Source organism: Bacillus sp. FJAT-29814 (genome assembly GCF_001510715.1).
In the GTDB taxonomy this organism is placed as follows: domain Bacteria; phylum Bacillota; class Bacilli; order Bacillales; family Cytobacillaceae; genus Neobacillus.
The window spans coordinates 172,095-229,765 of record NZ_LMTJ01000002.1; the positions used below are offsets into that span (position 1 = coordinate 172,095).

The 57,671-nt window shown below is 42.9% G+C and carries 58 protein-coding genes, 1 pseudogene and 1 riboswitch (2 of these 60 cut by a window edge); of the genes and pseudogenes, 15 read left to right on the plus strand and 44 right to left on the minus strand.

What is annotated here, in order from left to right:
* The 3 genes and pseudogenes from AR334_RS04775 to AR334_RS04785 all read right to left on the minus strand — a co-directional run.
* Nucleotides 1-1,003, minus strand: the 5' portion of a protein-coding gene (locus tag AR334_RS04775; protein WP_066305970.1) for an LL-diaminopimelate aminotransferase. The gene continues 185 nt to the left of window position 1, outside the view; 1,003 of the gene's 1,188 nt are visible here — the first part of the coding sequence; the start codon lies at nucleotides 1,001-1,003; its stop codon lies off the left edge, out of view.
* A 141-nt stretch (nucleotides 1,004-1,144) separates the two neighbouring features.
* Nucleotides 1,145-2,269 (minus strand): annotated as a pseudogene (locus tag AR334_RS04780) (sulfite reductase subunit alpha); the annotation flags it as partial.
* A 254-nt stretch (nucleotides 2,270-2,523) separates the two neighbouring features.
* Nucleotides 2,524-3,453, minus strand: coding sequence for a phosphate ABC transporter substrate-binding protein (locus tag AR334_RS04785; RefSeq protein WP_066305980.1), 930 nt, complete (start codon nucleotides 3,451-3,453; stop codon nucleotides 2,524-2,526).
* Between the two features lie 346 nt (nucleotides 3,454-3,799).
* On the opposite strand from AR334_RS04785, the gene AR334_RS04790 reads away from it, so the two are divergent.
* Nucleotides 3,800-4,516: a response regulator transcription factor gene (locus AR334_RS04790; protein WP_066305982.1), complete on the plus strand. Its 717-nt coding sequence runs from the start codon at nucleotides 3,800-3,802 to the stop codon at nucleotides 4,514-4,516.
* A 104-nt stretch (nucleotides 4,517-4,620) separates the two neighbouring features.
* Here AR334_RS04790 and phoU read toward each other — a convergent pair whose 3' ends face one another.
* The 6 genes from phoU to AR334_RS04820 all read right to left on the minus strand — a co-directional run bounded on the left by phoU (nucleotide 4,621) and on the right by AR334_RS04820 (nucleotide 9,640).
* Complete coding sequence (gene phoU / locus AR334_RS04795) at nucleotides 4,621-5,280, minus strand: phosphate signaling complex protein PhoU (RefSeq protein WP_066305985.1); 660 nt, start codon at nucleotides 5,278-5,280, stop codon at nucleotides 4,621-4,623.
* Nucleotides 5,281-5,293: 13 nt separating this feature from the next.
* Entirely contained in the window at nucleotides 5,294-6,067 is a 774-nt protein-coding gene (pstB, locus tag AR334_RS04800; protein WP_066305988.1) for a phosphate ABC transporter ATP-binding protein PstB, read from the minus strand.
* Nucleotides 6,068-6,079: 12 nt separating this feature from the next.
* Nucleotides 6,080-6,838, minus strand: a complete 759-nt coding sequence (pstB, locus tag AR334_RS04805) for a phosphate ABC transporter ATP-binding protein PstB (RefSeq protein WP_253701184.1) — start codon at nucleotides 6,836-6,838, stop codon at nucleotides 6,080-6,082.
* 16 nt (nucleotides 6,839-6,854) lie between these two features.
* Nucleotides 6,855-7,742, minus strand: coding sequence for a phosphate ABC transporter permease PstA (pstA, locus tag AR334_RS04810; RefSeq protein WP_066305991.1), 888 nt, complete (start codon nucleotides 7,740-7,742; stop codon nucleotides 6,855-6,857).
* On the minus strand, nucleotides 7,739-8,662 hold the full coding sequence (gene pstC / locus AR334_RS04815; protein WP_066305993.1) for a phosphate ABC transporter permease subunit PstC: 924 nt from the start codon (nucleotides 8,660-8,662) through the stop codon (nucleotides 7,739-7,741). The genes pstA and pstC overlap by 4 nt, the downstream gene beginning before the upstream one ends.
* A 69-nt stretch (nucleotides 8,663-8,731) precedes the next feature.
* The gene (locus tag AR334_RS04820) at nucleotides 8,732-9,640 is read right to left on the minus strand and encodes a phosphate ABC transporter substrate-binding protein (RefSeq protein ID WP_066307662.1); all 909 of its coding nucleotides are present in this window, start codon (nucleotides 9,638-9,640) and stop codon (nucleotides 8,732-8,734) included.
* Between the two features lie 168 nt (nucleotides 9,641-9,808).
* On the opposite strand from AR334_RS04820, the gene AR334_RS04825 reads away from it, so the two are divergent.
* Nucleotides 9,809-10,024, plus strand: a complete 216-nt coding sequence (locus AR334_RS04825; RefSeq protein WP_066305997.1) for a hypothetical protein — start codon at nucleotides 9,809-9,811, stop codon at nucleotides 10,022-10,024.
* Nucleotides 10,025-10,126: 102 nt separating this feature from the next.
* Here AR334_RS04825 and AR334_RS04830 read toward each other — a convergent pair whose 3' ends face one another.
* Together AR334_RS04830 and AR334_RS04835 are read right to left on the minus strand one after the other, a co-directional pair.
* Nucleotides 10,127-10,534: a hypothetical protein gene (locus AR334_RS04830; RefSeq protein ID WP_066306001.1), complete on the minus strand. Its 408-nt coding sequence runs from the start codon at nucleotides 10,532-10,534 to the stop codon at nucleotides 10,127-10,129.
* A 3-nt stretch (nucleotides 10,535-10,537) separates the two neighbouring features.
* Nucleotides 10,538-10,759 carry a helix-turn-helix transcriptional regulator gene (locus AR334_RS04835; protein ID WP_066306004.1) on the minus strand — a complete coding sequence of 74 codons (222 nt, stop codon included), beginning with the start codon at nucleotides 10,757-10,759 and terminating at the stop codon, nucleotides 10,538-10,540.
* A gap of 248 nt (nucleotides 10,760-11,007) precedes the next feature.
* Between AR334_RS04835 and AR334_RS04840 the strand changes: the two genes are divergently transcribed.
* Entirely contained in the window at nucleotides 11,008-12,285 is a 1,278-nt protein-coding gene (locus tag AR334_RS04840) for a VTT domain-containing protein (RefSeq protein ID WP_066306010.1), read from the plus strand.
* Nucleotides 12,286-12,380: 95 nt separating this feature from the next.
* On the opposite strand, the gene rlmD is transcribed toward AR334_RS04840, so the two are convergent.
* The 8 genes from rlmD to cax all read right to left on the minus strand — a co-directional run bounded on the left by rlmD (nucleotide 12,381) and on the right by cax (nucleotide 21,388).
* Nucleotides 12,381-13,760 carry a 23S rRNA (uracil(1939)-C(5))-methyltransferase RlmD gene (gene rlmD, locus AR334_RS04845; protein WP_066306014.1) on the minus strand — a complete coding sequence of 460 codons (1,380 nt, stop codon included), beginning with the start codon at nucleotides 13,758-13,760 and terminating at the stop codon, nucleotides 12,381-12,383.
* A gap of 103 nt (nucleotides 13,761-13,863) precedes the next feature.
* Nucleotides 13,864-14,730, minus strand: a complete 867-nt coding sequence (locus AR334_RS04850) for a DNA-3-methyladenine glycosylase (RefSeq protein WP_066306020.1) — start codon at nucleotides 14,728-14,730, stop codon at nucleotides 13,864-13,866.
* Nucleotides 14,731-14,808: 78 nt separating this feature from the next.
* Nucleotides 14,809-15,576, minus strand: a complete 768-nt coding sequence (pdaA, locus tag AR334_RS04855) for a delta-lactam-biosynthetic de-N-acetylase (protein ID WP_066306032.1) — start codon at nucleotides 15,574-15,576, stop codon at nucleotides 14,809-14,811.
* A 64-nt stretch (nucleotides 15,577-15,640) separates the two neighbouring features.
* Complete coding sequence (locus AR334_RS04860; protein ID WP_066306037.1) at nucleotides 15,641-16,612, minus strand: nuclease-related domain-containing protein; 972 nt, start codon at nucleotides 16,610-16,612, stop codon at nucleotides 15,641-15,643.
* Nucleotides 16,613-16,969: 357 nt separating this feature from the next.
* Complete coding sequence (locus AR334_RS04865; protein WP_066306039.1) at nucleotides 16,970-18,520, minus strand: fumarate hydratase; 1,551 nt, start codon at nucleotides 18,518-18,520, stop codon at nucleotides 16,970-16,972.
* A gap of 182 nt (nucleotides 18,521-18,702) precedes the next feature.
* A complete protein-coding gene (locus tag AR334_RS04870) occupies nucleotides 18,703-18,903 on the minus strand; it encodes an SE1561 family protein (protein WP_066307663.1) in 201 nt (66 codons plus the stop codon).
* Between the two features lie 114 nt (nucleotides 18,904-19,017).
* Nucleotides 19,018-19,830 carry a YfkD famly protein gene (locus AR334_RS04875; protein WP_066306041.1) on the minus strand — a complete coding sequence of 271 codons (813 nt, stop codon included), beginning with the start codon at nucleotides 19,828-19,830 and terminating at the stop codon, nucleotides 19,018-19,020.
* Nucleotides 19,831-20,320: 490 nt separating this feature from the next.
* A complete protein-coding gene (gene cax / locus AR334_RS04880; protein ID WP_066306046.1) occupies nucleotides 20,321-21,388 on the minus strand; it encodes a calcium/proton exchanger in 1,068 nt (355 codons plus the stop codon).
* Nucleotides 21,389-21,573: 185 nt separating this feature from the next.
* Here cax and AR334_RS04885 point away from each other — a divergent pair, with 185 nt between their 5' ends.
* A complete protein-coding gene (locus AR334_RS04885; protein WP_066306049.1) occupies nucleotides 21,574-22,749 on the plus strand; it encodes an MFS transporter in 1,176 nt (391 codons plus the stop codon).
* Nucleotides 22,750-22,913: 164 nt separating this feature from the next.
* Entirely contained in the window at nucleotides 22,914-24,827 is a 1,914-nt protein-coding gene (locus AR334_RS04890; RefSeq protein ID WP_066306058.1) for a heavy metal translocating P-type ATPase, read from the plus strand.
* Between the two features lie 231 nt (nucleotides 24,828-25,058).
* On the opposite strand, the gene AR334_RS04895 is transcribed toward AR334_RS04890, so the two are convergent.
* Nucleotides 25,059-25,895, minus strand: coding sequence for a YihY/virulence factor BrkB family protein (locus AR334_RS04895; RefSeq protein ID WP_066306063.1), 837 nt, complete (start codon nucleotides 25,893-25,895; stop codon nucleotides 25,059-25,061).
* A 140-nt stretch (nucleotides 25,896-26,035) separates the two neighbouring features.
* The gene (locus AR334_RS04900; protein WP_066306066.1) at nucleotides 26,036-26,398 is read right to left on the minus strand and encodes a YtxH domain-containing protein; all 363 of its coding nucleotides are present in this window, start codon (nucleotides 26,396-26,398) and stop codon (nucleotides 26,036-26,038) included.
* Nucleotides 26,399-26,595: 197 nt separating this feature from the next.
* On the opposite strand from AR334_RS04900, the gene AR334_RS04905 reads away from it, so the two are divergent.
* Nucleotides 26,596-26,820: a DUF1128 domain-containing protein gene (locus AR334_RS04905; protein ID WP_066306069.1), complete on the plus strand. Its 225-nt coding sequence runs from the start codon at nucleotides 26,596-26,598 to the stop codon at nucleotides 26,818-26,820.
* A 32-nt stretch (nucleotides 26,821-26,852) separates the two neighbouring features.
* On the opposite strand, the gene map is transcribed toward AR334_RS04905, so the two are convergent.
* Nucleotides 26,853-27,608, minus strand: a complete 756-nt coding sequence (gene map / locus AR334_RS04910; protein WP_066306071.1) for a type I methionyl aminopeptidase — start codon at nucleotides 27,606-27,608, stop codon at nucleotides 26,853-26,855.
* Between the two features lie 255 nt (nucleotides 27,609-27,863).
* On the opposite strand from map, the gene AR334_RS04915 reads away from it, so the two are divergent.
* Entirely contained in the window at nucleotides 27,864-28,190 is a 327-nt protein-coding gene (locus AR334_RS04915; RefSeq protein WP_066306073.1) for a DNA-binding anti-repressor SinI, read from the plus strand.
* A gap of 22 nt (nucleotides 28,191-28,212) precedes the next feature.
* Here the strand turns inward: AR334_RS04915 and AR334_RS28725 are convergent, their stop codons facing one another.
* From AR334_RS28725 to AR334_RS04925, 3 genes are all read right to left on the minus strand, one after another.
* The gene (locus AR334_RS28725) at nucleotides 28,213-28,377 is read right to left on the minus strand and encodes an anti-repressor SinI family protein (RefSeq protein WP_082692793.1); all 165 of its coding nucleotides are present in this window, start codon (nucleotides 28,375-28,377) and stop codon (nucleotides 28,213-28,215) included.
* A 30-nt stretch (nucleotides 28,378-28,407) separates the two neighbouring features.
* Nucleotides 28,408-28,501: riboswitch (cyclic di-GMP riboswitch) on the minus strand.
* A gap of 260 nt (nucleotides 28,502-28,761) precedes the next feature.
* Nucleotides 28,762-29,886 carry a carbohydrate kinase family protein gene (locus AR334_RS04920; protein WP_066306076.1) on the minus strand — a complete coding sequence of 375 codons (1,125 nt, stop codon included), beginning with the start codon at nucleotides 29,884-29,886 and terminating at the stop codon, nucleotides 28,762-28,764.
* Between the two features lie 407 nt (nucleotides 29,887-30,293).
* Nucleotides 30,294-30,668, minus strand: a complete 375-nt coding sequence (locus AR334_RS04925; protein WP_066306078.1) for a DUF1992 domain-containing protein — start codon at nucleotides 30,666-30,668, stop codon at nucleotides 30,294-30,296.
* A gap of 120 nt (nucleotides 30,669-30,788) precedes the next feature.
* On the opposite strand from AR334_RS04925, the gene AR334_RS04930 reads away from it, so the two are divergent.
* Nucleotides 30,789-30,998: a hypothetical protein gene (locus tag AR334_RS04930; protein WP_066306094.1), complete on the plus strand. Its 210-nt coding sequence runs from the start codon at nucleotides 30,789-30,791 to the stop codon at nucleotides 30,996-30,998.
* Nucleotides 30,999-31,045: 47 nt separating this feature from the next.
* Here the strand turns inward: AR334_RS04930 and hutH are convergent, their stop codons facing one another.
* The gene (hutH, locus tag AR334_RS04935; protein ID WP_066306096.1) at nucleotides 31,046-32,557 is read right to left on the minus strand and encodes a histidine ammonia-lyase; all 1,512 of its coding nucleotides are present in this window, start codon (nucleotides 32,555-32,557) and stop codon (nucleotides 31,046-31,048) included.
* A gap of 278 nt (nucleotides 32,558-32,835) precedes the next feature.
* Nucleotides 32,836-35,025: a DNA topoisomerase III gene (locus tag AR334_RS04940; RefSeq protein ID WP_066306110.1), complete on the minus strand. Its 2,190-nt coding sequence runs from the start codon at nucleotides 35,023-35,025 to the stop codon at nucleotides 32,836-32,838.
* A 166-nt stretch (nucleotides 35,026-35,191) separates the two neighbouring features.
* Here AR334_RS04940 and AR334_RS04945 point away from each other — a divergent pair, with 166 nt between their 5' ends.
* Entirely contained in the window at nucleotides 35,192-36,463 is a 1,272-nt protein-coding gene (locus tag AR334_RS04945; RefSeq protein ID WP_066306112.1) for an MFS transporter, read from the plus strand.
* A gap of 191 nt (nucleotides 36,464-36,654) precedes the next feature.
* On the opposite strand, the gene AR334_RS04950 is transcribed toward AR334_RS04945, so the two are convergent.
* From AR334_RS04950 to AR334_RS04965, 4 genes are all read right to left on the minus strand, one after another.
* On the minus strand, nucleotides 36,655-37,887 hold the full coding sequence (locus AR334_RS04950) for an aminopeptidase (protein ID WP_066306121.1): 1,233 nt from the start codon (nucleotides 37,885-37,887) through the stop codon (nucleotides 36,655-36,657).
* Nucleotides 37,888-38,137: 250 nt separating this feature from the next.
* Nucleotides 38,138-39,355 (minus strand): hypothetical protein, encoded by a 1,218-nt coding sequence (locus AR334_RS04955; protein WP_066306123.1) that lies wholly within the window; start codon nucleotides 39,353-39,355, stop codon nucleotides 38,138-38,140.
* 13 nt (nucleotides 39,356-39,368) lie between these two features.
* Nucleotides 39,369-39,755 (minus strand): DUF6114 domain-containing protein, encoded by a 387-nt coding sequence (locus AR334_RS04960; protein WP_066306125.1) that lies wholly within the window; start codon nucleotides 39,753-39,755, stop codon nucleotides 39,369-39,371.
* 13 nt (nucleotides 39,756-39,768) lie between these two features.
* Nucleotides 39,769-40,344 carry a DUF6230 family protein gene (locus AR334_RS04965; RefSeq protein WP_066306132.1) on the minus strand — a complete coding sequence of 192 codons (576 nt, stop codon included), beginning with the start codon at nucleotides 40,342-40,344 and terminating at the stop codon, nucleotides 39,769-39,771.
* A gap of 285 nt (nucleotides 40,345-40,629) precedes the next feature.
* On the opposite strand from AR334_RS04965, the gene mscL reads away from it, so the two are divergent.
* Both mscL and AR334_RS04975 read left to right on the plus strand, forming a co-directional pair.
* On the plus strand, nucleotides 40,630-41,019 hold the full coding sequence (mscL, locus tag AR334_RS04970) for a large-conductance mechanosensitive channel protein MscL (RefSeq protein ID WP_066306135.1): 390 nt from the start codon (nucleotides 40,630-40,632) through the stop codon (nucleotides 41,017-41,019).
* 52 nt (nucleotides 41,020-41,071) lie between these two features.
* A complete protein-coding gene (locus AR334_RS04975; protein WP_066306140.1) occupies nucleotides 41,072-41,710 on the plus strand; it encodes a Bax inhibitor-1/YccA family protein in 639 nt (212 codons plus the stop codon).
* 36 nt (nucleotides 41,711-41,746) lie between these two features.
* On the opposite strand, the gene AR334_RS04980 is transcribed toward AR334_RS04975, so the two are convergent.
* From AR334_RS04980 to safA, 8 genes are all read right to left on the minus strand, one after another.
* Nucleotides 41,747-43,465: an aromatic amino acid hydroxylase gene (locus AR334_RS04980; protein WP_066306142.1), complete on the minus strand. Its 1,719-nt coding sequence runs from the start codon at nucleotides 43,463-43,465 to the stop codon at nucleotides 41,747-41,749.
* A 76-nt stretch (nucleotides 43,466-43,541) separates the two neighbouring features.
* Nucleotides 43,542-44,876, minus strand: a complete 1,335-nt coding sequence (locus tag AR334_RS04985) for a polysaccharide biosynthesis protein (protein ID WP_066306152.1) — start codon at nucleotides 44,874-44,876, stop codon at nucleotides 43,542-43,544.
* Between the two features lie 106 nt (nucleotides 44,877-44,982).
* Complete coding sequence (locus AR334_RS04990; protein WP_066306161.1) at nucleotides 44,983-45,615, minus strand: response regulator transcription factor; 633 nt, start codon at nucleotides 45,613-45,615, stop codon at nucleotides 44,983-44,985.
* A complete protein-coding gene (locus AR334_RS04995; RefSeq protein WP_066306164.1) occupies nucleotides 45,608-46,657 on the minus strand; it encodes a sensor histidine kinase in 1,050 nt (349 codons plus the stop codon). Before AR334_RS04995 ends, AR334_RS04990 begins: the two co-directional genes overlap by 8 nt.
* The gene (gene liaF, locus AR334_RS05000) at nucleotides 46,654-47,388 is read right to left on the minus strand and encodes a cell wall-active antibiotics response protein LiaF (protein WP_066306167.1); all 735 of its coding nucleotides are present in this window, start codon (nucleotides 47,386-47,388) and stop codon (nucleotides 46,654-46,656) included. The genes AR334_RS04995 and liaF overlap by 4 nt, the downstream gene beginning before the upstream one ends.
* A gap of 91 nt (nucleotides 47,389-47,479) precedes the next feature.
* A complete protein-coding gene (locus AR334_RS05005) occupies nucleotides 47,480-48,124 on the minus strand; it encodes a PspA/IM30 family protein (RefSeq protein WP_066306169.1) in 645 nt (214 codons plus the stop codon).
* A gap of 39 nt (nucleotides 48,125-48,163) precedes the next feature.
* Nucleotides 48,164-48,511 (minus strand): flagellar basal body rod protein, encoded by a 348-nt coding sequence (locus tag AR334_RS05010; RefSeq protein ID WP_066306174.1) that lies wholly within the window; start codon nucleotides 48,509-48,511, stop codon nucleotides 48,164-48,166.
* 153 nt (nucleotides 48,512-48,664) lie between these two features.
* Nucleotides 48,665-49,276 (minus strand): SafA/ExsA family spore coat assembly protein, encoded by a 612-nt coding sequence (gene safA, locus AR334_RS05015; RefSeq protein WP_066306180.1) that lies wholly within the window; start codon nucleotides 49,274-49,276, stop codon nucleotides 48,665-48,667.
* A 177-nt stretch (nucleotides 49,277-49,453) separates the two neighbouring features.
* On the opposite strand from safA, the gene AR334_RS29385 reads away from it, so the two are divergent.
* Both AR334_RS29385 and AR334_RS05020 read left to right on the plus strand, forming a co-directional pair.
* Complete coding sequence (locus tag AR334_RS29385) at nucleotides 49,454-49,600, plus strand: hypothetical protein (protein WP_156431180.1); 147 nt, start codon at nucleotides 49,454-49,456, stop codon at nucleotides 49,598-49,600.
* Between the two features lie 80 nt (nucleotides 49,601-49,680).
* Nucleotides 49,681-51,213, plus strand: coding sequence for an FAD-dependent oxidoreductase (locus AR334_RS05020; RefSeq protein ID WP_066306183.1), 1,533 nt, complete (start codon nucleotides 49,681-49,683; stop codon nucleotides 51,211-51,213).
* Between the two features lie 237 nt (nucleotides 51,214-51,450).
* Here AR334_RS05020 and AR334_RS29850 read toward each other — a convergent pair whose 3' ends face one another.
* From AR334_RS29850 to AR334_RS05035, 4 genes are all read right to left on the minus strand, one after another.
* Entirely contained in the window at nucleotides 51,451-51,591 is a 141-nt protein-coding gene (locus tag AR334_RS29850) for a hypothetical protein (RefSeq protein WP_172799159.1), read from the minus strand.
* Nucleotides 51,592-51,650: 59 nt separating this feature from the next.
* On the minus strand, nucleotides 51,651-53,120 hold the full coding sequence (locus tag AR334_RS05025) for an amidase family protein (RefSeq protein WP_066306187.1): 1,470 nt from the start codon (nucleotides 53,118-53,120) through the stop codon (nucleotides 51,651-51,653).
* 217 nt (nucleotides 53,121-53,337) lie between these two features.
* On the minus strand, nucleotides 53,338-54,474 hold the full coding sequence (locus AR334_RS05030) for a DEAD/DEAH box helicase (protein ID WP_066306189.1): 1,137 nt from the start codon (nucleotides 54,472-54,474) through the stop codon (nucleotides 53,338-53,340).
* A 77-nt stretch (nucleotides 54,475-54,551) separates the two neighbouring features.
* Nucleotides 54,552-54,839 carry a DUF5658 family protein gene (locus AR334_RS05035; RefSeq protein WP_066306192.1) on the minus strand — a complete coding sequence of 96 codons (288 nt, stop codon included), beginning with the start codon at nucleotides 54,837-54,839 and terminating at the stop codon, nucleotides 54,552-54,554.
* A 250-nt stretch (nucleotides 54,840-55,089) separates the two neighbouring features.
* Between AR334_RS05035 and AR334_RS05040 the strand changes: the two genes are divergently transcribed.
* Together AR334_RS05040 and AR334_RS05045 are read left to right on the plus strand one after the other, a co-directional pair.
* Complete coding sequence (locus AR334_RS05040; RefSeq protein ID WP_066306197.1) at nucleotides 55,090-55,695, plus strand: copper resistance protein CopC; 606 nt, start codon at nucleotides 55,090-55,092, stop codon at nucleotides 55,693-55,695.
* A complete protein-coding gene (locus AR334_RS05045) occupies nucleotides 55,696-56,787 on the plus strand; it encodes a copper resistance D family protein (RefSeq protein WP_066306200.1) in 1,092 nt (363 codons plus the stop codon).
* A 38-nt stretch (nucleotides 56,788-56,825) separates the two neighbouring features.
* Here the strand turns inward: AR334_RS05045 and AR334_RS05050 are convergent, their stop codons facing one another.
* A protein-coding gene (locus tag AR334_RS05050; RefSeq protein ID WP_066306202.1) for a long-chain fatty acid--CoA ligase crosses the window boundary here: on the minus strand, nucleotides 56,826-57,671 show its final stretch. 1,035 nt of this gene lie beyond the right edge of the window; only the last 846 of its 1,881 coding nucleotides appear in the window; the start codon falls outside the window, past its right edge; its stop codon occupies nucleotides 56,826-56,828.

Here is a 57,671-nt window from a genome sequence, read left to right on the forward strand (position 1 = left end):
ATGTCCATCCGGAAGGGATTTTTGCCCAAACAAACATTGTGGCCGGTGACTTTGCCACCTTCCAGCCACCCTTTTCAAGCCCGGCAAGTAAAACATCCCTACGGTTTTCGTATTCATTCAACTGTTTTCGGAGCACATTGTAATCCGACGTAAGCGCGGTGACTGCCGCCATTTGAATCGGATAAAATACCCCGTAATCAATATTGGACTTAAATGAAGCCAGTATCCTTAAGGCTTCCTCGTTGCCGACAGCGTAACCAATCCGGCAGCCGGCCATATTAAAGGTTTTTGACAATGAATTGAATTCAATCCCAACTTCCTTTGCCCCCGTAACCGACATGAAGCTAATTTGCGGATTTTCGTCATAAATCAGCTCTGAGTAAGCAAAATCATGAATGACAAGAATATTATACTTTTTGGCAAATTCAACTACCTCTTCAAAAAATTCTTCACTTGCCAAAGCCGTTACCGGATTTCCCGGATAACTGATGATCATCATCTTTGTTTTATGTAAAACCTCCACTGGGATTTCACTCAATTTCGGCAAATATCCGTTTTTCTCCAATAACGGCATCGGATAAATGGTGCCGCCAGCAATCATCACCCCATGCTCGTAAATGGGATAGCCTGGGTCTGGGACAAGGACATAATCCCCGGGGTCAATCATCGCCATCGCCAAATGGGCCAGCCCATCCTGGGAACCCATTAGCTGTAATATTTCCGTTTCAGGAACAAGCTCTATTCCATAACGTTGCTTGTAAAAATAAGCGACTGCCTCGTTAAACTTGTCAATTCCCTTCAAAGTATAACCATATTTCGTTGTATCCCTGCTAAATTGTACCAGCGTATCGACAACATTAGCGGGTGGCGGCATGTCCGGACAGCCGACACTTAAATCAATCACATCCATGCCCTTTTTAATTGCCTCGCTTTTCTTATTTGCTAACTCGGTAAAAATACTTGTCGCCATGTTTTGGGTTTTTTTCGATCCAACAATCTTCATCTATATCACCTTTTGTTTTATAGGATTTCCTTTTTCAATTTTATCATAATTTTCAAAATTGAAGCGTGAATCGAGTTTTATAAAGCATGCATATATAAAAAGAGCCCAAATGATGGGCTCTCCATTTTATATATGGTCTATTTAATATACGTCACGCAGATAACGGCCTTGCTTTTGCATATCTTTTAGATACGCTTCAGCCGCGTCGCGGTCCATCGAACCTTCTTTTTCGATAAGGGTGATAAGGGCATCATTGACGTCTTTTGCCATACGTTCCTTATCTCCACAAACAAAGAAATAAGCTCCATTTTCAATCCACTCAAATAATTCTTTACTGTGTTCAAGCATTTTATGCTGAACATATACTTTTTGATCAGTATCACGGGAGAAAGCGGCATCAATTCTGGTTAACACACCATCTTGCTGATATTGCTCCAGCTCATTTTGGTAAAGAAAATCAGTCGCTGCATGCTGGTCTCCAAAAAATAACCATGACCTGCCGGCCGCTTTATTTACGGCACGTTCCTGGATAAAGGAACGAAATGGCGCGATGCCTGTCCCTGGTCCAACCATGATGATATCCTTGTCTTGCGATTCCGGCAAATGGAAATGTTTATTAGCTTGAACATAAACCGGAAGCGTATCGCCTTCCCTAACACGTTCAGCACATAAAACCGAACACACTCCCTTTCGGTCACGGCCGTGAGAAGTATAGCGTACAGCACCAATCGTCAAGTGCACCTCATCAGGATTAGCGGCAATGCTGCTGGCAATCGAATAGAGACGAGGCGTCATTTTTCTTAACATCGAGACGATTTCTTGGGCAGAAGCTTTCCATGGGCCAAAATCCCGTAACATATCAAGCAAATCACGGCCATAGCAATATTCCTTCAATTGGTCGGCATTTTCAACCAGTACAAGCTTTTGCAGCTCTTCATTTTCTGTAAACGCAGCAGCCTGTTGTAAAATCTTCTTTGAAATCAATGTAATCTCAGTATAGTTTGTCAGCGCTTCCTTAAGGGACAGAGCCTCTCCCTGCTTCCCTACAGTTACAACCGTTTCTTCCTCCCATCCCATTTCCTTAAGAATGGAAGCAACAAGTTCCGGATCATTAGATGGGACAATGCCGAGCGCATCACCTGGATTATATGAAAGACCTGAGTCTTTTAATGATAACTCAATATGTCTTGTTTCCTTACTGGAGCAAGCGCCATTTAAATTAATATTTTTTAGGACCTTCGCTTGAAAGGGATTGGTTCTTGAATATGGCGGTTTGTCACTTTTGGTATTTTTCGGGTTTTCCAGTGTTAGTTGCATAATTTTAACCTCCAAAAGTTATATATACATAGGATAGCACAGCATAAGCATAACAGATGTGTAATTTGACACACAACAGACAAATAAATGTAATTCATGGCGGCAAATATTGTCCCTCTCAGTTTTAACATTTTAGCCTTTTTTAAGCAAAAAAAAAATCCGCTTTTCCTCAGGGAAACGCGGATTTTTTGCTTTTTTATTGCTTAGATATTCTTTTGTTTTCCTTCTACATCACGTTCTACTTTCATTTTTGTAACAGGTAGATAGCCTTGCTCTTTTAATAAAGTTGTTTGGATTTCATCTGACATTAAATAGTCAAGGAATGCTTTTGCAAGTTCTGTCGGCTCACCCTTAGTATAAGAGTGTTGGTATGCCCATACAGGGAATTTACCAGATTGAACGTTTTCTGCTTTTGCTTCTACTCCATCGATAGCTAAAGGTGTTACGGAATCATCTGTAAAATAAGAGAATGCAAGGTATCCAATTGCTCCTTCAGTTTCACTAATGATCTTTTTAACTGTGTTTGAAGAATCTTCTGTAATCCCTTCCGCTGGTGTAGCACCATCCAAAGCAAACTTATTGAAGATAGCTCTTGTTCCTGAAGAGTCAGGACGGTTTACTAGAACGATTTTTTGATCCTCGCCGCCAAGTTCTTTCCAGTTAGTGATTTTCCCAGTGAAAACTTTAATTAAATCGTCTTTTTTAATATCCTTAATCCCTACTTTAGGGTTAACAGCTGCAGTCATACCAACTACTGCCACTTTATGGTCAACAAGTTCATCTGCCGGAATTCCTTCTTTTTCCTCAGCAAAAACGTCTGAGTTCCCAATTTGAACTGAACCTTCTGCAACCTGTGATAAACCTGTACCAGAACCGCCCGCATTTACTTGAATATCAACTTTTGGATTTTCTGCCATAAATTCTTCAGCTGCAGCTGCTACTAATGGTTGCATCGCAGATGAGCCGGAAATAACTAGAGAACCAGATAGTTCTTGCTTTTCTTCGGTTTTCGGTGTTTCTTTGCTGGCATTGCCTTCTGACTTCTCATTTGAAGTACCGCTTCCGCAAGCAGCCATGATGATCATGAATGCCGAAAGTAATGTAAGCAGGCTTAGATGTTTTAGACGTTTCATTTGAAAAAATTCCTCCCGTTAATTCCTAGTTTTTTAGATTGCTATTTTTCTTACGGTTTTAACTATATAACAACATTATTAATTGAGTGTTAATTAAATATAAATTAGAAATAAATTGGTTGTAAAAAATATGTAAAGTCTAGTGATGGAAAAAAAAGATAGAACCCCTAATCTGCTTCCGCTACATAATTAATAAATCTTTACATTCACTTAATAAAGGGTTAACGATTGTTTAATAATATGGAAATTGATAAGTATCTGAATATTTTTTTACTACCTGAGTTTCTTCGAACTGCTCAATTTGGATGAAGCAGGGGAAAAAGCATTCGTGTTGCGGAGGGGTAATATGAAACGTAAAATTCTTGTAGTCGATGATGAACCTTCTATTGTTACTTTACTTCAATATAATTTGGAGCAGGCAGGTTTTGAAGTCATCATTGCAATGGATGGGGAAGCGGGAAAAACAATTGTAATAACGGAATCACCTGATCTCATTATTTTAGATGTCATGCTTCCCAAATTAGATGGAATGGAAGTATGCAGGCAGCTTAGGCAAGAAAAGATCAAGACTCCAATTTTAATGTTAACTGCTAAGGACAGTGAGCTTGATAAAATATTAGGTCTTGAGTTTGGTGCTGATGACTATATGGTTAAGCCCTTTAGTCCTAGAGAGGTGGTTGCTAGAGTAAAAGCTATTCTTAGAAGGGTACAGCTTCAACCTGAACACGGAAATAACACAGATTTGGAAGAGTCGCAAATAATAGTGGGTGAATTAATCATCTATCCCGACAAATATGAAGCCCGCTTCCAAGATCATCTATTAGAATTGACACTAAAGGAATTTGAACTCCTCCTTCATCTTGCAAAAAATAAGAACAGAATACAATCTCGAGACCAATTGCTTAACGCTGTTTGGAATTATGAGGTTTCCGGGGATTCTAGAATTGTAGATGTTCACATCTCTCATTTAAGAGATAAGATTGAAGAGGACACAAGAAGACCAGTCTATATAAAAACGTTTCGCGGAGTTGGGTATAGATTAGAAGAACCAAAAGAAAAATGATTAACTTGGAAGCAAATGAAGGCTAGAATATATTTGTGTTAATATTTTATAAAGGCTGTCTAACCTCATGCAAATCGGTTATACAGCCCTTATAAAAGCTTGGATTATTCATTTAAGTTGGAAAGTTTTCCAGTTACAAGATATACAACATGTTCTGCAATGTTAGTCGAATGGTCCGCAACCCGCTCTATATATCTGCTTACGAAAGCTAACTGGGTAATTTGATTTGTTTTATCTGGGCTTTGCTGCAGATAACCCATAAGTTCTTTAATTAATATGCCGTACATTTCATCCACTTTGTCATCCTTCGCAGCAGATCTTTTTGCTAATTCTACGTCCTCTTTTAAGAATGCTGTTAATGAATCGCTTAACATTTCTAGTGCAATATTCATCATTTTGGGAATGTCGATAATTTCCTTTATCAGCTTTTCGTTGCCAATATGCAAGGTTGACTTAGCAATATTTACGGCATTATCCGCAATTCGTTCTACTTCTGAGGAAATTTTTATCGCAACGATAATTTTTCTAAGGTCCCTTGCGACAGGTGATTCCATGGCGGTTAAAACAATCGCTTTATTGTTTATTTCATGTTCTAACTCATCAATGACTGTATCATTTTGAATAATTTCCTTTGCCTTCTCAAGATCTTGATGAATGAGGGTGTTGATACTTTCTTTAATGGCAGTCTCTGATTTCCGAGCCATCTCGATTAACATGTCGTTTAGTTGCTTTAAATTATTATCGAAATTTGATCTTGTATTCATATGGTCACCCCTTTTATCCAAATCTACCTGAAATATAACCCTCTGTACGTTCATCCGCAGGGTTCGAAAAAATCTTTGATGTGTCATCAAGCTCAATCAGTTCACCCATTAAAAAGAATGCGGTTTTATCCGATACCCTTGAAGCTTGCTGCATATTGTGCGTAACTATAACAATTGTATATTTTTCTTTAAGATTTAGAATAAGTTCTTCAATTTTTAATGTTGAGATCGGATCTAATGCAGATGTAGGCTCGTCCATTAATAAGACATCAGGCTTTGTCGCAAGTGCTCTGGCAATGCATAGCCTTTGCTGCTGCCCACCGGAAAGACCGAGAGCAGGTGTTTGTAAACGATCCTTCACCTCATCCCACAACGCTACATCCATCAATGATTTCGTGACAATCTCATCGAGATGGGTTTTTCTTTTCGTTCCATGAATTCTCGGACCGTACGCAACATTATCATAAATCGACTGTGGAAATGGATTTCCCTTTTGGAAAACCATCCCCACATTTTTTCGCAATTCCACGAGGTCCAGTTTTTCATTTAAAATATTTTGACCATTGTAATTAATTTCTCCTGTCATCCTTACATTTGGAACATAATTAATCATCAAGTTCAAAGTTTTAATAAAGGTTGACTTTCCGCAACCTGACGGACCTATGATCGCCGTTACCTCTTTTTTGTTTATCGGAAAATGAATCTTTTTTAGTGCATGATGATTCCCATACCATAAATTTAAATCCTTTATATCAAAAACCGTTCTCGCCGTTGTAATGGTAGACACGCTGTTCCCTCCCTATCCGAACCGTCCTGAAATATATTCTTCCGTCTTTTGATTGGAAGGATTGGTAAAAATCTTTTCCGTGACATCATATTCAATTAAATCACCAGATAAAAAGAACGCTGTTTTATCGGAAATACGCGATGCTTGCCCCATGTTATGGGTAACAATAATGATCGAATAATCCTTTTTTAACTCAATAATCAATTCTTCTACCTTGGCATTGGAAATCGGGTCGAGCGCAGAAGATGGTTCATCAAGGAGTACCACTGTCGGTTTCATCGCAATTGTCCTCGCTATACAAAGACGCTGCTGTTGTCCACCTGAAAGGGATAATGCTGATTTGTGAAGGCGGTCCTTTACTTCATCCCATAATGCCGCTTTCCGCAAGCTTTCCTCCACTATTTCATCTAACCGGCTCTTCTTTTTTATCCCATTATATTTTAAAGCGTGGGTAATATTATCATAGATCGATTTAGGGAATGGATTGGGTTTTTGAAAAACCATCCCAATTTCTTTTCGTAATGCGACTACATTCATTTGGTCGGATAATAAATTGAGATCTTCATAAATGATTTCACCTTCAGCCCTTGCTCCGGGAATTAAATCATTCATTCGATTAATTGTCCGTAAAAATGTTGACTTTCCACAGCCAGAAGGCCCGATTAGTGCTGTAATCGCATTTTTTTCAACATCCATTGAAATACCATTCACTGCCCTTTTTTCACCATAATAAATCTCTAGGTTTTTCACTTGTAAAATAGTTTCACTCAAATGCTCCCACCACCCTTTATTTCGTAGCCGTGATCCTTTTATGAATTCGGGTGCCAATCCACCTTGCCAGTAAATTAAATAGTAAAACAGAAATGACTAAGACAGCAGCCGACCCATTTGAAACCTCTTCGATATCGGGAATTAACCCTTGAGTATTAACGGACCAAATATGGACAGCAAGTGTTTCTGCAGGACGGAAGATATTTAAAGGCGAACGTTCCGAAAATGGGTTCCAATCCAAATAATTCAATCTTGGTGTGGAAAGACCCGCTGTAAATAATAGTGCTGCCGCTTCACCAAAAACGCGTCCTGATGCAAGAATCGCCCCCGTTAATATCGATGGAAAAGCACTGGGTAAAAGAACGGTTTTTATTGTATGCCAATGAGTAATTCCGAGGGCAAGACTTCCCTCCTTCAATTCACGCGGAACCGACCGAATAGCATCCTCACTGACACGTACCAGTACAGGAAGGTTAAATACTGTCAGCGCCAAGGCCCCTCCTAAAATGGTGTATCCCCAACCAGTTAAATTAACAAACATCAATAGGCCAAACATTCCGATGACAATGGACGGAAGCGAAGATAAAACCTCAATACAAGACCGAATAATATTCGTCACTTTTCCCGGCTTGGCATACTCAGCCATATATATTCCGCCGCCTAAACCAAGTGGAACAGAAATGAGCATGGTTAAAACCAGGATATAAAAAGAGTTAAATAATTGGTCCCGAATCCCGCCGCCAGCCCGGACATTACTGGAGGGAGATGTTAAAAAATCCAAAGATATATGGGTTAAACCCTTCACCAAAATATAGGAAAATAATCCGACCAATATGGATACGATGATAACAGCTATAGCAATAAATACACCTGTGGCAATCCGATCTGCCGATTTGCTGGTCATTGCATTTTCCTCCTTGATGAGAAATAACGAATGAGGATGATAAATACGAACGACATGATTAAAAGAATTAAGCCCATCGACCACAGAGTATTATTTTCTACGCTTCCGTAAGTGGTATGACCCATATTTAATGTAATGATTGTGGTTAACGTGGCCGAGGCATCAAGGAAGCTTGATGGCAAATCCCTTACATTCCCAATAACCATTTGGACTGCTAACGCCTCCCCAAACGCACGGGCCATTCCAAGAATAACGGCTGTTAAAAGCGTGGGCAATCCTGCTGGAATTAATACTTTTCGAATCGTTTGCCAGCGAGTCGCTCCTAACGCATAGGAACCTTCACGGAGACTTTTAGGCAGTGAACTCATTGCATCCGTTGCAATACTCGTAATCGTCGGTAAAATCATGATGGAAAGAACAATCGTTCCTGCTAATAAGCTAAACCCAAGCCCGCCTATATTTTCTCTTATAAAGGGAACTAACACCGAAAGTCCGATAAACCCGTAAACAACAGATGGAATCCCAACCAGAAGTTCAATCACGGGCTGCAGGATCTTTTTTCCCCACGAAGGAGCAATTTCTGTCATAAAAATCGCTGCGCCTATCCCGAGCGGTGCTGCAACTAAAGCTGAGAGCAAGGTGACAGCAAATGAGCCAAAAATAAAGGGAAATGCCCCATATTCCGGATTTGCTTTATTGGTTGGATTCCACTTTGTGCTGGTTATGAATTCAATTGGACTGACACCATTCTTAATAAACGACTGAAGACCCTTGGTACCTAAGAAAATGGTTATGGATATGGTAACGGAAATCATAATCACCGCGCATAATATCACGAGAACCTTCCCACGCATTTCATTTCCTAATCCATTTTTTCCTGATTTCAATAATCGGTCCTTTGCAGGAATTGTTTTTTCCATAATGCACCCATCCCCCCCTTTATGACTTAATAGGGTAAATGCTTTTATTGCATTTACCCCTTTCAATTTTTAATGCTTCTTGACATTCCCCTCTACATCTCGTTCTACTTTCATTTTTGTCACAGGTAAATAGCCTTGCTCTTTTAGCAACGTGTTTTGGACATCGTCTGACATTAAATAGTCAAGAAATGCTTTAGCAAGACCCTTTGGCTCACCTTTCGTATAAGAATGCTGGTAAGCCCAGATTGGAAATTTGCCACTTTGAACATTATCTTCGGTTGCCTCAACACCATCAATCGCAAGAGGGGTAACCGAATCATCTGTGAAGTAGGAGAAAGCCAGATAGCCGACTGCACCTTCCGTTTCCGTCAGAATCTTCTTCACCGTGTTTGATGAATCTTCGGTAATCCCTTCTGCAGGAGTTGCCCCATCAAGAGCAAATTTATTAAAGATCGCACGTGTCCCGGAGGCATCAGGACGGTTTACGAGGACAATCTTTTGGTCTTTGCCTCCAACTTCCTTCCAGTTCGTAATCTTGCCGGTAAAAACTTTGATTAAATCATCTTTCGATATATCTTTAATTCCTACATTTGGATTTACAGCGGCCGTAATCCCGACAACAGCCACTTTATGATCAACAAGCTGTTCTGCCGGGATTCCTTCTTTTTCCTCGGCAAAAACGTCAGAATTTCCAATATCGACTGAGCCCTCGGCAACTTGAGACAAGCCTGTACCTGATCCGCCAGCATTCACCTGAATATCCGCATTAGGGTTTTCAGCCATAAACTCTTCGGCTGCGGCCGCTACTAAAGGCTGCATGGCAGAAGAGCCGGAGACTACAAGTGACCCCGAAAGTTCCTTTCCTTTTTCGCCGCCAGCTTTATTATTATCTTTGTCTACATTTCCATCTCCACCGCCGCAAGCTGCAGCAAACATCATTAATGCTGCTATTGTTACGAATAAAATAGGTTTTTTCATCCACTTCATTTTGAATCCTCCTAATATCATTATGGTTTAAGTTTGCCTTACTTAGTGCATAATAACTTTGCCAGTTAGAGAATCTATTTCTTCTTTAGAATGCCTTCCCAAAGAATTATTTATTAAAGTTACTGATAAATTTTTCAATAAAAATGAGGAGGATCACCATTGTCAACCGACAAAAAAAATGATATTTCGACTAAAGATGCAAATGTTAAAATGAGTGAACAATTCAAGGATTATAGTTATCGAGGAGCTTCTGAAGCAAATTCTGAAGCGGAGAAAGCGAATCAAGAAATTCAAAAGGAATTTTACGGAAGTAACGAAGATAATAATTTACTACCCTTTCATGTAGATAGTAACAGCCCTCCAATAAAAAAATAAGCCGGCTTCGATTAGAAGCCGGCTGTTCCAATGATATAAAAAATTTGTTTTCTGTCCGATTGCGGAAGCTGTTAGCTCTAACAATTCGATTTCCACCATTTATCAGATTCGTTTTACTACAACTGCGCCTATTCCAATTACCATATACAAAATCATCATGTACACTATTATCATACCAGTTTCAATTGTGTGAACACCCATTGCATATAGAACTAGCAGTAGAGCCCCGCTGCCTATTAGGACAACATAAAGAACAATTAATAAATACCTTTTCATAAGCAACAGACTCCGCTCATCCAGTTCAGGTATATTGCCATTTCTTTTTTTACGCCATTTTGAATAGAGAAAACTAATCAGGAATCCACCCAATGACCCAACTATAACTGCAGCAGCTAACCCAAAGCTAAACTCTCCATCTTCTTTTCCAGTCAAATATACCCCTAATAATCCTCCGATTATAATCATCCCGATAATGAAGATATAAATCATCATTTGATAACGTGTTTTCATTGCCTAATCCCCCTTATGCTTTAATGCTTCCTCTAAATAGAACATTTCTTCAATTGGCACATCAAAATATGCAATTAATTTTAATGCAAGTTCCAAACTCGGATTGTATTTATTATTTTCAATGGCATTGATCGTTTGTCTCGTAATTTGCAAATCCTCAGCCATCTTAACTTGGGAAATTCCTTTCTTCAGACGGATTTCTTTAATATGATTAATCACCTTCAACCATCAGCCACCTCCAAAAGGTAAAGATATCTTTACACTGAGCATAAAACAAAAGCATCAATATGTAAAGATATCTTTACATGTTGATGCTGCAATTAAAATGGGCAAGATAAAAATATAAAACAAACTTGTGCTTTTCCCTTAATAAATCATTAATATTACATTAAAATGCAAAATGGAATCCATATAGCGTGCTACATTGTATATGAGGTTTAAGTGGTTCTTTTAATAATTTTGGAGGCATTTCTATGCAGCATTTAATCACTTTATTTGAGCATCATAGTTATTTAATCCTATTTGCCGGAATTTTTCTGGAACTGATGGCTCTACCTATATCAGGGGAGTTTTTAATGAGTTACGCTGGTTATTATGTCTACCAAGGTAAGATGAGTTACTTTTTGGCCCTGCTGACGGTCTTTTTTTCAGGCGGTGCGGGAATAACCTTAACGTATTGGATTGGTAAAGCGGGAGGATACAAACTGATTGAAAAATACGGAAGGTTTATCCATCTTGGGCCGGAAAGATATAAAAAAACATCAGCCTGGTTTGAACGTTCAGGCAGTAAATTAATTGTCTTGGCTTATTTTATTCCAGGAGTAAGGCATTTTACGGGTTATATCTCAGGAAGCTCTAGAATGCCGTTTCGAAAATTTATCATACCCGCTTATGCAGGTGTGTTTTTATGGGGAGTTTGTTTTATTACACTCGGAAAAGTGTTGGGACCAAAGTGGGAGGTCTTCCATCAAGCTGCAAGGAAATATTTTGTTATTTTTATTATTATTTTTGCATGTATGTTAGCAGGATATTTGCTCTATAGGTTTTATAAAAATCAAATTAAAGCCGTTTTTATTCGCTTTATCCAAGGATTGTTAAACCGTTTGAAAACCATAAGAGCAACGGAAATATTTCTCGTTTTTCTTACATTAGTTTTAATAGGTATGATGATCTTGATGCTGGGTCTTGCTCAGGACTATTTATATAATGACTTTACTTCGTTTAATCAAGTAACAAAATACATGGTTACTTCGGCAGTTTATAAAGAGTGGATGAAAGGGCTTCTTATCTTCCAGTCTCCTTATACTCTGGCTGCATTGATTGGAATTACGTTAATCCGGATTTGGAAGCAAGGTGAGGACAGGCTGCTAGAGTATCTTCTACTCATCGTAGCCATTTCTGGAACGAGATTGTTTCATGAATCCATCAAGCAGATTTTTGTCTTTCTCCAATCATTTGGATTTGTCGGGACATTCCATTCCGCAAATTTTCCTGACTTAAATGCTACTATGATTATCATTATTTACGGAACTTGTCTATTTTTACTAGTCCGCCATTCAAAAAATAATTATGTTACGATAATCGCTCCTTTATTAGGGATCGTTCTACTATTCAGTCTTGCGATTGTAAATATTGCATCTTCTGGTGTACTTCCCAGTGACATTGTTGGTGGATATGTATATGGTGGTGTCTGGATATTTTTTAATTTCTTGTTGTTTGAAATGTTACGGCTTGTATTGGAAAAGGATTAGCTAATTTTAGGTTCGTCCTTGAAGTCTTATTCTTGGGACATGAGACCGAAGGCTTCAGGCATTCCACCTGATGGCCTTCGGTCAGGATTTCGGGACTATTTAAGAACAAGATGCGACACACATTCAACGTGGGCGGTCTGAGGAAACATGTCGACCGGCTGAATATATTCCACCTTATATTTTTTACTTAACGTTTCAATGTCCTTAGCCAGAGTGGACGGGTTACAGGAAACATAGATAACCTTTTGGGCTTCAACCTGCAGGATCGTCTGAATCAGTTGTTTATCAAGCCCGGTTCTTGGCGGATCAACGACAATGACTTCCGGTTTCCAGCCTTTTTTGACCCATTTTGGCAATACCTCTTCCGCTTTGCCCGGGACATATTTGGTGTTTGTGAAGCCGTGGCGCTTGGCATTTTTCTTGGCATCCTCAATGGACTCTGGAATCACGTCCATGCCTCGTACCTCTGCTGCTTGGTCAGCGAGCCACAATCCAATTGTACCCACACCGCAATAGGCGTCGACCACTTTTTCCTTCCCTGTCAGTTGGGCAGCCTTTTTTACCTCGTCGTAAAGGTTCACCGTTTGAGTCGGATTTAATTGAAAAAATGTCCGCGCCGATAATTCAAACTGTAGGTCACCCAAGGTTTCCTGGATAAAATCTTCTCCAGCCAGCGACAGCGTTTCGTCTCCGAAAATCAGTGAGGTCTTCTCACCGTTTATATTTTGCACGATGGATTTCACCTTTGGCAGACGCTTTTGGATTTCTTCGGTGATCAGTTCCTTTTTAGGCAGCTCTTTTTGCGATGTAATTAGGATCACTTGAAGCTCTCCTGATTGCACGCCGACACGGGTGACGATGGTTCTGACTATTCCTTTATTGGTTTTTTCATTATAAATCGGGATTTGCAGTTCTTCTAAAATCCGTTTAATCGCTGAAGTTGCTTCATTTGTTTGCGCATGCTGAACAACACATTGGTCGATGTTGATCAATTGATGGGAATTAAGCCCATAAAGTCCGGCCAATACTTTGCCAGCTTTTTCGCCGACCTGGAAGCTGCTTTTATTGCGATAGCCCCACGGATTCTCCATTCCAATCGTGTCGCGGATCTCCAATTTTCCAACATTCAGATTGGTGTGGCGTTCAAGCGATTGAACCACGATATCCCGTTTTTCCTTCAGCTGCTGCTGATAATCGAGGTGCTGCAGCTGACAGCCGCCGCATTGGTCATATACCGGACAAAGCGGCTTAACCCGATGTGGTGATTTAATGCGAATTTTTTTAATTTTTGCCTCGGCAAATTTTGGATGAATCTTCGTTGCCTCCACGACTACTTCCTCACCAGGAAGGGCACCGGGCACAAAGACGACCTGCTTTTTAAAATAGCCGACCCCCTCGCCATTAATGCCAAGCCGTTTTATGGTTAATGGAAAGGTCTGTTTCGGTTGGATTTTGACTGTTTGTTCTGTTTTCATTAGGTTCACTCCAGATTTATTCACTTTACAGAGGTGCGCGGCCCGTCTTTAGATGCTCCTCCATTTTAGAGGGGGCATCCTCTATTTTTCTAGAGGGTCGCCTCTATTCGATGCTCCGCCACAAATATAAGGAAGCATAGCTTAAATAAGGCTCCCAGCCTTGTTTGTATTGTTCCATTTCCTCGTGGGTAGGTTTTCGGTCTAGCCCGTATAGCTTTTTGATTCCGTTTTGGATCCCAATGTCGGCCAGGGGAAACAAGTTCGGGCGGCCAAGGGCAAAAAGCAGAAAGTTTTCTATCGTCCATCTGCCGACACCACGGATTTTCATTAATTTTTCAAAGATCGCCTCATCGGGTTCACTTTTTAGCCCTTCAAGATCCAAGCCATTTTCGACCATTTCTTTTGCAATGCCTATTACATACTCTGCTTTTCTGCCGCTCATTTGCAGCGGGCGCAACTGGTCCACTGTCAGTTTTGCAGTTGTTTCCGGACTCGGAAAGAACCAGATGCCATCTTTTTCATAGCCGAACGTTTTTACAAAGCGCTCGGTTAACGTATAGGCAAATTTCATATTGATTTGTTGATGGATAATGCATTTGACGAGCGAATCGAACAAATTAAAATCGAGTACTAGCGGCGTACCAATGAATTGGATGAATATTTCCTTTAAATCGGTTTTTTGAAAATGTTGATGAATCGGCTTTAACGGTATATTCCATTGAAAAATTTCTACTGTTCTTTGGATGATGGCCTCTTTAGCGGCGGCGTTTTTCCCGGAAACCTCAAATATCGGCTCATCAACTGTTCCAATTGCCTTTACATCAACAACATGGGAATCGTTGCCAATGAGGACTGGAACTCGCAAAAATCGTTCTTGCAAATTTACTTGTTTTAACGGGTCGGGCGTATGCCGTTCTAAAATGCTATCAAAATTATATGGGCCTTCAATATGTATCGTTTCCTGCCACACGGGGGTTCCATCCTTTATTATTTTTCCCCGTATTATATCACGAAACAAGGAAAAACCGAATTTCAAGCGAAATCCGGCTTATTTTTTCTTCATTAAATGGTCAAGGTTTTTGAATTTGTAACCTCTGTCTTTAAGGTCCTTGATGGCTTGTTCTAGAGCATCAGCGTTATCTTTTGAAACTGAGTGGAGTAAGATGATGGCCCCTGGATGTGCCTGTTTCATGATGTTATTATACGAGTATTGCCAGCCTTTTTGACTGTTGACATTCCAGTCAACAAAGGCGAGCGACCAAAATATATGGGTGTAGCCCTCTTCTTTAGCGATTTGCATCGTCCTTTCGCTAAAAACACCACGTGGCGGGCGGAGGTACTTCATTTTCTTCTGCCCCGTAATTTCTTTGGTTTTAATCTTTACTTTGTTTAGTTCTTCGCGAACTCGTTCATCGCTGACCCTTGTAAAATCGGGATGGTGCCAGGAATGGTTGCCGATGATATGGCCCTCATCGACAATTTGTCTAGCTAACTCAGGCTGCGAAAGTAAAAAATGTCCCGTTACAAAAAATGTCGCTGGTACTTTTTCTTTTTTTAGTACCTTAAGAATTTTGGGCATCTGCCCATTTTCATAACCACTGTCAAAGGTCAGGTACATGATTTTTTTGTCAGGGTCGCCTTTGTATACCGCCCCGTATTTGGCAAGGACCTCGTCATATTCTGCTCCCGCATACGGAGGCTCCTCGTTGACCGATTTTTTAAAGCCCCAGTGAATCGGCCTGTTTGGCAAGGCCGCGTATGTAATAGTTGGCACCAATACTATCAGCACACTAAGTGCGCACAATAATCGTTTCATTCAAATTTCCCCCAAAATTGTTTTCTTATATTGTTTGTTGTTGGCGGGAAATGATGATTAGTATTTATAGGAAAAGGCATTGCTTTGGTTTAGGTTGGTGGTAAATGCGGCCTTTGTTGGTTCCAGTGGAGGGGAGGTTGCAAAGCCTAAGGAAATAGGTAGCTTGCCTTCCATTGGGGATATGTAGATATTCGCGAATCTCTTTGTTGGTTATTGGTACCCCAAAAATTAAAAAATGGTCATTAATTGCTTCAAGATAGGCATCCTTGGATTCCGACTTACAATGTCGACATATCCACTTTTGCCTGTAAAACTGCATAGGCATATGAAAACACTTATAGCACCGTACACCGGTGATGATTTCCCATCTTTGAATGGAGTACGTTCGCAAAACATCGATTCGTAGCGGGGTGTTTTTTTTAAAAAGAAGCTTTCTTACTTTACCGATTGTTTTTTGGTCAACTCTGTCTATACTATAGTATTTCTCTAACTCCTCAATTTTCTTTAAAAGATTCGCTACTTTTAAGACCTTTTTTGAGGCTTCATGGTAACCAGTAGCGACTTGTATGACGCTTGATGATCTTGTCATCACAACAAGAACTTCTATCGGGGCTAATTGCAATTGGTAATTTTCTAAAAAATATTGTAAAAGGATTTTGTGGCGAATAGCCTGTGCTAGTGGATTATCATATACCTCTTTTGATTCATTGATCTCTTGAGTTAGTTGATCTTTTTCAATTTTGAGTGACCCAGCGTAATTTTTGGATTCAATAATAATTGTTATCTTTGGAGAAATGAGAAGTGCATCAATTTGAAAGAAGGTATTTCCGATGGGAAGTCGAAGACCATGAAATATGTGATACTTTTTGCCAGGAATAAGAAAATAGTTCAGTCTTTTTTCACCTTGATAACCAGAGTCTAAAAATTTGCGTTTAGTTTCAATAATTGGCCTTTTTGGGTGATTTTCTGCCACTCTTCTTAAGACAGCCTCAATTTGCTCCAACGGGATTGGTTTATAAAAGTCTAAAACAAACAAAATCTTCCCTCCTTTTACGTAATAAGAGATATTTTCGACAGAATCCGCCACATTTCCTGCTTGGACTTTTATTATTCTTTAAAACTTTTAGGAGGCAAAAAATATATCTACAAATTTTTGAAGGATATCTACAGTTTTTTGAAGATATCTACAATTTTTACAAGATATCTACAAAATTTCAAATATATCTACAATTCATTATCCATGCACCGCTTTAACGCACAAAAGACCAACCATAGTCCCTTCCAAAGACCATTAAAAACCCTAAATTACCCCCTTTTAGTAAAACCACCATGCCAACTCCCAAAGAAAAAAAGGCAGACCCGCACACTCGGGTCCACCCTTCTAATTACCCTTTTAGTTAAAAACCCGCTCCTTGAACTGGGACAGCTTCTCTAGGGAAGACTTATCCACATCGGCATGCAGGCTGTTGCCGTGCGCGTCCATTGTGACGACTGCTTTAAAGCCTTCCACGCGCAGGTGCCACATCGCTTCAGGAATACCGAATTGCATTAAATCAACGCCTTCGACGCCTTTGATGCAGTCTGCATAGTACTGTGCAGCTCCGCCGATGGCGTTTAGGTACACGCCGCCGTGCTCCTGCAGAGCAGCCAAAGTTTTAGGGCCCATGCCACCTTTACCAATAACAGCGCGGATGCCGAATTTCTTCATAATATCGCCCTGGTAAGGCTCCTCACGGATACTGGTTGTCGGGCCGGCAGCCTTCACATGCCACACACCCTCTTTATCCTTCAGCATAACCGGACCGCAGTGGTAAATGACCTGGCCGTTCAAATCAACTGGTGAATCGTGATCACTTAAATACTTGTGAATCGCGTCGCGGCCGGTGTACATCATGCCGTTGATTTTGACAACGTCGCCGACTTTTAGCGAACGAATTTGCTCTTCTGTAATAGGAGCTTCCAAGGTGATGACGTCCTCTTCAACCGAAGCGGCAACCTCTGCCTCAGCAGACTCGGACTCGGAAGCAAAGTCAATGAACTCTCCATCTTGATACGCCCACTCGAGGATGGCGCCAGTTTCCGGGTCAACGCTGACGCCCATACGGCGGTATGCCCAGCAGTTATAAGCGACGGATACATAGAAGCTTGCCGGAATCCGGTGCATCACACCGATTTTACAGCCAAGCAAAGTCGCTTCGCCGCCGAAGCCCATCGTGCCGATTCCAAGTTTGTTGGCATTTTCCAAAACATACTCTTCAAGCTTGCGAAGATCTTCATTCGGGTTCACGTCTTCAACCGGACGGAATAATTGTTCCTTCGCCAAATCATAGCCTGATGAACGGTCGCCCCCGATGCCGATGCCGATGAATCCTGCGGAACAGCCTTGGCCTTGTGCCTGGTAAACCGAATGCATAATGCACTTGCGGATACCGTCAAGGTCACGGCCGGCGCGGCCCAGTCCTTCTAGTTCACATGGCAGGCTGTATTGGATATTTTTGTTTTCACAGCCGCCACCTTTTAAAATAAGCTTCACATCAATGAAGTCTTTGTCCCATTGTTCAAACTTAAAAACCGGAACGCCGGCGCCGAGGTTGTCTCCGCTGTTTTCCCCTGTTAGCGAATCAACGGAGTTCGGACGCAGTTTGCCCTCTTTTGTCGCTTGTACGATTGCCTTTTTAATCGCTTCTTTGATTTCCAACTGGTTGACACCAACCGGCGTTTTAATTTTAAAAGTTGGCAACCCGGTATCCTGGCAAATTGGCGATACCTGGTCGTCCGCCATTTTTATGTTGTTGGTGATGGTCGCAAGACTCATTGCGGCGCGGGTACCGGCGTTTTCTTTTTCCTTGGCAGCCTTGATGGCACGACGCACATCCTTAGGAAGCTTTGTAGACGTTTCGACAACCAGCTTGTACATGCTTTCTTCAAACGTGGCGTTATTCAACTTGAATTTCCCCTTTCCCTTTGTCCTCTGATAATCTCTATTTAAATATTACAATTTTTCACACGTTTAAATTATACTCCTAAAGTGACCAGAATTAAAGGATTTGGCTGCAATCGATTACATGGAAGTATGCGGCAAAACCTTCGCACTTAAAGACCATCAGGCAAAAAAAATAAGCCTGTTTATTTAACAGGCTCAGACAGGTCGCGGTTATTAAATTCGCGGCATTTTGATTCCATTTCATCAAGAATGGAAATTAATCGATCGATATCTTCAAGATCCGTTTCCTCCGGATCAATTGCATCGAGAACATCAATAAACATATTCAATCGTTGCTTTAAAAAGTTTACTTGCACATTTTTATCATGAATTTGGCTACCCAAATGGTATTCACTCCTTTCAATTTCCTTTCTTAGCTTATAGGAATTAAGGTGCTTTCGCAATATTTTTCCCAAAATAAAAGCCCCTACCCGCGAAAATGGATAGGAGCAAACTCATTATCTCGGCCGTTCTGATGCTACAAACCCAAACGACACATAATCCTGGACCGGAATCCAGGCACCGATGCCCTGGGAGGTTACATTTTTAACAATAATAAACTTCTTACTGCCTTTCAGCATTAAATAAACCTCACCATAAGTGACTTTCCCTTTTTCATTGACTCCAGGGGCATAGGCATAAAGGTAGCCTAAACGGTTGGTTGGAATATTATAAATATGGTCATTTTTCGTTCCGGCACCGATGATGGTTTCAAATGCCAGGGGCAGCTTTGTTTTCTCCATCGCTGTGAGGAGCATCATTTTCTTCACGTCTTCTGCATTAGGGATTTTCGCCGTCAGTCCGCCGCGTACAATTTTTTGTGCCTCTTGTACATATTTAATTTTGTAAGGAGCGTTGCCGCCACGATTATCAAAATAATTGGTATTGATTTTTTGATATTCCCAGTTTGGCGAGGTTTCCGATGATTCATAGTTCAGCGGCCATTGGCCCAAATAAATGATGGCCCGATAGCCAAGTGCAAACGGTGTGCTGTTAATGCTAGACTCGTTCAGCATGCGGATCAAATCAGGGTTTTTGATTTTGACCTTTGATGAGTTGATCAATTTCTTCGTCAGCTCGCTAGGCTGCAATTGCGGCAAGTCCTGGGTGGAATTCGGGTACGTATTTTCCTTTGAAATATTACGCACCGATGCCGGAATTTGATATTTTACCTGATCCCTTTTGACGGATGAGGCTTTTTCAGCGAAGGCTGCCGGTAAAATAGTTATCATTAAAAGCAAACACATAAAGACAGAAACAAGTTTTTTCACTGTGTGAAGAACTCCTTTCACTACATAGTAAATTAGTCTGATAGTAGTTTTTTCGGAGTTCACCAATATTATCCCTTTTCTGGCCCATGCAATAAAATTATTTTGCATCTTTCTAAACTGGGCATTCGTTCCGCGCCATGATGCTCATGAAGAAAGTAATATAATTGTAATAATCTGAACATTTACAAAATTTAAATTATCACTTATAATGGACTTAACCTTTCAAAAAGGAGGGCTGCAATCAATCGGCTAACCCATTTATCGAATATCTTTAAGGAGGTTGGGATTACTCACATATATGACAGTCAACACTCGTGTTTCTCTATTTTAACAAACATGAAGGTTGGTGATTGATGGTCCCAGGAAAAAGCGATTGATTATTTACCCATACATGAACAGGTTCAGATGATGATGAAACACCGTATTACCCCTAATTTGAATTCATATGAAAGAAGACTCTACGCCCAAGCGGCACAGAGTCTTTTCTTTTTTATAACAGAAAAAAGCCAATTCCCATAATGAAGTAGGCTGCGATCAAGGTTAAACCTTCGAACCAGTTGGACTCACCATCGTTGGATATAATAACCATTAAGAGAACAGAGCTGACCATTGCAATTAATTCTGGCAATGTGAAAACAAGCGGCATTTTCGTTTCGAACATCAGTGAAAACAACACAAGTACTGGTGCAACAAACATGGCAATTTGCAAGGTGGAGCCAACTGCAATTTCCACAGCGATATCCATCTTATTTTTAACGGCCATAAGGACAGCTGAGGCGTGCTCAGCAGCATTACCAACAATTGCCACGATGATTACCCCGATAAATAGTTCGGTCCAGCCAAACGATTCGGCAACATAGTGGAAAGTATGAACCAGATTCTCGGAAATATAAGCAACAGCAAGAGTTGCAATTAAAAGGATGATAATGGCCTTCCACTTTCCCCATTCAGGTTCCTCATGATGTCCTGCAGCTGCAGCAGCTTCACTTTCCGCGCTTTGATAAACCCCGCGATGAGTAACCAGTTTAAAGAATAACGCAGCCAGATAAAGCGCGATTAGAATAATCGAAATGCCAATACTTAATGTTAATGTTTTAGGTTCATTCATTTCCATTGAAAAAACTTCTGGAATGACGAAAGCCACGATAATCGCAAACATCAACAGGCCGGAATTATGTCGGGCATCATGGACATTGAATTTCTGCCGTTTGAACTTTAACCCCCCGATGAAAAACGATAGCCCCGCCACAAGCAGTAGGTTCCCAAGCACAGAACCGGTCAAGGAAGCAAGGACGACTCCCACCAACCCGGCTTTTAAGGAAAAAATCGATATAATCAGCTCGACCGCGTTTCCGAACGTGGCATTTAACAAGCCGCCAATCCGTGGTCCAGCGACGATCGCGAGGCTTTCTGTGGCACGCCCCATGTAACTGGCTAGGGCAATAATCGATAAACAATAAATAGTAAAAAGGACCATCGTCGGCCAATGCATGAGTGTTCCAATCACAGAAAGCGGAACACCGATGAACGTCCCAAGCATAAAAATTTTATTTGTCATAAGCTTCCTCCATATCTCTGTTGAATCTATCTCTTGTTTCTAATCCATTATATTACCCTAAAAATTCCAAAATTTTCATTTAAAGAGTATCATTTTCTCAAATTCGGACGCAACATTTTTCTTGCTTATGCGTAAGTTTCTGGGATACCATCAGTTTGTAACTAATTTTGAATTGAGGAAAGCTTATGAATAAAAATCAACTGCGGTTTTGGGTCCTGGTCAGCATTGTGGCGGTTTCCGGTTTTTCACAAGGGATGCTCCTGCCGTTAATTGCCGTAATTTTTGAAAAGGACGGCCTGTCCTCCTCGTTAAATGGGTTAAACGCGACGGCCCTTTATATAGGAATTTTGTTAGTATCACCATTTATGGAACCACCGCTCAGAAAATACGGTTATAAACCAATCATCATTTTCGGCGGCGGGCTTGTGATTGCATCACTGACATTGTTTCCGATGTGGAAATCATTCTGGTTCTGGTTTGTCCTGCGGCTATTAATCGGCATCGGCGATCACGCCTTGCATTTTGCGACACAAACATGGATTACCTCTTTTTCTTCTCCTGAAAAAAGAGGCCGGAATATCTCCCTTTACGGGCTATTTTTCGGTATCGGCTTTGCGACCGGACCGCTGATGACTCCGCTTGTCGATCTAAATGAAGCCCTGCCATTTATTGTCTCATCGATTATTTGTTTAGCGGGTTGGGTTTTTGTCTTCACCTTGAAGAATGAACTGCCGGAGCAGGAAGTCAAAATCAATTCGTTTCTTGCGACGATCAAACAATTCAAAGAAGCAATAAAATATGGCTGGGTGGCGTTCCTGCCGCCGCTTGTTTACGGATTTTTGGAATCGTCGTTAAACGGCAGCTTCCCCGTTTATGCGCTAAGGAGAGATATCGATGTTTCCAGTGTTTCGGTAGTTTTATCGGCGTTTGCCATTGGGAGTATCATCACCCAGCTTCCATTAGGGGTGCTTAGTGACCAATATGGCCGAAGAAAGGTATTAATGACCATCCTCTTTCTCGGATTTTGTAGTTTTACTGCGGCCAGTTTTCTCGAACAATCGTTCATTGGCCTAGCAGCAGCCATCCTGATTTCTGGAATGGTCGTCGGTTCCACCTTCTCGCTTGGAATCAGTTACATGGCGGACCTGGTTCCAAGGAACCTGCTGCCAACCGGAAATTTGCTTTGCGGTATCTTTTTTAGCTTGGGCAGCTTATTCGGCCCAATTATCGGCGGATTATTTATTAAATTTTTTCAGAATGTCAGCTTTTTCTACATTATCAGCGTCCTGCTCCTCGCTGTTTCCGTAAGCGTCTTTATGTTTGGAAAACAAGCGGCTCTTTTCGCCCAGCATAAAAATTAATTTGAGCAAAATCATATCTAAGGCATAGAATGTATGGTAAAATAAAGGTAACAAAATAAATATTTTTTACAGAAGAAAACTGCTGTCATCACATTTGATGACAGCTTTCGTGTTTTTTAGGGGTTGTGAGTTTGATTATTTTTCTCAATTAGGAGGGAGAAAACATGGTTCCAGAAACAAAGGCACTCACAAAAGGAATTCAGAAGGTGAGCTTTTTAGAAAAAATAAAACCATACGCCGAGCTAATTGCTGCCGGATTAAGCGGGGTTCTCATCCTTGCCGGCTGGCTCCTAGATAAGTACGGCCAGGGGGCCGATTCGATTATCGCCTATTTGCTCGCGTTTGTGATTGGCGGCTTCGCCAAGGCAAAGGAAGGCATTGAGTCCACTTATGAAAATAAGGAATTGAACGTGGAAATGCTGATGATCTTTGCCGCGGTCGGCTCGGCAATCATAGGATATTGGACAGAGGGAGCGATTTTAATCTTCATCTTTGCCGTTAGCGGTGCGCTTGAGACATACACGATGAATAAGAGCCACAAAGAAATTTCTGCTTTAATGGAGCTGCAGCCTGCAGAAGCTACTTTGATCACCAACGGCTATGAAAAGCGCGTTTCTGTCGACGACCTTCAGGTGGGCGACCAAATATTAATTAAACCGGGTGAACGAATACCTTCCGATGGCATCATTGTCAAGGGACATACCAATATCGATGAGGCGGCCATAACCGGTGAATCGATGCCTGTGTCCAAGAGCACTGAGGAAGAGGTTTTCGCTGGAACCGTTAACATGACCGGTTCGATTACTGTGGAAGTTTCAAAAGAAAGCAGCGATACGCTGTTTCAAAAGATTATCCAATTGGTGCAATCAGCACAAAGCGAAAAGTCGCCGTCACAACAATTCATTGAACGCTTTGAAGGGACCTATGTAAAGGTAGTCTTGCTTGTGGTTATCGCGATGTTCTTTCTCCCTGTGTTTCTACTGGGCTGGAATTGGCATGAAGCCTTTTACCGTGCGATGATTTTGCTTGTGGTTGCCTCTCCGTGTGCGTTAGTCGCATCGATTATGCCTGCTACCCTATCGGCTATTTCAAACGGTGCACGACATGGAATTCTCGTCAAGGGCGGCGTGCATCTCGAAAATCTCAGTCATTTAGGTGCGATTGCTTTTGATAAAACCGGGACGCTGACAAAAGGCAAACCTGAGGTTACCAATGTATTAGTCAAGGAGGGGCTCGACAAGAGCGACCTGATTTGGAAAGCCGCTTCCATTGAGAGCCATTCCAACCATCCTCTTGCTCAGGCAATTGTTAAGTTCGCCAAGGGAAGTGTTAAGAATCATTTGTTACATCCCGATAGTTTGGAGGATGTCCCGGGCTGGGGCGTTAAAGCGAACATAGACGGTCAGCAGTGGAAAATAGGGAAAGCGGCCTTTGTAGGAAAGGATCATGCTGAGAACTTTGCCGGAGGGATGGCAAAGGAGTTGGCTGCTCAAGGCAATACCCTCGTTTTTATTGAGATTGACAGCGAACTAAGTGCGGTAATTGCCTTGAAGGATGTTGTCCGCGAAGAAACGAAGCTTGGCATTGACCATCTAAAAAAGCAAGGCATTCGTACCATTATGTTGACAGGCGACAGCGAAAATACGGCCAAAGCGATTGCTGCTGAATCCCATGTTGACGAGTACTATGCCGAATGTTTGCCGGAATCAAAGGTGGACCATCTAAAACAATTAAAAGATAGGTATAAAACGGTGGCGATGGTCGGTGACGGGATCAACGACGCCCCGGCACTGGCAATCGCCAATGTCGGAATAGCGATGGGGGAAGGAACCGATGTGGCCTTGGAAACAGCCGATATCGTGTTGATGAAGAATGACCTGCCGCGGATAGCCGAAGCCATCCGCCTGTCTCAGCGCATGAACAGAATCATTAAGCAGAATGTCATTTTCTCGATCACCGTCATCATGGTGCTTATTTCTTCAAACTTCTTCCAATCAATCGATTTGCCGCTTGGTGTCATCGGCCATGAAGGCAGCACGATTCTTGTTATTTTAAACAGTTTAAGGTTGTTAAAATAAGACCGGGTGAGCATCACCCGGCCTTTTACTTTATTCATAAGTATTTAGTGATAGCTGTTGGACCCGTTTGCAGATCCTGATGTTTTATTGCCTTTTGCACCCTTGCTTTTCTGCTTAGTGCTGCCATCTTTTTTTGTATGCTTTGTCATTGTCCAAACCTCCTGTTTTTCTTGAGGATTACCCCCTCTATCCTAGTTTGGACCGCGGCGTTAGTTTCGATAAAGGTAACTATTAGCAATTTGTCTTTTTTTCTTCACTGTAAAAGGCGTTGATTTCCCCGCCCAAGATGATGATGAAGGCGGAAATATATAGCCACAGCATCAACACGATGATCGCGCCGATACTCCCGTACGTGACCGTATAATTGCTGAAATTGCCGACATAAAATGATAATCCAAGTGAAGAAATAATCCAGCCGATTGTCGCAAAAATCGCCCCTGGAAACGCACTTCGGCAGCGCAATTTAACATTCGGAGCGACCCAGTACAAGCCGGTAAAAATCAGAAATAATATCACCGCACTGACTGCGACGCTAATGGTATTCCAAAGCCGGATAAATTCTTCCGAGTAGCCAAATTGGGAAAATAGCACAATGCCGATTTCCCGGCCAAATACAGGTAAAATGATGGCAACGAGGAAAACAAGGATCATCCCAAATGTCAGCAGAATCGCCATTCCCCTAGAAACTAAAAATGAGCGGCTTTCCTCGACATTGTAGGCTTTGTTGAACGCTTTGACGATGGCATTAATGCCGTTGGACGCCGACCAAATCGTCCCGATAACCCCGAACGAGAGCAGCCCCCCGTGACGGTGCCTCATAATTTCAGTTACGTTTTTTTCAATTAATTGCATTGCTTCCTCAGGAGCAAACCCGCGAATCATGCCCAGCATATCGTGCTCATGAATCGGTAAATAAGGAAGAATTGAAAACAGCACAATCAATAACGGAAAAAGAGAAAGAAGAAAATAATAAGCCAATTGGGCACTCATTCCCGGAAGATCATCCTCGTCAATCCGATGCCAGAGCAATCGGAGCAATGACGAGCGGACATTTCCTTTATCCTTCATTCCATCACCTCTGCAAATTGGTATCCGCAAATAAACGGCCGAAAATGGCAATTAAACAATTCATATTCGCAAATAAAACTTTGAATTCTGCGTATAACAGTCCCAATTCCGTAAATAAAATTGATATACCCCAAATTAGCTTAGCGATATTCTTTTTCCTCAAGCAGCTCTTCCAATAGTTCATCGTCTGTGCTGAGGGATTCCTTCGTTTCCTTAATTGCATCCGTTACCTTCGGCGTCAGCTCCCGTAATTCGTCTACTTTTTCTACGATGAAGGAAATATCCTCGCTGACTTGTTCAAAGGTGGTTTTTAATTTTGCCGCAGTTCCTTTCACTTTTTCGGCCATTTCACCGGGATGCCTAACTACTTCTGAAACCACTCCGGATACTTTTTTCACATGTTCCTTCATCGCTTCACGAGTATCCTTATCAAGCAAGGTTACTACACCACCCGCAAGTGCCCCGAAAAACATTCCCTTCCAAAACTGATTTTTTCTTGTCATGTTAACCTCTCCTTAGCTCTATGTAAAAAGAAAATCCTGCCAAAAATGTTTCCCCTTCATTTATTTTGCGATATCTACGTTTCCTATGCAAGTTTACCCGGTTTATTTTTCTGTAAACACTATTACGAGATGAAGTATTGACATGTATCAGTCAACATGAAAAGATGAACATATGAATTCGGAAAGGATGACCGAAAATGGATTTGACGCAAAAATCAGTTGAAAATGTCGAGTATATGATTGAGCAAATTAAAGAGAAATTAAAGGTTTTAAACCTCGGAGCGATTAAGCCGTCTCACTTTGATGAAGAAATGTATGAGGAATTAAAAGAAATTTATGAAATGGTTCTACGGAAAAATTCGTTCAGCCCGAGTGAAATGCAGGCACTTGTTGAAGAACTAGGAAGTTTACGTAAAAAATAAAAAACAGATCAGCGCGATCTGTTTTTTTATATTTATATTTCATCCTGGTCTGTCAAAATGATTGGGCCGTCTTTGGTGATGGCAATAGTGTGTTCATATTGAGCCGAATACGTGCCGTCTACCGTTCTCGCTGTCCAACCGTTAGCATCCATTTGGGTAAACAGCATCCCGATATTGACCATCGGTTCAATGGTGAAGACCATGCCTTCTTTGATTCGCGGGCCTTTACCGGGCAAACCGTAATGAGGTACGTCCGGTTTTTCGTGAATAGATGAACCAATCCCGTGGCCGATAAAGTCGCGGACAACCGATAGTCCCTCACCCTCCACATAGGTTTGGATCGCGTGGCCGATATCGCCAATACGATTCCCTGGCACGGCTTGAGCAATCCCGCGATATAATGCCTCTTTGGTTACCTTTAAAAGATGTTCGGTTTGTTCCGAAACTTCTCCGACTGCGTAGGACCAGGCGGAATCAGCCAACGCCCCGTTGTAATTGACAACCATGTCGATCGTGACGATATCTCCTTCTTTTAAAGGCTCTTTTCGAGGAAAACCGTGACAAATTTCATCATTGATGCTGGCGCAGGTGGCATATTCATATCCCTTATAGCCTTTTTGCTCGGGTGTGGCATTATGTTTTTTCAAAAACTGTTCTACGAATTGATCAATTTCCCAAGTGGTGATTCCTGGCTTAATCAGCTTCGCAATTTCCTTATGACAGGCGGCCAAAATTTCTCCTGCCTTTTTCATGGCCTCAATTTCACGCTGTGATTTTAGGACAATCATCTATGTTCCCCGCCTTTTTGAATTAATTTAATATATAATGAACATAATGGTGCGAATTGGTTAAGATAATGGCAACACCTCTTATCTTAACTCTATACGGATATTTTTTCAAAATTACTTTCTTATTGGGAAAAAATTTATCATTTCTTCGTAAAATTCATTTTTTTGTCACATTGGCTTGTTCTTAATATGGTGCTTTAATTTTCTTTTTGTTAGAATATACATATAAATTATTTCATAGGTGTGTGAGGCTCAATGATAGGTGACCGCGTAAAAAAATTCCGCCAAGATAAAAGAATGTCACTGTCTGAACTTGCAGAGCAAGCAGGAGTTGCGAAATCTTATTTAAGCTCTCTTGAAAGAAACCTGCAAAAAAATCCTTCCATTCAGTTTCTAGAAAAGATTGCGGGTGTGTTAAATATTCCTGTTGAACATTTAATCCATGAACAAGTCGATAAAAACGAGTTGGATAGTGATTGGATGAATCTTGTAAAGGAAGCGATGACTTCCGGCGTTTCCAAAGACCAATTCCGCGAGTTTTTGGAATTTACTCAATGGCGGAATAAACAAGGAAAGAATTAAAAAAAAGCATCCTACAAAATAATTAATTTTTGTAGGATGCTTTTTTTTCTGTTCCAAGATCCAGCGCCTTGTTTCCATTCAGGAAGTCCCGCACCTCTTCTACCGATAATCCCAGTTCTTTCGCTTCCAAGATAAGTGCAAGCCATTCGTTGTCGATTATTTCCATTCGCCCAATCACCGTACTCATGTTATTTTCCTCCTAAAATACCTCCGTATTCCAGGCAGCTCGGCCATCCTAGTAAATCTCCGCACTTACCTTAGACCCGCAAGCTTTGCGTCCCTGCTTTTCAACAGGTTTGCCTTTTTCTGTTTACCTCCGACCTTGTGCCCTTGTACTCTATTTCTCTATGTTAGGCCTTAAGGCTTATTCCTTATGTAGATAGGTAAATTATATCTAGTTCTTTCCTAACATTGTGTTAGTTTTTGTCAATATTTTCAAATTTCCGAACTCCTTTTTCGGACAAAACTCGCCAAACTTTTACAAAAGCCATCTCTTGCTATTATGATTAAAGTCAAATTTAAAAAAGAAAGAAGGAGATTTGGGTCGAAATCTCCTCCTTTTTAAGGAATTTTATAGAAATCCTCGCTGGGTGACACCTGTAGTAAAGTATTTTTGATAAAAAGAGATAAGTTTCTGTGAATTTAGTTCCGGGTTTACCGTTTCATTGGATTGAATCGTAATCAGTGAACATGCCAGCCCAAGTTTGCAGGAATCCTCGGTATGGAGCCCCTTTAAATGCCCGAAAAGAATCCCGGCTGTGAGCGAATCCCCTGCTCCGGTGACATCGATGACCAAAGTCTCCGGTGCGACCAATGCCCCCGCCCGTCCGTCTTTGGTAAAGTAAATTAACCCCTGGTTTCCCCGAGTTATGACAACACGCTCAGCACCCTTTCTCAAAATGACCTCCGCAGCCCGGAAGAAGTCTCCTTCCGTACGGATTTCCAAATTCGATAAGGCTTCTGCCTCTTTATGATTGGCAATCACCCATGTGACACCTTCTAGAGAAGCAGGCAACTTTTTGGTCTTAGAGGCGGAAACCGTGGAAATGCATATTGGGATGTCTGCCTCTCTGCAACTTTCAATTACTTGATGGATAACCGGTATTGGGAAGTTGGTATCAAGATAGACCATCTCCGAGTTTTGCAGGTGATGCCAATTCCTCTCCACAAAATGTTCCTCTACCTCATCATATATAGCCATATCGGCAAGAGCAACCGTCATCTCACCTTCCGTATCAAGCACCGCTGTATAGGTTCCGGTTGATTTTCCGTTAATGATTTTTGTAGGATTCATATTTACATAATCCATTGTCTCCTGAAGGAGCCATTCGCCTTCAGTATCTTTGCCAATATAGGCTAATAACGAAGTTGTGATGCCTAGGCGGCCCAAATTTTCCGCGACATTTCTTGCAACCCCGCCCTTTGATTTCGTACTGACAGATGGGTTGGATGTCCCGAACTTTAATTGGTCGAGAACTTGAATTTTCCTGTCAATATTGGCACCGCCAATACAAAGAACTTTCTTTTCCTCAGGGAGCACAAAGGCACGGCCAATGATTTTGCCAGATTGAATCAAAGAGGAAATGATTGTGCCAATTTCCGCTTGGGACAAGCCTGTTTTCTCGGATATCTGCTGCTCGGATATAAACTGGTTCGACTTAACCATTTCCAAGACCATTGCTTCAAGATTGTTCATTGTCGGCACCTCTTCCAAACGGCATTTTTTCTACCTTAATACTATTACGATATAAATTGGAAAAATCCTTTTGGATAATTTCACCATCAAAAAAAGGAATGTCGAATAGGAGTGAAATTACGCTAAATTATTATAACGAAAATATTTGTCTAAATTGTGACAAATAGAATATAATATTTACAACTTGTAAATACACTTAATATTGATAATTTTCCGTCAATTAGAAAGGAGTGACGAACAACTTTGACAGTCGTTCATGTTTTAAACTTTACCATTCCCATTGCGTTTATAGTGTTTGCCGGATTTATGCTTGACAAAATGTGCAAGCCGGCAAAATCAGAAGAAAAAGCTGGTGAAGAGTGATTTTAACCGACACATCTTCATTCAGCTTTTTTTATTGGAATTTGTTATTTTAATTTATTTTGTATTTTCAATTCGTAGTTTTTAAATAAAGCCGAATTTGTTTTGGTTCCGCGCTTGGACATTAATTGATTAAACCTTAGCAGTTTCTCGTTCATTTTGCGCGCTAAGGTTTCTCTTTCAACGCTGTCATCGCAGTTTCTAATTAGGTCCTCAATGGTCATCATTTCTTTTCGCAGTTGATGCTCTTCCTCGGTATAGCCCGAATTTTTCAATATTTTGTAAACCATCCGCAGCTCTTCCGGTATGCTTGATAAATCCTCGAGCTCAAGCGGTTTTCCAAATCCTTTAAGGTTGTCAAAATCCCCATCTCTGTATGCCTTTTTAATTCGATCTTCCGAGACAATATGAAACATATCCATTTTTCGTCCCCCTTTTTAAGCATACCCACTATGTTTAGTATAGCAAGATTGTCTATATTGCGGTAATGATTTTTCATTTGATTGGGAATGCTATCACCGAAGACGAAAGGAGTGTTGCAGTTGGCACGTGGACAGCATTTTAACCACAAAAACAAGAATCATCCGGGTGAATTCCCGAAAAACGCCTTTATGGCTGAAAAGAAAACGGAAGAGGCGCCTGGGGATGAAGAGCTAATCGTCGTCCAGGAAGCATTTAAAAATAGAATGGAAGAAGAAGAGCAGCGTCAGGACACCGGTCGCTGGCTTCCTGAGCAAACGGAGCAGGACTAGCTCTTCCGATTTATAAAGGCTGCCCTTTATTGCGGACAGCCTTTTTCTTAGTGTGTCAAGCTTCTGACGAATTGGTGGAATTCGATTGTTTTCAACCACTGCGTCAATTTTTCAATATCCTTTGAAAACACGCGGTCCTGCTTAATCGAAGTCACTTGCTCCCTGCCCTTTTCGTAAAAAGATTTGGTGTGAGTCGCCATCTTATCGACACCGCGGTACTCGACAGCCTGCATCGCACAAATCATTTCAATTGAAAGAACTCGTCGCGCATTTTGGATAATTTGATATGCATGTCTTGCGGCGATGGTACCCATGCTGACATGATCTTCTTGGTTTGCAGAAGACGGAATCGAATCGACGCTCGCCGGATGGGCCAACGTTTTATTTTCCGATACGAGAGCTGCTGCTGCATATTGCATGATCATCGCCCCGGATTGCAGACCGGGCTGCGGGCTTAAAAATGGCGGCAGATCATTTAATTGCGGATTCACTAACCGCTCAATCCGCCGTTCTGATATATTTGCCAGCTCTGCCACGGCAATTTTCATAAAATCCATCGCCAAGGCAATCGGCTGCCCGTGGAAATTCCCGCCGGAGATGACTTTTTCCCCATCATCAAAAATTAACGGATTGTCCGTCGCCGCATTCATTTCGATCTCCAGTTTCTCTTTCACATAATCAAGCGCCTGCCACGATGCACCATGAACCTGCGGGATGCATCTTAATGAATAGGCATCCTGTACGCGAAGCTCCCCCTGCATCGTAGTTAACAGGCTGTCGCTTAAATATTGGCGGATCCTTGCTGCCGTATCGATTTGCTGCCGGTAGCCCCTCGCGACATGGACCTCTTCGGCAAAGGCGTCAATGATACCGTTTAACCCTTCAATGGTCATCGACGCGATGAGCTCACTTTCATAAGCCAATTGCTCCGCTTCTAAGTAGCCGATAACGCCCATTGCCGTCATCGCTTGAGTGCCATTGATAAGCGCCAAACCCTCTTTGGCCTCTAATGTCACTGGCTGGATTCCCTCCTGCTGCAGTGCTGTTAGTGCCTCCATCCGCTTTCCTTTGTAAAAAACTTCGCCCTCGCCAATTAACACTAATGCCAAATGGGATAACGGTGCCAGGTCGCCGCTTGCACCGAGGGAGCCCTGCTGTGGAATCACCGGAATGATGTCTTTATTTACAAGGTCAATTAGTCTTTCAATCACCATCGGCCTAATTCCGGAAAAACCTTTTAGCAGCGCGTTGGCACGAAGCAACACCATTGCTTTCGCGACTACCTCCGGAAACGGTTCTCCGACACCGCAGGCATGGGAACGGATCAGATTAAGTTGCAGGTCTTGGACATCGGCTTGATCAATTAACACATCGCTAAACTTACCGAACCCGGTATTGATACCGTACACAACCCGGCGTTCCGACACAATCCGTTCGACTGCCTCTCGGCTCTTTGCCGCCGCCTTCATACTATCTTCCGATGCTCGAACCTTTTGCTTTCTGTAAAATACTTCCTTCATTTGCTCTAATGTTAAACTATTGCCTGTTAGTGTAATCATCCCATCCCACTCCTCTACCACTTTAGTAAAATAAAGAAAGAGGCTGGATTCCATTTCTTATCAGATTTGGAGTCCAGCCTCTATAATAGACTTTACATTGATTTTTTGGCGATGCCGCATGTCTCATCATCCATTCCAAAAATTATTGCTTTGATAATAATTGTATGTGAGGCAACCTTGACTTGTCAATTAAATTTTCAGAATTTTAGCACGATAGCACTTTAGCAGAATAACAAATAAAAGGGGACTCCTATTTAAAGTAGCCCCCCTTTTTTTCTTTAATCAAATTTTAAGCCTTTTAATGCTTCTGCCAGCGCATTATTCAAAGGTTCATCCTCTTTGTCTTGATTTTTTAAATACTTTTGTACAGTCCGCTTATCAACTTTCCCTTTGGATTCTTTATCACGTCGGGCTTGGAAAGCTGAGAGTTTTTCACGATAACCGCATTTGCAGGTGAAGATTTGGCCCTCTCCTTCGCCTCGCAGTTCCAGCTTTTTATGGCATTGCGGACAGCGGGCATTCGTGACACGGGCTACATTTTTACGATGTCCACATTCTCGGTCTTGGCAGACGAGCATTTTGCCTTTTTTGCCATTCACTTCAAGCATTGGCTTGCCGCAATCCGGGCAATTTTTCGTAGAGATATTGTCGTGCTTGTATTTTTTATCGCTTGCCTTAATTTCAGCAACGATTTCTTTTGTGTAGTTTTTCATTTCGGTGATAAATACTTCTTTTTTCAATTTGCCATGAGCAATTTGCTCAAGCTTTTGCTCCCATTCAGCGGTTAATGCGGGAGATTTCAGCTCCTCCGGCACCAAATCCAACAATTGACGCCCTTTAGACGTAATATGAATGTCCTTGCCGCGCTTTTCGATGAGGAACGAATTAAATAGCTTATCGATAATGTCAGCACGTGTCGCAACAGTACCTAGGCCGCCAGTCGACTTTAATGTTTCAGCAAGTTTTTTATTGTTTGTTTCCATGTACTTCACAGGGTTTTCCATTGCCGAAAGCAATGTTGCCTCAGTAAAGCGAGCAGGTGGCGTGGTTTGACCCGATGTTTGTGCGATCAGTTTTACATTTAAGGTATCGCCCTTTTCAATGCGCGGTAAAATCTGTTCTTTAATGTCCTCTGCCGCATCGTCTTCTTCAAAATGATTTGCATATACTTCTTTCCATCCCATGGATAAAATAGTTTTTCCTCTGGCCACGAAGTTCTCATCACCGATTTTTGCCCGAAGCGTTAATTGCTCATATTCGTGGGGCGGGAATAAGACAGCCAAAAACCGCTTAACGACCAAGTCATAGATTTTTCGCTCTTTATCCGAGAAGGCAGAGAAGTTTACATAACCTTCCGTTGGAATGATGGCATGGTGATCGGACACTTTGCTGTCATCGACAAATGCCTTGGTAGCTTTTATCGGTTTAGCTAAAATTTTATTAGCAAATGGACGATATTCTCCAACCGCGCATGCCTTTAACCGTTCCGGAAGAGTCCCGACAATGTCGGAAGAAAGGTAACGCGAATCGGTTCGAGGATAGGTTAACACCTTATGCTGCTCGTATAGCTTTTGCATGATGTTTAACGTTTCCTTGGCAGAGTATCCAAAGATTTTATTCGCATCGCGCTGCAGTTCTGTTAAATCGTAAAGACCTGGTGAAAAAGACTTCTTCGGCTTTTTCTCAATTTCCATTACAACGGCATTCTGTCTGCCAAGCTTCTTTACAATCGCCTCGATTTTGTCTTTATCGAAGCTACGGCTGTTTCCTTTTGGGTCCTGCCAAGTCAGCTTTAGTTGGTTGGATGTTTGGGCATCGATGCCGTAATAGGTTTGCGGTTTGAAGTTTTTGATTTCGTCCTCGCGTGCAGCGATAATCGCAACAGTAGGTGTTTGCACGCGTCCGCAGTTTAATTGGGCATTGAACCTGGTGGTTAACGCCCTGGTTGCATTTAGGCCAATATACCAGTCAGCTTCCGACCGGGCGACAGCCGAGGCATATAGGTTTTCGTATGCTTTGCCTGGCTTCAAGTGGGAGAAGCCGTCTTTAATGGCCTTATCGGTAACCGATGAGATCCATAGCCGCTTTATCGGTTTATTGACCTTTGCTTTATCAATAATCCAGCGGGCGACTAATTCTCCTTCTCTCCCAGCATCTGTCGCGATGATGATTTCATTGACATCATTTCTGACAAGCTGACTTTTAACGGCATTAAACTGTTTTCCGGTCTGCTTAATGACGGTCAATTTCAACCGCTCCGGCAGCATTGGCAGGTCTTCCAATTTCCATGTTTTATATTTCACATCGTAGCTTTCCGGGTCAGCCAGCGTGACCAGATGCCCAAGTGCCCACGTCACAATATATTTATCGCTTTCAAGGAATCCATTGCCCTTCTTATTACAATTGAGAACACGTGCAATATCACGGGCGACAGATGGTTTCTCAGCAATTACGATACTTTTGCTCATAAGTAAATACATCCTTTCAATTTCCGTACGTTAACTATAACATACGTGCTTATGACAATGTAACTTGGGGGGATGGTCCGTGCCCGTCCTGTTGTTTTTTTCTTGTGTAATCTTCTGCGAGAATAGTATGATGTATTGGCAAGCAAATGGAAATGAGGATACTAGTATGAGAATAAGAGATTGGGACTCGAATTTAAAGGTCCGCCTGTTTGGCGAGGCGGCGATGAATATTACCTTTTGGATGTTTTTCCCGTTCTTGGCAATTTATTTTGCCGATGCCTTTGGAAAAAATAAAGCGGGATTTTTACTCGTTTTTTCACAAATTTTCTCGGTGGTTGCCAACCTGATGGGCGGTTATTGCGCCGACCGCTTCGGCAGGAAGCGAATGATGGTGCTGTCGGCAATCGGCCAAGGGCTGTCTTTTGTTGTCTTTGCGTTTGCAAGTTCCCCTTGGTATCAGTCGCCATGGGTCGGGTTTATCGCGTTTGCTGTTGCCGGGGTTTTCGGTTCGTTTTACTGGCCGGCCAGCCAGGCGATGGTCGCAGATGTGGTCGAGGAAAAACATCGAAGCCAAGTTTTTGCCATTTTTTATACCTCAATTAATATCGCAGTGGTTATCGGTCCAATTTTAGGCGGAATATTTTATGCCCGCTACCGCTTTGAGTTATTGCTGATTGCCGGCATTGTTTGTATCGCACTCGGCTTCATTCTGGCAAGGTGGACAAAGGAAACGGCACCTGTTCAAAAAGCAGCCGGGTTATCCGGAAACGGAAAATGGTATCAATTTTTGCTTAATCAGCTGAAGGATTATTCGGTGATTGTAAAGGATAGAACATTTTTGCTGTTTATTGCGGCAGGTGTACTGGCTGGGCAGACGTTCATGCAACTGGACCTATTGCTGCCTGTTTATATCAAGGATGTTATCCATAATCAAATTCTGTTTTCTTTCGGAGATTGGTCATTTAAAGTGGGCGGCGAGCAAGCCTTTGGGATTGTGCTGGCTGAAAACGGCTTCCTCGTAGCGTTATTGACGGTTGCCGTGACCAAATGGATGAGCCGTTATAGTGAAAGAAACGTGTTTGTGCTCTCCTCGGTTATTTACGGCGCTTCGTTGATCATTTTCAGTCAAACCCAATGGATTTGGGGCTTAATCATGGGGATGGCCGTCTTTACGTTTGCCGAGCTAATGGGGGTCGGGCTTCAACAGAGCTTTGTGTCAAAGATTGCACCCGAGCACATGCGAGGCCAGTATTTTGCGGCATCAAGCCTGCGCTTTACCCTAGGCAGGACGATTGCCCCGCTGTCCATCCCAATGACGGTATGGATCGGCTACAACTGGACCTATTTCGTTTTGTTTATTCTGGCGCTATTTAGTGCTGCATTATATTGGCTGATGTTCTATTCGGCTGAGAAAAAGTCGATGAAATTGGGTGCTTAGTGAGGGGTCTGGCTTTTAGACTTCGGACATTTTTGCTTCTTTTGGCAGTGGTTTTGTCCGAAGTTGGCCCGTCTTCGGACATTTTTGCTTCTTTGCGGGTTGATTTTGTCCGCAGAAATCTCCCCTGTGTGCTCAACAAACAAAATAAATAGCACCATGATTCCTTTTAGGTAACCATGGTGCCAAATTTTTTAAAATGCCCAGTTTCCTCCACGGAACACTGGTTCAATTTTTCCATCAGCCGTAATGCCGTCGATATCCATATCAGTGGAACCGATCATGAAATCGACATGAGTGATACTTTCATTCAACCCATTCTCCTTCAATTCTTCGGCCGACATCTTCTTTCCACCCTCAATACAAAAGGCATAAGCGCTGCCGATTGCCAAATGGTTAGAGGCATTTTCATCAAACAATGTGTTAAAGAACAAAATGTTCGATTGCGAAATTGGCGAATCGTAAGGAACTAGCGCAACTTCGCCGAGATAGTGCGAGCCTTCGTCCGTTTCAACAAGGCGCTTCAGCACCTCCTCGCCTTCCTCCGCCTTCACCGAAACAATTTTTCCATTTTCAAAGGTGATCGAAAAATTGTCAATGATATTACCGCCGTAGCTAAGCGGTTTTGTGCTGGTCACCGTGCCGTTTACGCCAGTTCGGTATGGAACGGTGAACACTTCTTCGGTCGGCATGTTAGCCATAAATTCAACGCCCTTTTCATTGACGCTGCCGGCGCCCACCCATAGGTGATTTTTCGGAAGCTCGATGGTTAAATCTGTGCCTGGCGCTTTGTAGTGAAGCTTGGCATAACGTTTCTCGTTCAAATAACGGACCTTTTCATGAAGGCTTTCGTCGTGTTTTTTCCAGGCTTCAACCGGATTTTCAGAGTCGACCCGTACCGCTTTAAAAATCGCATCCCATAGTAGCTCGGTTTGTTTGTCTGCCGGTGCATTCGGAAATACCTTGGCAGCCCAGACAGGCGATGCAGCCGCGACAACGGTCCAGCTGACTTTGTCAGATTGAACGGCCTGTCGCTGTTTCGTCAATGCCTTGCCGGCCGCCTTCTGGAAGTTAGCAATGCGCTCAGGATTGACTCCCTTTAACAGGTCGGGGCTAGAGGAAACAACAGACATAAGCGCCGCTCCCTTTTCCACCAGGTCTTCCATTTCCTTGGCGCGCCAAAGCGGATATTCATTGAAAGCCTCATCAGGTGCAAGCTCGTACTTTGTTCTTGTGACCGTATCGTCAGTCCAGTTGACAATGACATTGTGGGCTCCGGTCTCATAGGCTTTTTTCACAACCAAGCGAACGAACTCGGCAGCATCTAACGTGGCGTTGACCACCAACGTTTGCCCCTTTTGGATATTTACGCCAACCTTGACCGCAAGCTCGGCATATTTCTCAAGGTTTTTTTGAAATTCACTCATATGTATTCTCCTTTTTTCTGAATCTTTTATATTGTAACTTTTATTGTTGGAAAAATAAACCGATAGCTTGTATTTGGGCATGAGGATTTCATAGTTACCCAACTGCCCATTCCTCCCACCATCCGGACGCTATGAACCTACCTCCTTTAATTCTTGCCCCTCCAATCATCGGTTAAAGTAACCGTTCCCATAACAAAAAGAGCAGCGTCAAAGGATTCTCTCCTCATCCACTGCTCTTTCACTTACCAATCTACGGCCTATAAATTACCGTGCCGTCCGGTGTCTTCGAGATTTCCTCACGCATTTTTTTCAACTGTTCCATCGGGTCGGACGGAATCAATTTCCCCAATAAATTCCCCAGTCCCAAGGTTTTCAGCAAGCTCTCCTGAAGATTGACAACAACCGATGTGACGGAGCTGTTAGTCGGGCAAACCTGATTTAATGGCACTTTTTTGGTAAGTGCTTCGTCAATCAATACCAATCCGAGTTCTTTGGTAATCACGCCACCGGATGCTTGCACCTGCTGACAAACGGTTTGCACCACTTGATCAACCGCTCCGGTTGTTCCGCTGACAACAGGTTCTAGCTGCTCGAGGACAGGTTCAAGCGGCTTTAGCACCGGCTCTAACGGCTTCAGAACTTGCCCAAGCGGCTTGGTTACCGGTTCAAGCACCCCAACCACGGGGTCAAGTACCGGCTTCAATGGGTCAAGTACTGGGTCGAGCACCGGTTTCAACGGGTCCAACACCGGGTCAAGCACCCCCATTACAGGGTCAAGCGGCTTGCTGACTCCGCCAATCACCTCATCAAGCGGGTTGGGAATCAATCCAACCGGGCCTGATAATTCTTCGGAGGCATTCCCTTCCTCACATGTTAGCGGAAGATGCCCCGCCGAGATTCTCGCAATCTCTTTTTTCAGCTGTTCAATCGGGAGTCCCGCCAAATCTTGCAGGATTTTTACCTGTCCCGGCTTTTTCGGTCCTACACTACCGGATACGGTATTTAATGTTAATTTGTCGATTACGCTGTTGTCCGATTTCATATAATGGGCAACCATGACGACATTTTCCATCCCCAACGCAGGGACTGTTTCCGTTGCTTTTACACAGGCTCCCTTAAACGAAATCGCCGATGCATCCACCGTCATCCCATAAACCGTTACTGGCCCTTTTGCATTTAACGTAATACTGACAGGACCTTTATCGGAATGAACCTGCTTCGTCAATTTCATTCCATAGATGGTGGCCGAATTATATTGGAACCGGAGCATCGGCTTTCCATCGTTTTTCGAAGTTTCCCTCGTGACCAATGAAGCTGTCATTCCCGAACCAACAACCCGGTCCGCCTCAATAATAAACCCCTCTGTATCTACTTCTTCGGCGTTCACACCCTCGCTAAATATAACTGCTGAGGATACCAGAAGCGCAAGACTGCAACAAATCAAAATGAATTTTCGTTTCCACCACATAGACTACTCTCCTTTAGAAGGTGTGTACTGACTCTTCTATCGGGTTGGTACGGGTGGATTTCGCCTTAGCCGGCCCCAACTGCCAGGCCGTAAGCAGCGAACCGCCGATAATACCCAAAATCGTTCCGAAGAGGAAACCGCCCAATGCCCCAATCACTGAAAGAATCGAGAGAAAAATCGTCATAATTCCGAGAATCCGTGAAGCATTTGGAAAAATAAACGCAAGTATCCCAATCAAGATAATCATTCCGCCGAAAAATAAGCCTATGATAGCAATCGACCCCGGCAGGAAGGTGCTTAGATAAAGGTTTAATGGAATCCATAAAATCATCAGGCCGCTTATGACGGTCAAGAGCGCGCCCCAAAGTGGCCGCTTTTTCCGCCATGTTTTTAACCCCATCTAACTCGCCCCCTTATTTCTTTATTCGTTCGACAGTCAACTTCATTCCGTTCATATTAATTGTTTTTTGGAATAGGTAATGCGTTTTCAGTTTCGCATTTTCCAAAACAATCGTTGACGATGTTTGCTGGAATTGCTTTTGCCAATCGCTGCTATTATTTTCCTCCAACACCAGATTTTCAAACTTGGCATTGGCCTCGATTAGGCCAGCGTCATGCTGCAGCCCGCTAATTTGCACTGGCTTGGAAGCGGTAATTTTAACGCGAATCCACTCGCCCCCGACTTGAAAGTCCTTATATAGCTGCAAATTATCAATGGTCAAGGTTTCAATAATATTGGTTCCCTGCGGGGCAGAATCGGAGCTGCTCGTTTTTCCCATCTTCGGATAGAAGGTATAGCCTTTTCCTACTAATTTATCAAACTCAACATAAAAATCCCCTACCCCTGCAATTGGGACAGCATAGGCTACCCCCGAAACGCCGAATGATACCAAAAGCAGACCCAGGGCTAAAAATCCTGAGGCCAGGGCTGACCAAAATACCTTTTTACTCGTAGTGCCCTCCAATGGTTGAACTGGATTCTCCATCATACTCCCCCTCCTAATCTGAAAATTAAAAAGATTCACGATACGGTATAGTACTATTATAGGGCTTTGATGAAAAATTTTCCAATATGTCTGTAGTAGTAAAAAAACAGACCAACATATGACAAGGGTACTATATTTTTATTGCCGCGGTTCATAAGCTCGAAGCCAAAAACAAAACGGATGCCGCTCGCTGTTAAGGCCTTAAGGAATAAGCACATATCCCAATATTGCGGTAAACGTGATTAAACGTTAAAATTTAGCTATAAGCTTGTAACGGAGGTAGCTTCTATGTGGAATGAATTTAAGCAATTTGCGATGAAAGGGAATGTCATCGACCTCGCTGTCGGGGTTGTGATTGGTGCCGCGTTCGGTAAAATCGTCTCCTCGCTAGTTGATAATATCATTATGCCAATCATTGTTTTAATAACAGGAAAGGTGAATGTCGAGGACCTGGCCTTTAAAAGCATTAAATATGGTGCCTTTCTACAAAATGTCATCGACTTCTTCATTATCGCCTTCACTATTTTTCTATTTGTAAAGTTTCTGAACCGCTTTAAAAAGAAGAAAGAAGAAGTGAAAGTGGAAGTAAAGGCCGACCGCACCGAAGAACTGTTGGCTGAAATCCGGGATCTGTTAAAAGAAGATAAAGATTTTTTACGAAAAAATGAAACTCACTGATGACTTGTACGTATAATTTAAGTGTAAGATACCATTTATGAGGTGAAGAGAATTGTATACTCAAACATCATCTACTGAATTTATGCCTTCAGTATTGCGGACATTTGCCTTATCGCTTGCCGTCGCCTTCCTGGGCACGATGGCCGGAGTTTATGTCCCGCCGGCATTATTTATGCCGCTGGCAATTTTGGAATTGGTTATGATTATTGCGGCCGTGTTTTTTAGACGAAAAAAAGCCATTTCGTATTCTTTTCTTTATATTTTTACGTTTATCTCCGGTATAACGTTATATCCGATTGTCGCCTATTACGCATCAACTGCCGGGGCAAATGTTGTTGTCATGGCCTTTGCGACGACCACGATTGTTTTCTCGGGCGTTGCTGTCTACGCGGCCAAATCAAAACGCAACTTCTCGTTCCTGGGCGGATTCCTGCTCGCTGCGCTTCTCGCGTTAGTGGCAATCGGAATCTTTAATATTTTCTTCCCGTTAAGCTCAACGGGCATGCTTGCCTACTCCTTTATCGGCGTGATGGTATTCAGCGGCTACGTGCTCTTTGATATCAGTAGAATGAAGCATTATGGCGTACGGGCGGAAGATGTGCCATGGATGGCCTTAAGCCTGTATTTGGACTTTGTTAACCTATTCATCAGCATATTGCGTATTTTTGGGATTTTGAATAGCAGAGACTAATAATGTAAAAGGAGCATGGGGCAAATCCCCATGCTCCTATTTATTTTCAATTAGCTCCAGACCGCGTTGAATAAGTTGTTTGATTGACGGACTCCAGACCGGTCGTTCTAGTGCCTTTACTAGCCCCGAAATGTTGGGATTGTTTTCCTCGAATTGTTGATAGAGTTCAAGTATTTCAAGCCTTAGCAGCCAATCGCTAGGGTATTTTTCATCCAGGGTGGCGGCTATCTTCCCTACTTCCGCAGGATTCCATTCGTTTTGTTCGCGAATCGTGCGAACTGCACTATACAGGTTTTCAAGTTCACTCTCATTTTCCCTTGCCCCTTGCTCCTCTATTTCCGGGACCGGCTGCATATCAAAATAAGAATACGGATCCGCGGCACCGGCAAAAACGGAGGTAATTGAGGCCCCGACTGCCATGTCATAGGTGCCCCAATCAGGCTGAAACAGAATTTGATCCTTATAGGATACGGTGCAATCCTGAAACGAGATTAGAATGGGGCTACCATTGACAAGATGAAGCTTTTTAACGATTCCGTCCACTTTGATACCGCTTTCAAAATTTAAGCTCGTTTTACGATTTTCGGTGATTCCTAAATCGTGTAATTGTTTTTCGGTGCAATCCTCGAGTGCTTGCCGTCCTTCTAATCGTCCGATTGGTGTCCCAAAGCCCTTCCGATGGGTTTCAGTGCCGTGTCCGGCTAACTGATTGTCATCATAGGATAAGGCTGTAGGTCCCTTAGTCCGAAAATAGATGGCTTCCCCGGCTTCATCCTTACTAATTTCTCCCACTATTCCAGTTACCTGTAGTCCGGAACAAAAAACAACTGTGGCGGTGCTCTCTGTTCTTAATGCGTTTTCAAGACTTTCGGTCCCGCCTTTACGGAAAGCCATCGTCCCCGCAAAATCATCAATCTTGGCGACTAATTCCTCAAAGTTTTTGCAGACGAATAACTGCGGCTGCGGCTTGGTTACATCATATGGAGTGTTGATACATTCTTCAACCGAAAAAGGTATTTTTCTTACCTCTCGGGCTAAGCAGCTTTGGCTTTCACCGACGGAGGACAGCAGTCCGGCCCCATAGATTTTGGGGTTATCAAGCTCACCGATTAACCCGTATTCAACCGTCCACCAAAATAGCCGGGAAACCTTGTCCGCTTCGGTTAATCCCTTGACCTTTTTTCGGGCCTCCGCTACCAGATTTTCCGCCTCTTTTACTTGTTCAGGCGTTGATTGGGGATCCTCGGCAACAATGGTTAAATTCCGCACCGCCTTGAATACATCAAGCTTTTCCTTGCTCGAAAGCGCCTTTGCACCCATTTCTCCAATTTTACGGACAAACTCGCGGTAGGATTTATCTAATAGTATCGGTGCATGCCCTGCCGCTTCATGGATAATGTCCGGCGCCGGCGTATAGGCGATATTTTCAATTTTTCTAATTTCGGTCGCAATAGGCAGGAGCCCGTTTTGAAGAAAACCATAGAAGGCTGCCCCTGGAATCAGGCCGTCAATCGTCACAGCCCCCCAACCAACCTTTGCCAGACTCTCATTCATTTCCTCAACTTTTGGGATTGATTCAATATTGATACCCGAGTTTTTCAGGCCATTTACATAGGCCGAATGAGCAATATTTTTCAAGTAATAATGATTTTGCCGCATCACAAACCGCCACACCGCGTGATTAATAGGTGTATACTGTTGGTAATACTGCTTCGAAATGAACTGTTGCAAGTGGGCAGGAATCTTTTTGGTCACCGCAATCTTCCCCTTTTTCTAAAAATTGTTATCTATAAAATAGTATTCTATTTTGTGGTGGGAAAGTCCTTTCATCTTAGCGCTCCATTGTTTTTGGATATAAACCTTTTAAAAACACAGTTACCCCAATTTTTTTGCAGACTGTGACATAATGCATCAGTGTCAACAGCACAGTCCCTGTGTTCATTCCGATAATGACACCGTTCATGCGCCACTCCGGCATCGATCCAAGCCATAGGACAATCCCAAAGCTAATGACCGTGGACCAAATAATATGGAAAAAGGCTTCTTTGATCATATCGAGGCCAATCATGAACCCCTGCAGTGGCATCACGAAATAATGAAACAGGAAAAAGGGCCAAAGCAGCTGCAAATAGACGGCGGATGTCGATGATTTAAAAAATAGCGACGTCAATTGCGGCGCAAAAATATAAAAAATAGTCACAGCAGCAACGCCGTATCCAACGGTTAACAGCATCGACTGCTGAAGCATTTTTTGCAGTGAAACATAATCCCGCTCGGAATAGGTTTTTGAGACGGCAGGAATCAGCACAATCAACAGGGAGTGGGCGATAAAGGCAGGAAAAAAGCCAATCGACATCGCCACGCCCATCAGCATGCCGAATTGTTCCGTGGCAATCGTCCCGGTCAACCCGGCATGAACCAAGGCGGCCTTAATAATAAAAGGTTGAATCGCACCCGTCAATGCAGAAAACAGGCGCATTCCTGTTGTCGGAATCGAAACGGCCATTAAATTTTTTCGGACAATTTTTCGATTTAAATTCGAAAAAGGCTGTCTTCTTATCGTTTGAAATTGAACGATGAACATGAGAATCAAATAAAGGAACACCACGATTTCACTGGCAATCAGAACGGAAATAGACACTAGAAGGGAGGATTCCGAGTCAAAATCAAAAAACCGGAACAGCACAAACAGTCCTGCAAGCTGAACCATCTTTCTTAAAAAATTGGACACGGCAATTTTCCCCATTTGCTGGCGCCCCATAAAGTACCCCCTGGCAACGGAGGTAAAAGAAATAACCGGAATCAACAACAACACGAGCCATCTGATATACGGATGATAGCCATTAAATACGGAAATAAACGGGAGCAGCGCCGCCCCGACCAATAGAAGAATAACTGTGAAGGTAATTGTCACGGTAATGGCATGGTGGAGAATATTGCGGTGATAGCGATCCTCCCGCTCGGCAATGAATTTGGAAATCGACACTGGCAGTTCGAAGCTCGCCAGCAGGGCAATTAAAAAAATCGTAGGCAGTATTGTCATATAAAGCCCCAGCCCGTGTGAACCAAGTTCCCGAGCCAGAATCATGTTAACCAAAATCTCGATTCCTTCACCCAAAAAGGCAGTCGCTGCCAGAAAGATAATCCCCTTGTAGTAAATAGCCATGGTCCCTGTCCCCTTTCTTTTATAAGAATATGAGACAAGTTCGTTGTTTAGTAGAGGAAGATTTTTTGAAATTAAAAAAAGGCTGATTTTACAGCCCTTTTAAAAATTATTTCGTCAACGAATGCTTAAACGCATAAATAACCGCCTGGGTGCGGTCCTGAACGTCCAATTTGCTCAAGATATTGCTGACATGGGTTTTGACGGTTTTTAAAGCAATAAATAATTCGTCAGCGATTTCCTGATTGGTTTTTCCTTCGGTCATCAACAGCAATATTTCGAGTTCGCGGCTGGTGAGGTCTTCATGTGGCAGATGCTGTGTTTTTTGACGCATTTTTAACATCATTTTCCCCGTAACCTCTGGCTCGAGAACCGATTGGCCGTTAAAGGTATCACGGACTGCTTTGGCGATTTCGCTCGCCTTGGACGTTTTCAGCATATAGCTGGTTGCTCCCGCCTCGAGTGCCGGATACACCTTTTCATCATCGAGGAAGCTTGTGACAATGATGATTTTTGCTTCCGGCCATTTCTCAATAATTTGCCGGGTCGCTTCAATCCCATCCATTTCCTTCATGACCAAATCCATTAAAATGATGTCTGGACGGAGCTCAAGCGCCAGTTCAACTCCCTTTTTGCCGTCAGCCGCCTCCCCGACCACTTCAATATCGGGCTGTGCCGACAAATACGCGGATACGCCGATTCGCACCATTTCATGATCATCGACAAACACTACTCTAATCATCTGCAACCTCTCCACTCTCTACTACCGGGACCTTCACTTCCAGCCTCGTCCCTTTATTTTTTACACTGATTACCTTTAATGTGCCTCCAACCTCAACGGCCCGTTCATGCATGTTCTGCATCCCGTAGGAGCCGGCTTTGGCTTCTTCCACTTCAAAGCCTACCCCGTCATCGACGATTCGCATAATAATCAGATCGTCCCGCTTAATTAACAGCACCTCTAACATGCTTGCTTTCGAGTGCCGAAGCGTGTTAGAGATGGACTCCTGGAGAATCCGGAACAAATGGTCCTCGACCCCTTTATCAAGCGGAAACTCTTCTACTTTCCATTTTATATCCATTGTTACCTTTTGAGATAATTCAATTAACAGCTCCTCGATTCCTTCCTGGAGAGATTTATTCTTTAATGCGACCGGCCGCAGGTGCAACAATAGTGCTCGCATTTCCAGCTGTGATTGGTGAATCATTTCTTCAACCATTTTCAACTGTTTCGTTTCAAAATTTTCCTCGGACAATTCACGCGTTTCATTGATTGCCGACATCATCATCGAGGCCGCAAACAATTGCTGGCTGACCGAGTCATGCAATTCGCGGGCAAGCCGGTTTCTCTCCTGTTCAATGAGTTCCTGTATTCGTGATTCCTGATCCTCCACTTTTTCCGTCGCCAATCGCTGTGACAGCTTCGCCTGCTCAGCAATCTGCTTGCCGAGTTTTTCAATTCGTACAGCAATCGTCTGCATTTCGGTGACGGGAGGATTTATTTTAAAATCGACATGCTTTCCTTCCTCGAGCTGATGCAGCGAGTTTTCAATGAACCGAAACTGCTTTCTCCAGTAAAACCCGGATAAAGCACCGAGAAGAATTCCCATCGCAATGCTAAACGCCGGAATGAACAAGGCGATCGGAATATCCATAAAATGCCGTGTCCACAATTCGGACCAGCTATTCAAGGGGAACACATACGTAAAAACTCCGGTTACCACGATGGCAATCAATACGGACAACCCAATACTCCAGACAATTTGACGCCCCGCTGCACTCATATCCGGGTCACCTCTAAATTCCCGACGATGAGCGAAGTAACAATTTTCACCTTTTGCTCGGCCTGTTCATACCCAGGTGTTCTTAATTGAAACGATTGATTAAACATTCTTGGTTCTTGGTTTTCAAACACCATGGCTGAACCAACCAGACAGGAATGCTGAACGCTCGCTTCATATTCATAAGGAACTAATATTTGCACATTACCGATCAGGTTGCGGATAAAAATGACCGTTTCACCCTTTGGCAGCATCGTATAGCTAAGATCAATAATCGTGTCGCCGATTCCCGCCTGGATGTTGACATCGTTCCATTCGTAAACCCCGGGCGGTGTCTTTTGCTGGCCAAGAAATATATTTTCAAATAATGGCTTCGTTTTGACCAGGGTTTCCTGCTTAGGCGTATCCCCGAGCTTGCTAAGATTAACTGTCATTTTCTGAGGCTGTTTTTTCGAATTCAGATATTGTATAAAAAAGTGCAGTAAAATCGCCAATAATAAAAATCGGAACGTCATCATGCTAAAGACATTAACAACTAGGAAAGCAATTCCCCCAAAAAATAAGAGTTTGCTGAGCTTTTTTTCTGGTTTCCGGCGACCAAGATAAATCATTCCACCCGCGATAAAAAGGGAGAAAATAAGCCCCTCGTTGAAAAAAAGCAGCTCCAATAACAGTACAGCAAAACCGATAAAAACCAGCCATCCGGTATAATCATTTCTATTATTTTTAAACATTGGCTCACCCTCCCTTTTTACCGTTTTTGTTTATCGGGAAAAGAGGCGCTCCTACTCCTCGCGCCTCTTTAAGAATACCATTTTTTCAATATTAAATGGACTTGCTTTCTTCCGATTTTGCACTTTTTTCTAATTCGGCAATTCTAGCATCAATCGTGCTGCGGTAATAGTTGCTGTTCACTTGATTCTCCAAGTTGTCTAAATAGCTTTCAATTTCATTAAACCGCGAGTATGGTTTATCGGAATAAGCATTGGAGTCAAGCACTTGGTTCATGCGCAGGTTGGCGCGGGTCACATTTTCGCGCCCCATTAACTCCATCCGTCTGAGGTGCATATCTTTGAGCTTATGCTTCATTTCCTCATACTTTCTTTCCAATTCGCCACACTGGGCTTTCACTTGTTCAAGTGATGCGCCAAGGCGCTGGACACGGCTGGCAAATTGTTGATGCTCTACTTCTGCAAATTGGTAAAGCTCGATTTCGCCCGCTTTTTGAGCAATCTCAGCTTGATACTTGCGTTTTTCCGCTAATTCCAAGGCCTGCTGATATTCCCGAGCAAATTCATCCTTTAATTTGTACTGGCGCTCTAGCAGCTTGCGTACCTTTTCTGTTTCCTGCTCGGACTCGCGAAGATATTGATTAAGCAGCGCAATTGGATTTTGCTTCTCCTTTTGGTCAAGTGCATCATGTAAATCAGCTAACACCGTGTTTTTAATTCTTGAAAATATGTTTGTCATGTTCATTCTCTCCTTTTAATTTAAAATAAGTTTTTTTAATTAGTAATGTTTCATTTCATTCCACTGCTTTTCAAAGTTGGCAAATGGATCGGATTCTTCTTTGATAACGGTAGATTTGGTTCCATTCCACTTTTTGTAAACGAGGTAAAGGACATATGCTGCAGCGATACCGATGATAGCCGGTGTATTATGAATGGAAGCCATCAGGACGACAAAACCGATAATGCCAAGCCCTACCTTTGCCCAAGTTGAATCGGCCTTGACGAACTGTTTGAAGATGAAATATAGCAGCACCAGGCTGACAGCCAATCCAACTAGCGGACCAATCGTTGATAACAATATGACCGCTGCGATACCTCCCGCTAACAATAAACCAAATTTTTTCATTTTGTTATTCACTCCCTTTCTCTTTCTTGATTTCATCTTACCTTTTTTCCACGCTTCCCATAATTGCTCCTGAGCTTGATTTTTGACTCGGTCTCAAGACGTAGAAAAGGTCAGTCCCTTAAGCCTAAGCTTAAAAAACTGACCTTTTTTCCGTTATTTTGAGATAAACATCTGCACCCAGTAGTGCCCATAGGATCCGCCTTTGGCATAGCCGACACCAATACGGGTATTCTTGCTTAGGATATTGGCGCGATGACCGGAGCTGTTCATCCAGGATTGGACAACCGCTGCCGGTGTAGTCTGCCCGGCAGCGATATTCTCCGCCGCGGAACGATAGCTGATGCCAAACGCCTTGATCATGTCAAATGGGCTGCCGTAGGTAGGGCTTGTATGGCTGAAATAGTTTTTATCACGCATGTCCATTGCCTTATAGCGGGCAACCCGTGACAGTTCCCAATCTGCCGTCATCGGCGGCAGGCCGTTTTTCGCCCGCTCCTGATTGGTTAGTTGAATGACCTGACTTTCAATCGATTTTGTCCCGCTGATATCGGGGATCGTCACTTTTTGACCCGGATATATCAGGTTGGGATTTTTAAACTGGGGGTTGGCCGAAATAATTTCCGAGAGTCCAACCTGGTACCTGACGGCAATTTTCCAAAGCGAGTCACCCGGCTGGACTGTATAAATTTGCTGGGCAAACGAAACGCTTGGAATGCAGAACAGAGCCAATAAAAACATGAAACCGAACCAAAATGTTTTTTTCATTTTTTCGCCTCCTCCGAATATATATTTTTGATTTCTGCCCCAAAATATACAGGTCCAAAAAATAATTCTTTATACCTAGTATAACCACTTATTTATTACGGCTTTTCCAGGCAGTAGGCAAGATTCATCCCCTTCCCGCATATATCTTTAAAAAGGCAGTCATAAGGGGGATTGCGGGTGGCACTTTGGTGGATAATGACTTTCGGTATGGTGCTTTGCCTTGGGATAGTCGGAGGCACGATGGTACATTTCTTAAGAAACGCACTCGATTCAGATGATGCTAAGCGGATTGATAAATTACCTGTTGATAAGGACCCGAAATAGGGTTCTTTTTTTGATTTACATAAACTTTTAATTTTAGGAAAAATTAGACAAGAGATAATTTTGATTTTTGGAGGGTTTTTATGACGTCCGAGAAAATTCCCAAACTGCCAAAGCCGTACTGGCGTGATCTTGAATTGCCTTCTTTTGAAAAATTAACCGAGAATTTGTCCGTCGATGTCGCCATTGTCGGCGCCGGTATCACGGGAATTACTGCAGCTTATTTGCTTTCCAAAGAAGGCGTTAAAGTGGCGATTATCGAAGCAGGAAGCGTTCTCAATGGCACCACCGGGCATACGACCGCGAAACTAACGGCCCAGCATGATATTATCTACGATGAATTAATTAATCATTTCGGCGAAGACAAGGCGAAACAATATTATCTGTCGACTTCGAGCGCAATTGATTTTGTGGAAAACAAGATCAATGAACTAGGGATTGACTGCGATTTCAGCAAGGAGGATGCCTATGTCTATGCTACAACAGACCAAACCAAGAGTAAGTTGCAAACCGAATATGAAGCATACCAACGACTGGGGATACCCGGGGCACTAAAGGATACGATTCCATTCAATGTTCAGGTGAAGGGCGCTTTGGCTATGCATAATCAAGCCCAGTATCACCCGCTGAAATTTTTGCGGGGGCTTTTAGATGAAGCGGTTAAGTCCGGCTGCAAGGTTTATGAGAATACGACAGCCTGGGACATCGAAGAGGCTGAAACGGATCAGCCCGTTGTTGTAACGAAGGGCGGCAAGCGGGTAACCTGCAAGCATGTCATTATGGCTTCCCACTACCCGTTTTATGATAAACCAGGACTTTATTTCGCCAGAATGTATCCGAGCAGATCCTATGCCATCGGGATTAAAACGGACAAGGAGTATCCTGGGGGCATGTATATCAGCGCCGATAACCCGCCGCGTTCGATTCGCTCCACTCCGCTGGAAGGCGGCGAAAAATTGATTATTATTGGCGGCGAAAAGCATAAAACCGGGCAGGGCGAAGATATGATGAAGCATTTTGAAGCCCTCGAGCAGTTTGCCGAAGAGGTTTTTGGGATAAAAGAATATGCCTATCGCTGGTCGGCCCAAGATTTGATTACCTTGGACAACGTTCCGTATATCGGCCCTATCACCCAAGATCGGGAAAATGTGCTATTGGCAACTGGATTTAAAAAGTGGGGCATGACGACTGGCATTCTCGCGGGGCATATTTTGACCGATTATGCACTTGGCCGCGACAACCCTTATAAGGAGTTGTATTCACCGCACCGCTTCCAGGCTGATCCGGATTTGAAAAAGGTCATCACGGCAAATTTGGATGTCGCCAAGCATCTCATTAAAGGTAAGATTGAATTTGTTCCGAAAGATCCCGATGAACTGGTTGCCGGTGAAGGCTGTGCCGTTACGTATAATGGCAAGCGGGCTGGTGCCTACAAGGATGAAAGCGGCAAAATGTATATTGTCGACACGACCTGCACCCATCTCGGCTGTGAATGTGAGTGGAACCACGCCGAGAAAACATGGGACTGCCCGTGCCACGGCTCCCGCTATTCCTATACCGGCGAAGTCATCGAAGGTCCCGCCGTCCAGGGGCTTGATTTATTGGAGGAAGCATAGGGGAAACCAGCAATATGAATCGATTTTGAGTATATATCTACAATTTTTTAAGGATATCTACAAAATTTCAAAGATATCTACAATTTTTAGGATATATCTACAATTTTTCAATGGATATCTACAAAATTTCAAGGATATCTACAATTCAATCCTAAGGTGCCGCGTTAAAGCGAAAAAATCCAGCGCACAAAAAACAACGCCTCCCACTCAAGCAAATGGGAGGCGTTATTCATTATGTTATCTAGGGTTTCCGTGCGGACGGTTTCGTTTTAACGCTTCGCCGGTTTCGAATTCAACCAGCTCAGAGCTTGTTTTCATTGCTTTCTTACGATTGTTATTGCGCTGTGCATTTGCGTTACCAAGCTTCGTTCTACCCATATCTTTCAACTCCTTTTTAAAAAGAAAGTCATTGTTAGTATGAGTGGAAACTAACGGTCCTATTCTGCCCTTAGAACGGGTGCTTTTCTATATTTTGTCAGCTGTTCAAAGCCATAAGCCGCTTCAATCAACACCTGCTCACTATATGCTGTTCCCGCAAACGTCAGTCCAACCGGCTCGCCGGCTTCCGTATACCCCGCTGGCACCGCAATTGACGGGTAGCCGGCCTTGGCGCTGATTTGCGATCCCTCATCCGCCGGAAACAAAATCACATCCAGGTTGTATTTTTCTAGAGCAAAATCAATTCCTTGCTCCCGCGAATGGTACAAGTCAAATTCAAGCGTATCTATATAGGCGGCCTCAGTTAACGAACCGCTTGTTTCTTCCGATTCCAGCAGTACGGTCTGTCCGTATTTCAGCATTTTCTCTTCATCCTGATTGTTAAACGCAATGACATCGCTCAAACTACGCACCTTGACCGAAGGGTCCAAACCATTTAAATAGGCATTCAAATCCGGTTTGAACTCATACGTTAACACATCATATTTCCACATCGCCTTAGCAGAAGGAATCTTAATATCCTCCACTATTTCGGCATCGGATGTTTTGAGCGCCTCGATGGCAGCATGGAACACTTTTTTCTTTTCATCTGTTAAAAATTCGATAAATCCGTCCACAGCAATGCCGATTCTTTTTCCCTTCAGGCCATCTTCCACCAAGGACCTAGAAAAATCAATACCATCAAGCGGATTGGTTAGGGTAATCGGATCCTTTTCGTCCCGTCCACATAGGGCAGTAAGTAAAATCGCGGCATCTGTAACGGTCCTAGCCATTGGTCCAGCTGTATCTTGGGAGTGCGCAATCGGAATAATCCCACTGCGGCTAATAAGGCCGACCGTGGGCTTAATACCGACAATTGAATTTTTGCATGATGGATTTAAAATCGATCCGGATGTTTCCGTTCCTACAGATGCTGCCGCAAAACTGCAAGCTATAGCAGCACCTGAGCCTGAACTGGAGCCGCCGACATCGAATGAACCGGGACCGTATGGATTTAACACCTGACCGCCGCGCGAACTGTAGCCATTTTTCATCTTGTAGGTCATGAAATTTGCCCATTCTGTCATGTTTGTTTTTCCAAGAATCACCGCACCAGCCTTGCGCAATTGTTCGGCCACATAAGAATCCTTTAGTGCGATCGAGTCTTTTAGCGCCAGCGACCCGGCACTTGTATGCATTTTGTCATGGGTATCAATATTGTCCTTAATTAAGATCGGGACTCCATGCAGCGGCCCCCGCGGACTTTTCACCTTACGCTCCATATCAAGCGCCTCGGCTATATGTAAAGCATCAGGATTGATCTCGAGAACTGAATTAATTTCTTTATCATAAACCGATATTCGCATTAGATATAAGAGGACCAATTCCTTGGATGTCAGCACGCCGCTTTCAAGTTTTTCACGTATTTGAGCGATTGAGGCATCCTCTAGCCACTCATCATAATACTTTCTCAATTTTGGATTTTCCATTGTATTTCCCCTCCGTTTCTCCCTTTTATTATTCAAGGAAAATAACGCAAATCCTTTTTTAAAAATAAATGAAAACTCGTCGATTGGCGAGTCCGTAGGACGATGACAGAGGCGTAGTTGAATTTATGCGACATAGGAAAGTATGAAATTTGGTAAAAATTTTATACTTTCCTATTAGCTAAAAAAGGCCGCCACGGGTATGGGGCCCTTGGCTGCCTTAGCGGCGCAGCTTTTGTTCTTCAGCTGCGATTTTTCCTTTATAAAAAATTCGTTTATGGAGTGGTACGTTTAACTCTCGACAAAATTGTTTCAGCTCACGCTCTTCCCGGTCCGTTACTAGCGAAATCACCGTACCAGCAGCTCCCATCCGGCCGGTTCTGCCTGCGCGGTGGATATACTGAGTGATATCCTTGGGCAGATCGATTTGCACCACATGGGTAACCCCCTGAATATCGAGACCACGTGCCGCAACGTCGGTGGCAATTAGCATTTTAAGCTTGCCGTCGCGGAATGACTTTAACACTGCCTGACGATCCAATTTTTTCATTTCGCTATGTAAGACTCCAGCCGACAACGCTTTGTAATCGAACTTTTCCTTCATAACCTGCAGCTCGCCAATATCATTAATGAATGCGAGTGATTTGCTGCCCTCCAACCGGGCGACTTTTTCCAGCAACTCGACTTTTTCGCGGCGTTCGCAAGAAAAATAAAGATGCTCAACCTCTCCGGATGATGCAGCTTCATCTTTGGCGACTTTAATAATTTCAGGTTCACCCGTCAATTCCCTGGCTGATTTCTCCGTTGCCGGCTTCAAGGTGGCGGAAAATAATGCAACTTGGCGGTCGGACATCGTTGATTTGACGATGTTCTGAACCGAGGACAAGTGCTCTGATGCCAAAAGCTGATCGCCTTCATCGAGCACCACGAGCTTGACTTCGTGCATTTTTACCTTTTTCTGTTTGATTAGCTCAAGCAGCCTTCCTGGTGTAGCAAAAATGACATGGGGCCGCTTTTTTAATTTTTCCAGCTGCCGCTTCAGATTGGCCCCGCCGATGATGGAAGTGCCCCTGATGCTGCTTCCCTCAGACCACTTTTGAAATTCCTGATATATTTGCATTACCAATTCCTGTGACGACGCCAGCACAACAGCCTGCAGCGATTGCAGGTCGGCATCGATTTTATCGAGCAGCGGCAGTAAATAGGCAAGCGTTTTGCCTGTTCCTGTCGGCGATTCTGCAATAACGTCCTTCCCTTCAAGGATGAGAGGAATGGCTTCCCCCTGAATGGCTGTTGGTTCTTGGAAACCAGACTTCTTCCATGCCTCTTGTAAAAATGGCTGTAAATTGTTTAACATGTATGACTCCCTTTTCTTTTTTCATGTTGTTTTGATACTAACTTAATTATGTTGCAGTGTCTAGTTTAAGCGGAAGTTCAGAAATAGAGAAGAATCCATGCCATATGATAAACAAGGACCGAGAAGTATAGGACACAGGCGGAAACCAGCAAGGTGCGAAGTCTTCCTTGTAAAGGACGCATGAAATATAGACCTATTAACATAATAGGCAGAAGGATTTTGATACCATAAAAATAGGTCCAGCTTTTGTCCGTAACGGCACGCATTAGAGGATTGGCTTCCTCAATAATGCCTGAAATAATCCCAAAATGAGTCAGGACCGCATCCAATATGCCGGCAATTAGCAAAAATAAACAAAGTCTCATTCCGATCCCTCTTTATATTTTCATTGTTTCTATTAATACCTATGCTGATACATTCATTTCCATAATACCACAAACGAGAACAATTAGTTCATTATAAAGAACAACAATAACAAAAAAAAATGAAGTTTTCACGACTTGTCACAGTTAATTTGACATCTTTGTGAACATTGCGGCAAATTGATATGAACAAGAAGAAATGGTGATAAAATAGTGACTACATCAATTTAACAACATAATGGAGTTGAAAATAATGTTAAAGAAAATCTCCTTTATCATACCTACCCTATTTTTTCTATTAGGAACGAATGTATTTGCTCATTCACATTTAAAGGATTCCAATCCTAAAAGCGGTGAAGTAGTGACTGAAGCACTTGAAAACATTACCCTTTCCTATGAAACAAAGGTCGAGTCCACAAGCACCTTTACTTTAACGGACCAAAACGGCACTAATATTCCACTGTCACAAGTTTCCGTAAACAATAGTCAATTAGTCGGAATGCTGAAGGATGGACTGGCCGACGGCGGTTATACTATTCATTGGAAGATTATCGGAGCCGATGGCCATCCGTTGGAGGGGGATGTCCCGTTCTCCGTCCAAATGCCGGAAAACCAGGCTGCTGAGGGAACAGTTACAGTTGCGTCAAACACCCCCTCAACAAGCAAGGACACAACCCGGGAAACTGAAAATGTTAAAGCAGCCGATAAAAATCAGGCACAAACCGCGGCAGTCCTCACCCAAAAAGCTGAGCCTGAAGAAGCAACATTTAAAGACTACATGATTCCAGTGGCAGCCGGATTATTGATCGTTATTGGCGCCGGAAGCTACTGGTTATTCTACAGAAGGAAGCATGTCTAGATGTTATGGTTAAATGTTGTAAGTGAAGCCCTGCTTTATCTTTGTTTTTCCATTTTACTGGGTAGTTTCATTTTGCATTTAATCCCGGAAACCGCTCGTCCTGGAATCCAAATATCAAAAAGTACTCTATTGATGGCAACTCTTGGAGTTGCTTTTCTTTCCTTTGTTCCGGTGTTAAAACTCATTTTGTATTTATCCCCTGATATGGGTATTGGGTTGACCGTTCAATCGGTTTTGCTAAATTTTGAAGTTGGAAAGTCCTGGGTTAAAACATGGATCGTGTCGCTGATCTTATTCATTTACCTTGTGCCCATCAAACTGGAGCGGAAACCGTTCTTTTCGCTGGCCGGGCTAGTCCTTATTGTGGTCTTAATTATTCTGCAAGGCTGGTCGAGCCATGCCAGTTCCTTGACAGGCTGGCAGGGGGCATTGACCCATACCACGCATTTTCTGGCAATCACAACATGGATAGGTATTCTCATTGTTATTAGCTGGTTTTCTACGAACCATGACAACTGGAAGCAATTTTTAAAGTGGTTTACACCGGTTGCTATTTCATGTTTAGCGCTGGTAGCCCTGACTGGATTCGACCTTATGGGCTATATGATTAGCGAGGATAACTATGTAAACAGTTGGACCCTGTCCTATGGTCAGGCACTGCTGCTAAAGCACCTTGCTATCATTCCACTATTGGCATTTGCATTTATTAATAGTATTTTAATCCTGAAAAAAGTCTCGGATGATCCGGCGTTTAATCCGCTCCCTTGGGCAAGACTCGAGAGTATGATCGTATTATTGATTTTTGTGGTTACCGGTGCGCTCGGACAAGAAGCCCCGCCGCATAATATTGAAACAACGATTAAAGAAACAGGTGTTTCGCCGCTATTCAGCTTTTTTCACGAAGGCGAGCCAGTGATTCCATTGGCATTTTCACCAGGTATTCTGTCAATCGTACTTTTTTTGTCAGCAGTCCTTTTCCTGGTCATGTTAATCCTAACCTTTATTAAAAAGGCGCCAAAAGTCATGGCACTTGTCATGGGCATCTTATTTATATTGACTGGCTACTTGGCGTTAATGCTAAGCGTGCAATAAAAAAAGCGTATACCCTCTTTGGGTTTACGCTTTTTTTGTTATTCTCTGCTCCCACGTCTTTCCGGATTGATGGATAATCCAACTGCCGCTTCGTTGGCCGCGATCCTCATGTCGGTAAACATTTCTTCAGCATAAGCGAGCTCGATGACCTCACCGTATTTCTTCTGGATTTCCGGCAGGCGAACCTTTAATGAAGGGGTCAACTCGCCGTCTTGCACGTTCCATTCTTTGCCGATAATGACTACCTTCTTTGGCTGTTCATGCCGGGCAAATTTACTCGTGAACTTGGCTACTTCTTTTGTAAGCAGCTGCTGGACCGCCGGTTCCTTGAGCAATTGGTTGACATCTGTTGTCAGCCCCTTTTGCTTTGCCCATGGCAGCAGGTTTTCTAAGCTTGGCGTAATTAAAGCGATCACATACTTTTTATCCTGGCCAATCAAAACCGCATTATTAATATAAAGACTCTGGGTCATCGCGTTTTCGACCGGCTGCGGCGCGACATTTTTTCCGGTAGTCAATACAATTATTCGCTTCTTGCGGTCGACAATTTTCAAATACCCTTCCTCATCGATACTGCCAATATCTCCGGTTAAAAACCAGCCATCCCTGAATGTCTCGGCTGTTGCCTCATCGTCCTTGTAATAGCCTTTCATAACACTCGGGCCCTTGACCATGACCTCACCATCTTCAGCAATTTTAATTTCAAGATTAGGCAGCGGTTTGCCGACTGTACCGACTTTCGAGCGAACCATCGGATTCGTACAGACAACCGGTGAGGTTTCCGTTAACCCGTAACCTTCAAGCGCAGGAATATCAACCGCCCAGAAAAACCGGCCGATTTCCGGATTGAGGGCGCCGCCGCCGGAGATAAGCCCTCGGATTCT

Bases quoted from the DNA above. Each gene is read 5' to 3' on its own strand.
- AR334_RS04785 (WP_066305980.1), bottom strand. From the start codon at position 3,453: ATGAAACGTCTAAAACATCTAAGCCTGCTTACATTACTTTCGGCATTC.
- AR334_RS04790 (WP_066305982.1), top strand. From the start codon at position 3,800: ATGAAACGTAAAATTCTTGTAGTCGATGATGAACCTTCTATTGTTACT.
- phoU (WP_066305985.1), bottom strand. From the start codon at position 5,280: ATGAATACAAGATCAAATTTCGATAATAATTTAAAGCAACTAAACGAC.
- pstA (WP_066305991.1), bottom strand. From the start codon at position 7,742: ATGACCAGCAAATCGGCAGATCGGATTGCCACAGGTGTATTTATTGCT.
- pstC (WP_066305993.1), bottom strand. From the start codon at position 8,662: ATGGAAAAAACAATTCCTGCAAAGGACCGATTATTGAAATCAGGAAAA.
- AR334_RS04820 (WP_066307662.1), bottom strand. From the start codon at position 9,640: ATGAAAAAACCTATTTTATTCGTAACAATAGCAGCATTAATGATGTTT.
- AR334_RS04830 (WP_066306001.1), bottom strand. From the start codon at position 10,534: ATGAAAACACGTTATCAAATGATGATTTATATCTTCATTATCGGGATG.
- AR334_RS04840 (WP_066306010.1), top strand. From the start codon at position 11,008: ATGCAGCATTTAATCACTTTATTTGAGCATCATAGTTATTTAATCCTA.
- rlmD (WP_066306014.1), bottom strand. From the start codon at position 13,760: ATGAAAACAGAACAAACAGTCAAAATCCAACCGAAACAGACCTTTCCA.
- pdaA (WP_066306032.1), bottom strand. From the start codon at position 15,576: ATGAAACGATTATTGTGCGCACTTAGTGTGCTGATAGTATTGGTGCCA.
- cax (WP_066306046.1), bottom strand. From the start codon at position 21,388: ATGACAAATAAAATTTTTATGCTTGGGACGTTCATCGGTGTTCCGCTT.
- AR334_RS04885 (WP_066306049.1), top strand. From the start codon at position 21,574: ATGAATAAAAATCAACTGCGGTTTTGGGTCCTGGTCAGCATTGTGGCG.
- AR334_RS04890 (WP_066306058.1), top strand. From the start codon at position 22,914: ATGGTTCCAGAAACAAAGGCACTCACAAAAGGAATTCAGAAGGTGAGC.
- AR334_RS04895 (WP_066306063.1), bottom strand. From the start codon at position 25,895: ATGAAGGATAAAGGAAATGTCCGCTCGTCATTGCTCCGATTGCTCTGG.
- AR334_RS04900 (WP_066306066.1), bottom strand. From the start codon at position 26,398: ATGACAAGAAAAAATCAGTTTTGGAAGGGAATGTTTTTCGGGGCACTT.
- AR334_RS04905 (WP_066306069.1), top strand. From the start codon at position 26,596: ATGGATTTGACGCAAAAATCAGTTGAAAATGTCGAGTATATGATTGAG.
- map (WP_066306071.1), bottom strand. From the start codon at position 27,608: ATGATTGTCCTAAAATCACAGCGTGAAATTGAGGCCATGAAAAAGGCA.
- AR334_RS04915 (WP_066306073.1), top strand. From the start codon at position 27,864: ATGATAGGTGACCGCGTAAAAAAATTCCGCCAAGATAAAAGAATGTCA.
- AR334_RS28725 (WP_082692793.1), bottom strand. From the start codon at position 28,377: ATGAGTACGGTGATTGGGCGAATGGAAATAATCGACAACGAATGGCTT.
- AR334_RS04920 (WP_066306076.1), bottom strand. From the start codon at position 29,886: ATGAACAATCTTGAAGCAATGGTCTTGGAAATGGTTAAGTCGAACCAG.
- AR334_RS04925 (WP_066306078.1), bottom strand. From the start codon at position 30,668: ATGGATATGTTTCATATTGTCTCGGAAGATCGAATTAAAAAGGCATAC.
- hutH (WP_066306096.1), bottom strand. From the start codon at position 32,557: ATGATTACACTAACAGGCAATAGTTTAACATTAGAGCAAATGAAGGAA.
- AR334_RS04940 (WP_066306110.1), bottom strand. From the start codon at position 35,025: ATGAGCAAAAGTATCGTAATTGCTGAGAAACCATCTGTCGCCCGTGAT.
- AR334_RS04945 (WP_066306112.1), top strand. From the start codon at position 35,192: ATGAGAATAAGAGATTGGGACTCGAATTTAAAGGTCCGCCTGTTTGGC.
- AR334_RS04950 (WP_066306121.1), bottom strand. From the start codon at position 37,887: ATGAGTGAATTTCAAAAAAACCTTGAGAAATATGCCGAGCTTGCGGTC.
- AR334_RS04955 (WP_066306123.1), bottom strand. From the start codon at position 39,355: ATGTGGTGGAAACGAAAATTCATTTTGATTTGTTGCAGTCTTGCGCTT.
- AR334_RS04960 (WP_066306125.1), bottom strand. From the start codon at position 39,755: ATGGGGTTAAAAACATGGCGGAAAAAGCGGCCACTTTGGGGCGCGCTC.
- AR334_RS04965 (WP_066306132.1), bottom strand. From the start codon at position 40,344: ATGATGGAGAATCCAGTTCAACCATTGGAGGGCACTACGAGTAAAAAG.
- mscL (WP_066306135.1), top strand. From the start codon at position 40,630: ATGTGGAATGAATTTAAGCAATTTGCGATGAAAGGGAATGTCATCGAC.
- AR334_RS04985 (WP_066306152.1), bottom strand. From the start codon at position 44,876: ATGGCTATTTACTACAAGGGGATTATCTTTCTGGCAGCGACTGCCTTT.
- AR334_RS04990 (WP_066306161.1), bottom strand. From the start codon at position 45,615: ATGATTAGAGTAGTGTTTGTCGATGATCATGAAATGGTGCGAATCGGC.
- AR334_RS04995 (WP_066306164.1), bottom strand. From the start codon at position 46,657: ATGAGTGCAGCGGGGCGTCAAATTGTCTGGAGTATTGGGTTGTCCGTA.
- liaF (WP_066306167.1), bottom strand. From the start codon at position 47,388: ATGTTTAAAAATAATAGAAATGATTATACCGGATGGCTGGTTTTTATC.
- AR334_RS05005 (WP_066306169.1), bottom strand. From the start codon at position 48,124: ATGACAAACATATTTTCAAGAATTAAAAACACGGTGTTAGCTGATTTA.
- AR334_RS05010 (WP_066306174.1), bottom strand. From the start codon at position 48,511: ATGAAAAAATTTGGTTTATTGTTAGCGGGAGGTATCGCAGCGGTCATA.
- safA (WP_066306180.1), bottom strand. From the start codon at position 49,276: ATGAAAAAAACATTTTGGTTCGGTTTCATGTTTTTATTGGCTCTGTTC.
- AR334_RS05020 (WP_066306183.1), top strand. From the start codon at position 49,681: ATGACGTCCGAGAAAATTCCCAAACTGCCAAAGCCGTACTGGCGTGAT.
- AR334_RS29850 (WP_172799159.1), bottom strand. From the start codon at position 51,591: ATGGGTAGAACGAAGCTTGGTAACGCAAATGCACAGCGCAATAACAAT.
- AR334_RS05025 (WP_066306187.1), bottom strand. From the start codon at position 53,120: ATGGAAAATCCAAAATTGAGAAAGTATTATGATGAGTGGCTAGAGGAT.
- AR334_RS05030 (WP_066306189.1), bottom strand. From the start codon at position 54,474: ATGTTAAACAATTTACAGCCATTTTTACAAGAGGCATGGAAGAAGTCT.
- AR334_RS05035 (WP_066306192.1), bottom strand. From the start codon at position 54,839: ATGAGACTTTGTTTATTTTTGCTAATTGCCGGCATATTGGATGCGGTC.
- AR334_RS05040 (WP_066306197.1), top strand. From the start codon at position 55,090: ATGTTAAAGAAAATCTCCTTTATCATACCTACCCTATTTTTTCTATTA.
- AR334_RS05045 (WP_066306200.1), top strand. From the start codon at position 55,696: ATGTTATGGTTAAATGTTGTAAGTGAAGCCCTGCTTTATCTTTGTTTT.